This is a genomic window from Bradyrhizobium sp. SZCCHNS1022, from assembly GCF_032484835.1.
Classification (GTDB): Bacteria; Pseudomonadota; Alphaproteobacteria; order Rhizobiales; family Xanthobacteraceae; genus Bradyrhizobium.
On record NZ_JAUETT010000001.1, the window covers coordinates 2751057 to 2808727 of the forward strand.

At 64.8% G+C, this 57671-nt stretch carries 49 protein-coding genes (2 of these 49 cut by a window edge); 27 read left to right on the forward strand and 22 right to left on the reverse strand.

The window, feature by feature from the left end; all coding sequences use genetic code 11:
* On the reverse strand, positions 1 to 191 hold the 5' portion of the coding sequence (locus QX071_RS12455; RefSeq protein WP_315706839.1) for a tRNA (cytidine(34)-2'-O)-methyltransferase. The gene continues 277 nt to the left of window position 1, outside the view; the window shows 191 of its 468 coding nt (coding positions 1-191); the start codon lies at positions 189 to 191; its stop codon lies beyond the left edge, outside the window.
* Between the two features lie 276 nt (positions 192 to 467).
* On the opposite strand from QX071_RS12455, the gene petA reads away from it, so the two are divergent.
* From petA to QX071_RS12475, 4 genes are all read left to right on the forward strand, one after another.
* Positions 468 to 998: a ubiquinol-cytochrome c reductase iron-sulfur subunit gene (gene petA, locus QX071_RS12460; RefSeq protein ID WP_315706838.1), complete on the forward strand. Its 531-nt coding sequence runs from the start codon at positions 468 to 470 to the stop codon at positions 996 to 998.
* A 65-nt stretch (positions 999 to 1063) separates the two neighbouring features.
* A complete protein-coding gene (locus QX071_RS12465) occupies positions 1064 to 3127 on the forward strand; it encodes a cytochrome c1 (protein WP_315706753.1) in 2064 nt (687 codons plus the stop codon).
* 158 nt (positions 3128 to 3285) lie between these two features.
* Entirely contained in the window at positions 3286 to 5484 is a 2199-nt protein-coding gene (locus QX071_RS12470; protein WP_315706752.1) for a tetratricopeptide repeat protein, read from the forward strand.
* Positions 5485 to 5639: 155 nt separating this feature from the next.
* Positions 5640 to 6314, forward strand: a complete 675-nt coding sequence (locus QX071_RS12475; RefSeq protein WP_315706751.1) for a dienelactone hydrolase family protein — start codon at positions 5640 to 5642, stop codon at positions 6312 to 6314.
* Between the two features lie 189 nt (positions 6315 to 6503).
* Here the strand turns inward: QX071_RS12475 and QX071_RS12480 are convergent, their stop codons facing one another.
* The gene (locus QX071_RS12480; protein ID WP_315706750.1) at positions 6504 to 7757 is read right to left on the reverse strand and encodes an MFS transporter; all 1254 of its coding nucleotides are present in this window, start codon (positions 7755 to 7757) and stop codon (positions 6504 to 6506) included.
* A gap of 927 nt (positions 7758 to 8684) precedes the next feature.
* Here QX071_RS12480 and QX071_RS12485 point away from each other — a divergent pair.
* Positions 8685 to 9737, forward strand: coding sequence for a hypothetical protein (locus QX071_RS12485; protein WP_315706749.1), 1053 nt, complete (start codon positions 8685 to 8687; stop codon positions 9735 to 9737).
* 58 nt (positions 9738 to 9795) lie between these two features.
* On the opposite strand, the gene QX071_RS12490 is transcribed toward QX071_RS12485, so the two are convergent.
* Positions 9796 to 10989: a tetratricopeptide repeat protein gene (locus QX071_RS12490; RefSeq protein ID WP_315706748.1), complete on the reverse strand. Its 1194-nt coding sequence runs from the start codon at positions 10987 to 10989 to the stop codon at positions 9796 to 9798.
* A 1263-nt stretch (positions 10990 to 12252) separates the two neighbouring features.
* On the opposite strand from QX071_RS12490, the gene QX071_RS12495 reads away from it, so the two are divergent.
* Complete coding sequence (locus tag QX071_RS12495; protein ID WP_315706747.1) at positions 12253 to 14418, forward strand: anthranilate synthase component I; 2166 nt, start codon at positions 12253 to 12255, stop codon at positions 14416 to 14418.
* Positions 14419 to 14535: 117 nt separating this feature from the next.
* Positions 14536 to 15075, forward strand: a complete 540-nt coding sequence (locus tag QX071_RS12500; protein ID WP_315706746.1) for an adenine phosphoribosyltransferase — start codon at positions 14536 to 14538, stop codon at positions 15073 to 15075.
* Between the two features lie 72 nt (positions 15076 to 15147).
* Here the strand turns inward: QX071_RS12500 and QX071_RS12505 are convergent, their stop codons facing one another.
* The 9 genes from QX071_RS12505 to QX071_RS12545 all read right to left on the reverse strand — a co-directional run bounded on the left by QX071_RS12505 (position 15148) and on the right by QX071_RS12545 (position 25478).
* Entirely contained in the window at positions 15148 to 15816 is a 669-nt protein-coding gene (locus tag QX071_RS12505) for a hypothetical protein (protein WP_315706745.1), read from the reverse strand.
* A gap of 56 nt (positions 15817 to 15872) precedes the next feature.
* Entirely contained in the window at positions 15873 to 16637 is a 765-nt protein-coding gene (locus QX071_RS12510; RefSeq protein WP_315706744.1) for a hypothetical protein, read from the reverse strand.
* A 260-nt stretch (positions 16638 to 16897) separates the two neighbouring features.
* A complete protein-coding gene (locus tag QX071_RS12515) occupies positions 16898 to 18115 on the reverse strand; it encodes a M48 family metallopeptidase (protein ID WP_315706743.1) in 1218 nt (405 codons plus the stop codon).
* Positions 18116 to 18148: 33 nt separating this feature from the next.
* Positions 18149 to 18706 carry a LemA family protein gene (locus tag QX071_RS12520; RefSeq protein ID WP_315706742.1) on the reverse strand — a complete coding sequence of 186 codons (558 nt, stop codon included), beginning with the start codon at positions 18704 to 18706 and terminating at the stop codon, positions 18149 to 18151.
* 206 nt (positions 18707 to 18912) lie between these two features.
* Complete coding sequence (locus QX071_RS12525; protein ID WP_315706741.1) at positions 18913 to 19338, reverse strand: hypothetical protein; 426 nt, start codon at positions 19336 to 19338, stop codon at positions 18913 to 18915.
* Between the two features lie 136 nt (positions 19339 to 19474).
* Positions 19475 to 20476: a small ribosomal subunit Rsm22 family protein gene (locus tag QX071_RS12530; protein ID WP_315706740.1), complete on the reverse strand. Its 1002-nt coding sequence runs from the start codon at positions 20474 to 20476 to the stop codon at positions 19475 to 19477.
* The gene (smc, locus tag QX071_RS12535; protein ID WP_315706739.1) at positions 20473 to 23937 is read right to left on the reverse strand and encodes a chromosome segregation protein SMC; all 3465 of its coding nucleotides are present in this window, start codon (positions 23935 to 23937) and stop codon (positions 20473 to 20475) included. Before smc ends, QX071_RS12530 begins: the two co-directional genes overlap by 4 nt.
* A gap of 284 nt (positions 23938 to 24221) precedes the next feature.
* A complete protein-coding gene (locus QX071_RS12540; protein WP_315706738.1) occupies positions 24222 to 24878 on the reverse strand; it encodes a DsbA family protein in 657 nt (218 codons plus the stop codon).
* Positions 24879 to 24998: 120 nt separating this feature from the next.
* A complete protein-coding gene (locus tag QX071_RS12545; RefSeq protein ID WP_315706737.1) occupies positions 24999 to 25478 on the reverse strand; it encodes a DUF721 domain-containing protein in 480 nt (159 codons plus the stop codon).
* A gap of 125 nt (positions 25479 to 25603) precedes the next feature.
* On the opposite strand from QX071_RS12545, the gene QX071_RS12550 reads away from it, so the two are divergent.
* The 3 genes from QX071_RS12550 (at position 25604) to QX071_RS12560 (ending at position 27958) form a co-directional block, all read left to right on the forward strand.
* The gene (locus QX071_RS12550) at positions 25604 to 26743 is read left to right on the forward strand and encodes an A/G-specific adenine glycosylase (protein ID WP_315706736.1); all 1140 of its coding nucleotides are present in this window, start codon (positions 25604 to 25606) and stop codon (positions 26741 to 26743) included.
* 81 nt (positions 26744 to 26824) lie between these two features.
* Complete coding sequence (locus QX071_RS12555; RefSeq protein ID WP_315706735.1) at positions 26825 to 27244, forward strand: PaaI family thioesterase; 420 nt, start codon at positions 26825 to 26827, stop codon at positions 27242 to 27244.
* Between the two features lie 96 nt (positions 27245 to 27340).
* Positions 27341 to 27958 (forward strand): glutathione S-transferase family protein, encoded by a 618-nt coding sequence (locus QX071_RS12560; RefSeq protein ID WP_315706734.1) that lies wholly within the window; start codon positions 27341 to 27343, stop codon positions 27956 to 27958.
* Here the strand turns inward: QX071_RS12560 and QX071_RS12565 are convergent.
* Positions 27955 to 28878: a LysR family transcriptional regulator gene (locus QX071_RS12565; protein ID WP_315706733.1), complete on the reverse strand. Its 924-nt coding sequence runs from the start codon at positions 28876 to 28878 to the stop codon at positions 27955 to 27957. The genes QX071_RS12560 and QX071_RS12565 overlap by 4 nt on opposite strands.
* 88 nt (positions 28879 to 28966) lie before the next feature.
* Here QX071_RS12565 and QX071_RS12570 point away from each other — a divergent pair, with 88 nt between their 5' ends.
* Together QX071_RS12570 and QX071_RS12575 are read left to right on the forward strand one after the other, a co-directional pair.
* On the forward strand, positions 28967 to 29389 hold the full coding sequence (locus tag QX071_RS12570) for a nuclear transport factor 2 family protein (RefSeq protein ID WP_315706732.1): 423 nt from the start codon (positions 28967 to 28969) through the stop codon (positions 29387 to 29389).
* A 20-nt stretch (positions 29390 to 29409) separates the two neighbouring features.
* The gene (locus QX071_RS12575; RefSeq protein ID WP_315706731.1) at positions 29410 to 29862 is read left to right on the forward strand and encodes a nuclear transport factor 2 family protein; all 453 of its coding nucleotides are present in this window, start codon (positions 29410 to 29412) and stop codon (positions 29860 to 29862) included.
* A 13-nt stretch (positions 29863 to 29875) separates the two neighbouring features.
* Here the strand turns inward: QX071_RS12575 and QX071_RS12580 are convergent, their stop codons facing one another.
* Positions 29876 to 30568, reverse strand: a complete 693-nt coding sequence (locus QX071_RS12580; protein WP_315706730.1) for a glutathione S-transferase family protein — start codon at positions 30566 to 30568, stop codon at positions 29876 to 29878.
* A gap of 434 nt (positions 30569 to 31002) precedes the next feature.
* Here QX071_RS12580 and QX071_RS12585 point away from each other — a divergent pair, with 434 nt between their 5' ends.
* Positions 31003 to 32001, forward strand: a complete 999-nt coding sequence (locus tag QX071_RS12585) for a hypothetical protein (RefSeq protein WP_315706729.1) — start codon at positions 31003 to 31005, stop codon at positions 31999 to 32001.
* A 5-nt stretch (positions 32002 to 32006) separates the two neighbouring features.
* On the opposite strand, the gene QX071_RS12590 is transcribed toward QX071_RS12585, so the two are convergent.
* Complete coding sequence (locus tag QX071_RS12590; protein ID WP_315706728.1) at positions 32007 to 33140, reverse strand: site-specific DNA-methyltransferase; 1134 nt, start codon at positions 33138 to 33140, stop codon at positions 32007 to 32009.
* A gap of 384 nt (positions 33141 to 33524) precedes the next feature.
* On the opposite strand from QX071_RS12590, the gene QX071_RS12595 reads away from it, so the two are divergent.
* Positions 33525 to 34439, forward strand: a complete 915-nt coding sequence (locus tag QX071_RS12595; protein WP_315706727.1) for a neutral zinc metallopeptidase — start codon at positions 33525 to 33527, stop codon at positions 34437 to 34439.
* A 37-nt stretch (positions 34440 to 34476) separates the two neighbouring features.
* A complete protein-coding gene (gene moaB / locus QX071_RS12600; protein WP_315706726.1) occupies positions 34477 to 35040 on the forward strand; it encodes a molybdenum cofactor biosynthesis protein B in 564 nt (187 codons plus the stop codon).
* Positions 35041 to 35055: 15 nt separating this feature from the next.
* Here moaB and QX071_RS12605 read toward each other — a convergent pair whose 3' ends face one another.
* The 5 genes from QX071_RS12605 to QX071_RS12625 form a co-directional block, all read right to left on the reverse strand.
* Positions 35056 to 36000, reverse strand: a complete 945-nt coding sequence (locus QX071_RS12605) for a helix-turn-helix domain-containing GNAT family N-acetyltransferase (protein WP_315706725.1) — start codon at positions 35998 to 36000, stop codon at positions 35056 to 35058.
* Positions 36001 to 36066: 66 nt separating this feature from the next.
* Positions 36067 to 36636 carry a glycosyl transferase gene (locus QX071_RS12610; RefSeq protein WP_315706724.1) on the reverse strand — a complete coding sequence of 190 codons (570 nt, stop codon included), beginning with the start codon at positions 36634 to 36636 and terminating at the stop codon, positions 36067 to 36069.
* Positions 36637 to 36759: 123 nt separating this feature from the next.
* The gene (locus QX071_RS12615; RefSeq protein WP_315706723.1) at positions 36760 to 38364 is read right to left on the reverse strand and encodes a PEP/pyruvate-binding domain-containing protein; all 1605 of its coding nucleotides are present in this window, start codon (positions 38362 to 38364) and stop codon (positions 36760 to 36762) included.
* Between the two features lie 10 nt (positions 38365 to 38374).
* On the reverse strand, positions 38375 to 40300 hold the full coding sequence (locus tag QX071_RS12620; protein WP_315706722.1) for a hypothetical protein: 1926 nt from the start codon (positions 40298 to 40300) through the stop codon (positions 38375 to 38377).
* Between the two features lie 104 nt (positions 40301 to 40404).
* Positions 40405 to 42822, reverse strand: a complete 2418-nt coding sequence (locus QX071_RS12625; protein ID WP_315706721.1) for a phosphoketolase family protein — start codon at positions 42820 to 42822, stop codon at positions 40405 to 40407.
* Between the two features lie 200 nt (positions 42823 to 43022).
* On the opposite strand from QX071_RS12625, the gene QX071_RS12630 reads away from it, so the two are divergent.
* The 4 genes from QX071_RS12630 (at position 43023) to QX071_RS12645 (ending at position 47258) form a co-directional block, all read left to right on the forward strand.
* Positions 43023 to 44195: a PA0069 family radical SAM protein gene (locus tag QX071_RS12630; RefSeq protein WP_315706720.1), complete on the forward strand. Its 1173-nt coding sequence runs from the start codon at positions 43023 to 43025 to the stop codon at positions 44193 to 44195.
* A 26-nt stretch (positions 44196 to 44221) separates the two neighbouring features.
* The gene (locus QX071_RS12635; protein WP_315706719.1) at positions 44222 to 44677 is read left to right on the forward strand and encodes a VOC family protein; all 456 of its coding nucleotides are present in this window, start codon (positions 44222 to 44224) and stop codon (positions 44675 to 44677) included.
* Positions 44678 to 44750: 73 nt separating this feature from the next.
* A complete protein-coding gene (locus QX071_RS12640) occupies positions 44751 to 45578 on the forward strand; it encodes a ribonuclease HII (RefSeq protein ID WP_315706718.1) in 828 nt (275 codons plus the stop codon).
* Between the two features lie 171 nt (positions 45579 to 45749).
* Positions 45750 to 47258, forward strand: a complete 1509-nt coding sequence (locus QX071_RS12645; protein WP_315706717.1) for a glycosyltransferase family 39 protein — start codon at positions 45750 to 45752, stop codon at positions 47256 to 47258.
* A 28-nt stretch (positions 47259 to 47286) separates the two neighbouring features.
* Here the strand turns inward: QX071_RS12645 and QX071_RS12650 are convergent, their stop codons facing one another.
* Positions 47287 to 48105 carry a uracil-DNA glycosylase gene (locus QX071_RS12650; RefSeq protein ID WP_315706716.1) on the reverse strand — a complete coding sequence of 273 codons (819 nt, stop codon included), beginning with the start codon at positions 48103 to 48105 and terminating at the stop codon, positions 47287 to 47289.
* A 153-nt stretch (positions 48106 to 48258) separates the two neighbouring features.
* Here QX071_RS12650 and QX071_RS12655 point away from each other — a divergent pair, with 153 nt between their 5' ends.
* The 3 genes from QX071_RS12655 (at position 48259) to QX071_RS12665 (ending at position 52903) form a co-directional block, all read left to right on the forward strand.
* A complete protein-coding gene (locus tag QX071_RS12655) occupies positions 48259 to 49917 on the forward strand; it encodes an electron transfer flavoprotein-ubiquinone oxidoreductase (protein WP_315706715.1) in 1659 nt (552 codons plus the stop codon).
* Positions 49918 to 50152: 235 nt separating this feature from the next.
* On the forward strand, positions 50153 to 51964 hold the full coding sequence (locus QX071_RS12660) for a tetratricopeptide repeat protein (RefSeq protein ID WP_315728403.1): 1812 nt from the start codon (positions 50153 to 50155) through the stop codon (positions 51962 to 51964).
* 27 nt (positions 51965 to 51991) lie between these two features.
* A complete protein-coding gene (locus tag QX071_RS12665) occupies positions 51992 to 52903 on the forward strand; it encodes a 4-(cytidine 5'-diphospho)-2-C-methyl-D-erythritol kinase (protein ID WP_315706713.1) in 912 nt (303 codons plus the stop codon).
* A 97-nt stretch (positions 52904 to 53000) separates the two neighbouring features.
* Here QX071_RS12665 and QX071_RS12670 read toward each other — a convergent pair whose 3' ends face one another.
* Positions 53001 to 54011, reverse strand: coding sequence for a polyprenyl synthetase family protein (locus tag QX071_RS12670; RefSeq protein WP_315706712.1), 1011 nt, complete (start codon positions 54009 to 54011; stop codon positions 53001 to 53003).
* 174 nt (positions 54012 to 54185) lie between these two features.
* Between QX071_RS12670 and QX071_RS12675 the strand changes: the two genes are divergently transcribed.
* From QX071_RS12675 to QX071_RS12695, 5 genes are all read left to right on the forward strand, one after another.
* Positions 54186 to 54413, forward strand: coding sequence for a DUF2007 domain-containing protein (locus tag QX071_RS12675; RefSeq protein ID WP_315706711.1), 228 nt, complete (start codon positions 54186 to 54188; stop codon positions 54411 to 54413).
* The gene (locus QX071_RS12680) at positions 54406 to 55188 is read left to right on the forward strand and encodes a tRNA1(Val) (adenine(37)-N6)-methyltransferase (RefSeq protein ID WP_315706710.1); all 783 of its coding nucleotides are present in this window, start codon (positions 54406 to 54408) and stop codon (positions 55186 to 55188) included. The genes QX071_RS12675 and QX071_RS12680 overlap by 8 nt, the downstream gene beginning before the upstream one ends.
* A 219-nt stretch (positions 55189 to 55407) precedes the next feature.
* The gene (locus QX071_RS12685; RefSeq protein WP_409977541.1) at positions 55408 to 56319 is read left to right on the forward strand and encodes a S49 family peptidase; all 912 of its coding nucleotides are present in this window, start codon (positions 55408 to 55410) and stop codon (positions 56317 to 56319) included.
* A gap of 111 nt (positions 56320 to 56430) precedes the next feature.
* A complete protein-coding gene (locus QX071_RS12690; RefSeq protein WP_315706709.1) occupies positions 56431 to 56622 on the forward strand; it encodes a hypothetical protein in 192 nt (63 codons plus the stop codon).
* A gap of 131 nt (positions 56623 to 56753) precedes the next feature.
* Positions 56754 to 57671 carry the 5' portion of a glycine--tRNA ligase subunit alpha gene (locus tag QX071_RS12695; protein ID WP_315706708.1) on the forward strand. 33 nt of this gene lie beyond the right edge of the window, so only the first 918 of its 951 coding nucleotides appear in the window; it begins with the start codon at positions 56754 to 56756; the stop codon falls past the right edge of the window.

Sequence of the window (57671 nt, forward strand, 5' to 3'; positions counted from 1 at the left end):
GCCGCCCACGAGTCGTGTCGCAGCCACGTCACGCGGTCCAGATAGTCCATTCCCGCGCGGCGGAAAAGCCGGTCGGAGACCGGAAATCCGGCCGGTTCGATGATATGTGCGGCCACACCGAGGCAGGCGCACAGCCGCAGAATCGTGCCCGTATTCTGCGGAATGTCCGGCTGATAGAGCGCGATCTGCATGCAAACGAGTCTCAGGGCTTTAAGGAAAATGGTGCCGAAAATCCGCTTGTCCCGGCGGATGTGGTGCATGGCGCACGAACCGGCCGATAGCGGGCTTGCGCTCGTATCGCAAGGGTGCCAATAGATCGATTCTGGACGGGGTGTTCCACCAGGGGCGGTGGAGCGCGCCCATTTCTGCCGCCGCGGGGGTCGCGGGCGCCGGCAGGCATCTCCCGGTCACGTGGTGGACGTCGAACGGGGCGGTTCCTCCGGCTGCAACGATAAGAAAGGGTTGGAATCGTGACAGCGTCTACTGTGGATCACCCGACACGCCGGGACTTCCTGTTCGTCGCCACCGGAGCGGTGGCCGCCGTCGGGGGAGTGGCCACGCTCTGGCCTTTTATTGCCCAGATGAACCCCGATGCCTCGACCATCGCCGCCGGCGCCCCGATCGAGGTGGATCTCGCCCCGATCGCCGAAGGTCAGGACATCAAGGTGTTCTGGCGCGGCAAGCCGATCTACATCTCCCACCGCACCAAGAAGCAGGTCGAGGAGGTGCAAGCGGTGCCGCTGTCGAGCCTGCCCGATCCCGCCACCGACCAGTCCCGCACCAAGGCGGGCCACGAGCAGTGGCTGGTCGTGATCGGCATCTGCACCCATCTCGGCTGCATTCCGATCGCGCATGAGGGCAATTACGACGGCTTCTTCTGCCCCTGCCATGGCTCCCAGTACGACGCCTCCGGCCGCATCCGCCAGGGGCCGGCCCCGGCGAACCTGCCCGTTCCGCCCTACCAGTTCGTTTCCGACACCAAGATCCAGATCGGCTGATCGGGCGTTTGCCCGAGCGGCCCAGCGCTGATCATGCCAAGATAATATTTCTTCAGGAACGCATCATGAGTGGACCTTCCGACTACCAGCCGAGCCATCCTGCCGTGAAATGGCTGGAACAGCGACTTCCCATCATCAGCCTGGTCCACTCATCCTTCATCGCCTATCCGACGCCGCGCAACCTGAACTACTGGTGGACGTTCGGCGCGATCCTGTCGGTGATGCTGGGTCTGCAGATCGTCACCGGCGTCATCCTGGCGATGCACTACACGCCGAACGCCGATCTCGCCTTCCGCTCGGTCGAATTGATCGTGCGCGACGTGAACTACGGCTGGCTGCTGCGCAACATGCACGCCGCCGGCGCCTCGATGTTCTTCTTCGCCGTCTACATCCACATGTTCCGCGGCCTCTATTACGGGTCGTACAAGGCGCCGCGCGAAGTGTTGTGGATCCTCGGCGTCATCATCTACCTCCTGATGATGGCGACCGGCTTCATGGGCTACGTGCTGCCGTGGGGCCAGATGAGCTTCTGGGGCGCCACCGTCATCACCAATCTGTTTTCGGCCGTGCCCTATTTCGGCGAGAGCATCGTGACCCTGCTGTGGGGTGGCTATTCGGTCGGCAACCCGACGCTGAACCGCTTCTTCTCGCTGCACTACCTGTTGCCGTTCCTGATCGCCGGCGTCGTGGTGCTGCACGTCTGGGCGCTGCACGTGGTCGGCCAGAACAACCCGGCCGGCGTCGAGCCGAAGACCGAGAAGGACATGGTGCCGTTCACGCCCTATGCGACGATCAAGGACTTCTTCGGCGTCGCCTGCTTCCTGATCTTCTATTCCTGGTTCATCTTCTACATGCCGAACTATCTCGGCGACGCCGACAACTACATCCCGGCCAATCCGGGCGTGACGCCGGCCCACATCGTGCCCGAATGGTATTACCTGCCGTTCTACGCGATCCTGCGCTCGATCCCGAACAAGCTGGCCGGCGTCATCGCGATGTTCTCGGCGATCATCGTGCTGGTGTTCCTGCCCTGGCTCGATTCCGCCAAGACCCGCTCCAACAAGTACCGGCCGCTGGGCAAGCAGTTCTTCTGGATCTTCGTGATCGTGTGCGTGCTGCTCGGCTATCTCGGCGCCCAGCCGCCGGAGGGCATCTATGTGATCGCCGGCCGCATCCTCACGTTCCTGTACTTCGCCTACTTCCTGATCGTGCTGCCGCTGCTTGCCCGCATCGAGAAGCCGCGTCCGCTGCCGAACTCGATCGCCGACGACGTGCTGGCCAAGTCCGGCCGCGTGCCGATGGTCTCGACGGTGATCGCGCTGTTCGTCGCCGCCACGCTGTTCGCGGGCTCGATTGGCCAGGCCCGTGCCGCGGAGGAGGGCACCCCGCCGTCGCTGAAATGGTCGTTCGCCGGTCCTTTCGGGACCTATGACCGCGGTGCGCTGCAGCGCGGATTGAAGGTCTACAAGGAAGTCTGCTCGAACTGCCACTCGCTGTCCTATGTGGCGTTCCGCAATCTGGCTGAGGACGGTGGACCTGGTTACACGGCGGCGCAGGCCGCGGCCTTCGCCGCCGAGTACAAGATCAAGGACGGCCCCAACGACGCCGGCGACATGTTCGAGCGTCCGGGCCGGGTCGCCGACTATTTCCCCTCGCCGTTCCCGAACGAGCAGGCGGCGCGTGCGGCCAATGGCGGCGCGGCCCCGCCGGACCTGTCGCTGATCGCCAAGGCCCGCTCCTACGAGCGCGGCTTCCCCTGGTTCATCTTCGACTTCTTCACCCAGTTCCAGGAGCAGGGGCCGAACTACATCGACGCGCTGCTGCAGGGCTTCGAGGCTAATCCGCCGGCCGGCTTCTCGCTTCCCGATGGCTCGTACTACAACAAGTACTTCCCGGGGCACGCGATCAAGATGCCGCCGCCGCTGTCCGACGGCCAGGTGACGTTCGACGACGGCTCGCCGGCCACCGTGCAGCAATACGCCCACGACGTCGCGACCTTCCTGATGTGGGCGGCGGAGCCGCACATGGAAGCGCGCAAGAAGCTCGGCTATCAGGTCTTCGTGTTCCTGATCATCTTCGCCGGCCTGATGTACTTCACCAAGAAGAGGGTCTGGGCCGCCGCGCATTGATGCGATCGGACGAGCTTGATGCGATCTGAAAAAGCCCCTTCGGGGGCTTTTTTGTTGTCGCGTCATTTCCTCTCCCGCGACAGGCGGGCTTGGGAGCTAGCCAGAATCCGCGCGAGTCAGATAGATCTGGATGATCCAGCTCGCTCGGCTTATCGGAAATGAAGACCGTCTCCCTTACCGTCTCGCAGGTTTTCGATATCGCCCTGAAGGCCTATGCCGCAGGCAAGCTCGGCCAGGCGGAGAAGACCTGCCTCAAGATCCTGTCGGCCGATCCTGCCTCCGCCATCACCCTCAACCTGCTGGGCGTGATCCACATGGCGCGCGGGCGCAACCAGCAGGCGCTCGTGCATTACGACCGTGCGTTGGCGCTGCGGCCCGACTTCGTCGAAGCCTGGAGCAATCGCGGCGCGCTGTTGAAGGCGACGGGGCGGCTTAAGGATGCCCTGGAGAGCTTTGATCGCGCGCTCGCCCTGCGCGCCGATCATGTCAGCGTGCTCAACAACCGCGCCGCCGTCCTCCAGGAGCTCGGGCGGCTCGATGAGGCGCTGGCCGATTACGACCGCGCGCTGGCGCTGCAGGGCGACTATCCCGAGGCACTGAACAATCGTGGCGTCGTGCTGCAGGCCCTGGGCCGCCAAGCCGAGGCGCTGGAGAGCTATGGCCAAGCGCTTGCGCTTCGCCCCGCTTTTGTCGAGGCGCTGGTCAATCGCGGCATGGCCCACAGTGCGCTGGCGCGGTTCGAGGAGGCCGTGGTGGATTACGATGGCGTGCTTGCGCTGCAGCCCAGGCACGTCGATGCACTCAACAACCGCGCGATCGCGCTGCGCCGGCTCGGCCGGCTCGAGGAGGCGCTCGCAAGCCATCAGGCCGCGCTGGCCTTGCGCGCGAACGATCCGAACGCGCTGGTCGAGCGCGGGCTCACGCTGCATGACCTCAAGCGCCCGGACGAGGCGTTGGCGAGCTACGATCGGGCGATCGCGCTCGATTCCGGCCATGCCGAGGCCTACGTGAATCGCGGCGCCTTGCTGCACGAGCTGGGGCGTCTGGATGAGGCCCTGCAAAGCTTCGAGCGCGCGCTCGTCTTGCAACCGAACAATGTCCAGGCGCTGACCAATCGCGGCGTCGTCCTCCACGATCTCGCGCGCTATGGCGAGGCGCTGGCGGACCACGATCAGGCGGTCATCATGCAGCCGGACGATGCGGCCGCTCTCAACAACCGCGGCGTGACTCTGCACAGGCTGCGGCGGCTGGAGGAGGCGCTGGCCAGCCAGGACCAGGCGATCTCGGCGCGGCCGGACTACGCCGAGGCTCACGCCAATCGCGGCATCATTCTGTCCGATCTCAAACGCTTCGACGAGGCGCTGGCGAGCTACGATCGCGCGCTGGCGCTGCGGCCGGATTACGCGGATGCGCGCTTCCTGAAGGGTCTCGCCAGTCTCGTCACCGGCGACCTCGCCGGCGGATGGGCCGGCTATGAGTGGCGGCACCAGGCGCCGGTCGCGCGGCTGACGCCGCGGGCGCTGCCGCAGCCGTCATGGCGCGGCGAAGATCTTACGGGCAAGACGATCCTGCTGCACAGCGAGCAGGGGTTCGGCGACTCCGTCCAGTTCTGCCGCTACGTGCCTCTGGTCGCGGCGCGCGGCGCGCGCGTCGTGCTGGAGGTCGAACGGCCGCTCTCTCGCTTGATGCAGACGCTTGCGGGCAGCAGCCAGGTCATCGCCAAGGGCGATCCGATTCCCGATGTCGATCTCCGCTGCCCGCTGCCGAGCCTGCCGCTGGCATTCGGGACCGGGCTGGAGACGATCCCGGCCGACGGAGCTTATCTGTGCGCGCCCGACAATGCCGCGGCGGAGTGGGCGACGCTGCTTGGCAACGGGCGCCCTCTGAGGATCGGGCTCGCCTGGGCCGGCAATCCCAACCATGTCCGCGATCGCGAACGATCGATGGAGCTCCGCCACCTGCTGCCGCTCTCAGGAATCGATGCGAGCTTCGTGAGCCTGCAGAAGCAGTTGCGCGACGGCGAGGCGGAGCTGCTGGCGCAGAGCGGAATTCTCGATGTCAGCGACAGGCTGGGGGATTTCGCCGATACGGCGGCGCTGATCTCCCAGCTCGACCTGGTCATCTCGGTCGACACCGGCGTTGCGCATCTCGCAGGCGCCCTCGGCAAGCCGGTCTGGATCATGCTGACCCACGCGCCGGATTGGCGCTGGCTGCTCGACCGGGACGACAGTCCCTGGTATCGGACCGCGCGCCTGTTCCGGCAGAGCGACAGCCGCGACTGGGACGACGTGATCGCGCGGGTGCGCACGGCGCTCGGCGAACTCAGAGCCCGCAAGGCAAGGATCGCAGCTGCGTGATGATCGGCCGTTGTCGGCCCGTCACATGTGTCCGCTACCCGCCACCTATTGCGGCCGGTCACGATCCGGCGAAGGCCAGTTGCCTGACCTTCGCGCAGCGGCCACAATGGCCATCAATCCCACTTGAACAACAAACCTCACGACGGAGGACATCCATGGGCACCCTCATCACCTTCAAGCGCCCCGACGGCAAGGACGCGAGCGGCTATCTGGCCAACGCAGCCGGCGGCAACGCGCCCGGCGTGGTCGTGATCCAGGAATGGTGGGGCCTGCAGGAGCAGATCAAGGGCATGTGCGACCGCTTTGCGCTGGCCGGCTTCGATGCGCTGGCTCCCGATCTCTACAAGGGCAAGGTGGTGCCCTATCACGACACGGACGCCGCAGGCCGCGAGATGAACTCGCTCGACTTCATGGATGCCACCACGCAGACGGTGCGCGGCGCCGCACAATATCTGTCGCGCACCGGCGCCAAGGTGGGATTGACCGGCTTCTGCCTCGGCGGCGCCGTCACCATCATCGGCGCCACCAAGATCCCGGAACTTGCTGCCGGCGTCGTGTTCTACGGCATCCCGCCGGAGCAGGCGGCCAAGCCCGCCGACGTGAAGATTCCGCTGCAGGCGCATTTCGCCAACAAGGACGATTGGTGCACGCCGGCGCTGGTCGACGGCTTCGAGAAGGCGATGAAGGATGCCGGCAAATCTCTCGAGCTCTATCGCTACGATGCCGAGCATGCCTTCGTGAACGAGCAGCGCGCCTCGGTGCACGACCGCGAGGCCGCCGAGCTCGCCTGGGGCCGCGCGACCGCGTTCTTCCATAAGCATCTGGGGTGAGGCAGTCACGGTTTGTGTAGTTGGCGTGGCAATTTCAACTGTCGTCCCGGCCTTGAGCCGAGACGACACCAATTGTGTGGCGAATGGCGCAGCCCAATGCTCTGCCGTCGTCCTCGCGAAAGCGAGGACCCATAACCACCGGCTTTCGTGAGGACGGGAGCTCTTGGCTCCACAAGGACGCGAGCTACTTCACGCCGCGCGAGATTGCGACATCCTCTGCTCCGCGCGCCTCGGCCGATCCGTCACGACCGACACGCCCCAGATCACGAGCCCCGCGAGCGCCAGCGCGGCGCCGACCCATCCCGTCGCGGGGAAGCCGAAGCCTGCTGAGAGTGCGAGACCGGCGAGCCACGGACCGAGCGCATTGGCCGTGTTGAACGCGGAGTGATTGAGTGCGGCCGCCAAGGTCTGCGCATCCTCCGCGACATCCATCAAGCGGGTCTGCAGGATGGTTCCGAGGCCCCCGCCGCAGCCGATCAGGAACACGACGAGCGCCAACGTCCAGACGTTGCCGGTCGCGAACGGATAGAGGGCGAGCGCCGCCGCGCTCCAGACCAGGGTCGCGCCCGCCGCCCGCATGACGCCGCGATCCGCGGCCCAGGCGCAGGCGAGATTGCCGATCGTCATGCCGAAGCCGAACACCGTCAGCATCACCGGGATCATGGACGGCGGCGCGTGCGTGACCTCGAGCAAGGTCGATGCGAGATAGGTGTACACCGCGAACATGCCGCCGAAGCCGATCGCGCCGGTGGCCAGCGTCAGCCACACCTGGCCGCGCCTGAGCGCGCCAAGCTCGCGCAGCGGGCTCGCGCCTTTCAGCGGCGCGCCATAGGGCGCGTAGAGCCGCACCAAAGTCGCCGTCAACAGGGCGAGGAGCGCGGCGAAGCCGAAGCTCCAGCGCCAGCCGATGAATTGGCCGATCAGATTGGCGAGCGGCACGCCGACCATCGTCGCGACCGTCAGTCCGGCAAGAACGCGCGAGACCGCTTGGCTGCGGCGTTCGCGCGGGACCAGCGATGCCGCAACCAGCGCGGCGACGCCGAAATACGCTCCATGCGGCAGACCGGCCAGAAAGCGGAAAGCCACCAGGAAACCATAGGTCGGCGCGAGCGCGGAGAGCCCGTTGCCGACTGCGAACAGCAGCATCAGCAGCACGAGCAACGTTCGCCGTGCCAACCGTGCCGCGAGCACCGCGATCACAGGCGCGCCGACGACCACGCCCAGGGCATAGGCGCTGATGACATGGCCGGCGGTGGTGGCCCCGATGCCGAGATCGGGCGCGAAATACGGCACCAGGCTCATCGCGGCGAACTCGGTGGTGCCGATGGCGAAGCCGCCGATCGCGAGTGCCAGCAGGACGAGGCCCGGATGATGATGTTTCGAGCCGGCCGCAGTACCCGATGGGGCGGGATCAAAGGACGAGGGATCGGCGATCTGGTTCATGTCCGAGCGTGTCGATCAGGGTGGAAGGCAGTCGAGGTAGGCAGGGGCGGAGAAAGGCGGGGCGTCGCAGCGCGAAACAGCCGGGTATCCTCCCAGTCACCCGGCGGTGAAGCAGCACCGACGCGTCGATGTTGATATTGCATTGCAATAGTAGGCGACCTACCCCGGTAGGGGGAGACCCGGGAGGGGGCGCCAGATATGCGCGACAGGCAGGTCCCACATGGGCTCGGCGGGAAAGAGGAATAAGACCCTCTCCCGGCACCACGCAGGATGGCGATGTGCGCATCCCTCTTGGCGCCGTTGTGCGGAAGTCCGGGAATCGACGCGGGCGTGGCGAATGGTCAGCGGCCCGTTACGTCACTCCGCGGGCTCCTCGCCAGCGATCTTGCGGAGTTCATTCCCGGTAGAGGCGTTGTCCCCAGGCTGGCCTTTACCCGCTCGCGATCCTGCGGGGCGGCGACCGAGCCGCTTGGCCTGCGCCTCGAGGAAGCAATCGAGCAGCGTCTGCTGCTTCTGAAGCGCATGCGACACAGGAGGCTGTTTGCCGCGGGCCATGATGAATTCTTGGTAGCGGAAGATGGTTAATTATTCTTTGCGCTCCTATCGCAAATTGGCAACAGTGTTGCGCAGATATCTCCCTATTTCCGGTGTTTGCCATCTCGTGAAGCAACTAGCAGTGTGTGCTCGGCCATAGTTGCATGCGCGCAACATGAGGTTGTCGCACGCTCTCTACAGCCGATGGCTGTATCGGACGCATGCCGTGCTGCATTCGATTCGGAGCCTGCGGCCTGACTGATTCGGGCGGAGGGCGCTCAGCGCCTGCCGGATGTGGGCACTGCCAATCCTATGCTCGAAGCTCCAAATCGCCTCGTTTGTACGGCGAATACAATCTAAGATAGTATTTTGGCGCGGCAACGGAGGGGCGGAATGAGCGTCGCATTCGCGCTGGCGGGCCTGGGCGGGCTGAATGCACATGGCGCCGGCTTTCTCGACACCGCCCGCGCCTGGGGTGTGACGCCGGATCTGGTGACGGCGACCTCCGGCCAGATCCTGGTGCTGGCGGAATGGCTGCAGGGGCACGACTTACGCGCGCTGCTCGTCTCGCCCGAGGCCGAGAACAATCCGGTCGCTCAGGCCCGCACCGTTCTGTTCGGTTATCCCGGCGTCTTCAGGCCGGCCTATGCCGAGGCCTTGTTCCGCTTGGCGGCGGTGCCGGATTGGAGCGAAGGCCTGCTGAACGTGGTCGCCGATCGCCTGGTTCCGGCGCAGCAATATGTGCCGGTGCGCTCGGATGACGAGCTTGCCCATGTCGCGACGGTGCTGAACGAGAGCGCGACCGGCGTGGTGTTCAACACCTACGATCCGCGGTCGGGCGTCGGCCTGCTTTACGGCAACGACGTCGCGCGCAGGCTGTTGCCCGAGCAGAAATCGATTCCCAACACGCGCGCCGCCGCGGCGCTGCGTTCGGCGGCCAAGCGCGACCTGCGTTATGCGTCCGACGTCGTGCAGGAACGCAAGATCCTCCCGATCACGGTCGGGGCGATCAAATCGGCGCTGTGGCTTTCGCTTTACGGCTTCAAGAACCTGCCGGGCGGACAGATGGACGGCGCCTATCACCGCGCCTGCATCGTCTCCGAGTTGCACGGCTTCGAGCGCATCTTCGCGGTCCGGCCGCTGGCGAATGGCTGGCAGGGACAGGCGCCGGCCAACTGGTTCGAGGTGCAGGACTGGACGTACGAGATGTGGTTCTCGGTCGGCTACAAGGCCGAGGTCGACACGCTCAAGCGCATCAACGACCTGATCGCTTCAGGCGCTCTCACCGATCCGAAATATAAGCCGGTCGAGCTGATCGAGATCCAGCCGGCAACGCCGGCCGGCTATTTCAACTACTTCGTCGAGCGCGGCGAAGTCTACGAGAACGCGGTGCAGGCGACGGAGCTGAAGTTCAAGGAGCATGGGCTGACGAAGCCGGGGACGTGACCAAACGGCGCCTCAGATCCGGCTGCGGTCTTGCCTGATGCAGCAGCAGGAGCAAGACCTATCGCCTCGTCGGATCTGAGACTTCCGGGGCGCTTCCCAGCTTGTGCTCGGACGCCTTTTCTCGATTGGCGCGAGCTTCGGCATAATTGGGATCGAGTCTGATTGCCTCATCGAAGTCAGCGATGGCGCGATCGAGATTTCCCTTATGCTCAAAGGCAAGGCCACGGTTGTTGTAGGCCTGCACATATTTTGGATCGAGCCTGATTGCCGCGTCGAAGTCGGCAATCGCGCGGTCATGATCGCCCTTGTCGTCGTAGGCGACGCCCCGGACATTGTAGGCGCGGACGTAGCTTGGATCGATCTTGATCGCTTCGCTCAGGTCCGCGATGGCGCGTTCGTAATCCTTCTTTTCGTAGAACTCGAGGCTACGATTATAATAGTGGATTTTCGTGGATTTGGAATCAAGGCCGATTGCCGTTGTGAAATCGTCTATGGCGCGGTCGTGCTCGTTCTGGTGCCGATAGATGAGACCACGATGCTGATAGGCCAGCGCGTCGCTCGGATCACGTTTGATACTTTCACTAAAGTCTGCGAGAGCATGATCGTCATCTCCCTTGCCTTCATAGGCGAGGGCGCGATCGTAGTAAGATCTGACGTACTGAGGGGCAAGCTCGATCGCTTTTCCGAAGTCTTCAATTGCGCGATCATAGTCTTTTTTGGCGAGGTGCGAGAGGCCGCGACTGTGATATGCTTGGGCATGCCGCGGGTTTAACTCAAGTGTGCGATTGAAGTTACTGATAGCTCGGTCGTAATCATTCTTGAAATTGTAAATGAGGCCACGGTGATAGTAAGCAAGGGCATATTTTGGGTTTAGCCTGATTGCCTCGTCATAGTCGGAAATCGCTCGATCGTAATCAGCTATAGCAGAATACGCGAATCCCCGGTTGTTGAAACTCGGCGCGAAATCCGGATCGAGCCGGATCGCCTCGCTGAGGTCAGCGATGGCCCGATCGTAGTCCTTCTTCTCGAAGTAGGCATTGCCGCGGTTGAAATAGCCCTGGGTCTGATCCTTTCCGGACCATCGGCCGGATTGGATCGCCCATGTGCAGCCCTCGATCCGCAAATCTGGCGAGAAGGCGGAGGCTAGGCACCAGGCGATTTGTCGTTCGGTCTGCGCACCGGCAGGGGCGGTTTGCGCTCCTGCAACGATCGCGGCTCCCAACAGGGCGAACGAAAACTGTTGCAACTTCACCGGCGCTCCACAGGTCCGCAGCAACGGAACAATACAATGGGCGCGGCCTGAGCCACAATTCTGAAGTCTTGCCGGCAAGAGGAGTCGCGATCTGTGTTGGCTGGATGTCCTGAAACGCCAAATTCATCAGCCGCATCAAGCTGATTTGGGCTGTCCAGTCTTCGCCGCGAAAATATTCTTGTTTCTTGTTTTCCGAAATTGTGCTTATGTCGGCGCGTCCCGCCTCGGCACGAGGGGCGTATCGCGATCGTCACGACACGCGGGGTGGGATGCGGTGGGCGCTCTGGGCCGCAGCATGATCTCATCATGCGGACGAACAGCCCGAGGCGCACGGCGAAGTCGTACGGTCCTGGCCTCCCGACGCTGAGGTCTGCGCAACGCGCTGAAGGCGCGTTGTCGCAAACGGGGGCAAGAAAGCCCGGTCCCCGGGGAGAGTACGTATAACCCGTCAGACCATCGTGCAGGGAAGGCCGGGATGTCTCGGCCGAACCTGTGGTACCTGCCGCCTGCATTTTTTTCGCAGGCGGGCCATGGGGGCGGCGAGCTCCCGGCCTTCCCTGCGCCCTCGCCTTTGAGAGGGCGATGTCGATGATCATCACTCGGGCATCAGGTGTCGCGAGAATGCTGCTGCATGTCCCATGCTCATCATCATCCCGGGTCTCGCTTTCAGCTCGGCCGAGGATAGGCTCCAGCGAGGATCCACTACGCCGCGCCACTCGGAGTGGAGCGCCAGCACCTTCCAGAGGAGGGGCTGCGGGAGCAGTTCAGCTCGCAATCTCGGTGGCCGAATGGTGGAGCGGAATCCAACGATGGTTTGCGACCTTCGAGACAGCGGTATCGCCGCGGATGCGCCCTCTCTCCTTGTGGGGGAGGGCATGTCGGACCGATCGGAAAACTCGGTCGGGTGAGGGGTATGCCTCCGCGAGCGCTGTTTGCGGAGAGAGACCCCTCACCCAACCGAGTGCCTGGATGGGCCGGAGATGCCCTCTCCCACAAGGGGAGAGGGTGCTGTATCGCGCAGGCGCTTGCAGCAGCTTGCTAAGGTTGATCGCCCTTGACCTCCGTCCCCTGTCATGGTCTGGTCCCGCCCATGAGCACCGTCCTCCGCCCAGCCCGTCTCTGGTGGCGCACCTTGTAACAAGGTGGCCGGTGCGATTTCCTGACATTCAATCGCTTGAGGCCGCCACCCGGCGGCGGCTCTTCCGTTTGTCCTGTGTGGCGTTCCCTCGGCAAGTTTCGTAAGAGGACGCCAAGAGGACCCCCATGAACAGGACCGTTTTTTCCCTGCCGGCCTTGAGCGAGTACCGCACCCGCGGCGGGCTTGCGATCACGCGCGCCACCGAACAGTTTTCCGGCGGCGCCAGCCGTCTTGACGACCTCATCGACCTGCTGGATCGGCGCCGCGGGGTGGTGCTGTCGTCCGGGACCACCGTCCCCGGGCGGTATGACAGTTTCGACCTCGGCTTTGCCGATCCGCCGCTGGCACTGGAGACGACGGGGACGAATTTCGCCCTGCTGGCGTTGAACCGCCGCGGCGAGGTGCTGATCGCCTTTCTCGGCGCGACCCTGCGCGACTCCGCGGTCGTCATCACCGAGCACACCCCGGCACGGCTGGCGGGACATATCGTTCGCGGCCCAGCACCGGTCGAGGAAGACCAGCGCACCCGCCGCGCCAGCGTGATGTCGCTGGTGCGGGCGCTGATCGCGGCGTTCTCCGCCAGTGACGACCCGCTGCTCGGGCTGTTCGGCGCCTTCGCCTACGATCTCGTGTTCCAGATCGAGGACCTCGTCCAGAAGCGGCCGCGCGCGCAGGATCAGCGCGACATCGTGCTTTACGTGCCGGATCGCCTCCTGGCCTACGACCGCGCCACCGGTCGCGGCGTGATCCTCACTTACGACTTCGCCTGGAACGGCCAGTCGACAGCCGGCCTGCCGCGCGAGACCGATGCCAGCGTCTACCTGAAGGAGCCGCGCCAGGGCTTTGCCGACCACGCGCCCGGCGAATACCAGGCGACTGTGGAATTGGCCCGCGCAGCGTTCGCCCGCGGCGACCTGTTCGAGGCGGTGCCGGGCCAGCTGTTCGGCGAGCCCTGCGAACGCTCGCCGGCCGAAGTTTTCCAACGCCTCTGCCGCATCAACCCGTCGCCCTATGGCGCGCTGATGAATCTCGGGCAGGGCGAATTCCTGGTCTCGGCCTCGCCGGAAATGTTCGTGCGCTCCGACGGCCGCCGGGTCGAGACCTGCCCGATTTCCGGCACCATCGCCCGCGGCCGCGATGCCATCGGCGATGCCGAGCAGATCCGCCAGCTCCTGAACTCGGAGAAGGACGAGTTCGAGCTCAACATGTGCACCGACGTCGACCGCAACGACAAGGCGCGCATCTGCGTGCCCGGCACCATCAAGGTGCTGGCGCGGCGGCAGATCGAAACCTATTCGAAGCTGTTCCACACCGTCGACCACGTCGAGGGCATGCTGCGGCCGGGCTTCGATGCGCTGGATGCCTTTTTGACCCATGCCTGGGCGGTGACCGTGACCGGTGCGCCGAAGCTGTGGGCGATGCAGTTCGTCGAGGACCATGAGCGCTCGCCGCGCCGCTGGTATGCCGGCGCGATCGGCGTGGTCAATTTCGACGGCTCGATCAACACCGGGCTGACCATCCGCACCATCCGGATGAAGGATGGGCTCGCCGAAGTGCGGGTCGGCGCTACCTGCCTGTTCGACTCCGATCCGGCAGCGGAGGATCGCGAATGCCAGGTCAAGGCCGCCGCGCTGTTCCAGGCGCTGCGCGGCGACCCGCCCAAGCCGCTGTCGTCGACGGCGCCGGACGCCACCGGCTCGGGCAAGCAGGTGCTGCTGATCGATCATGACGACAGCTTCGTGCATATGCTGGCCGACTATTTCCGCCAGGTCGGCGCCAGCGTCACCGTGGTCCGCCATGTGCACGCGCTGAAGATGTTGAAGGAGCGGAGCTGGGATCTGGTGGTGCTGTCGCCCGGCCCGGGCCGGCCCGAGGACTTCAAGATATCCAAGACCATCGATGCCGCGCTGGACAGGAAGCTGCCGATCTTCGGCGTCTGCCTGGGGCTTCAAGCGATGGGCGAGTATTTCGGCGGGCGTCTTGGTCAGCTCAGCCAGCCCGCGCACGGCCGGCCCTCGCGGGTGCAGGTGCGCGGCGGGCGGCTGATGCAGGGTCTGCCGAATGAGATCGTGATCGGCCGCTACCACTCGCTCTTCGTCGAGCGCGAGGGCATGCCCGATGTCCTCACCGTCACCGCCTCGACCGAGGACGGGGTGGCGATGGCGATCGAGCATAAGAGCCTGCCCGTCGGTGGCGTGCAATTCCACCCGGAATCGCTGATGTCGCTCGGCGACGAGGTCGGCTTGAAGATCGTGGAGAATGCGTTCCGGCTCAATCGGCCGGGGAATTGATCAATGCCGTCATTGCGAGGAGCGAAGCGACGAAGCAATCCAGTTCTTCTCTCGCGGCCCTGGATTGCTTCGCTTCGCTCGCAATGACGGCAAACACACAGAGTGGATGAGAGCACGATGACGTTCGATCTGGACATCAAGAACACGGTCCGCACCATTCCGGACTATCCGAAGCCCGGAATCCTGTTCCGCGACATCACCACGCTGCTGGCGGATGCGCGCGCGTTCCGCCGCGCGGTGGACGAGCTGGTACACCCTTGGGCCGGCTCCAAGATCGACAAGGTCGCCGGCATCGAGGCGCGCGGCTTCATTCTGGGCGGCGCGGTGGCGCACCAGCTTTCGGCCGGCTTCGTGCCGATCCGGAAGAAGGGCAAGCTGCCGCACAAGACCGTCAGCATGTCCTACGCGCTGGAATACGGCACCGACGAGATGGAGATGCATGTCGATGCGGTGCAGCCGGGCGAGCGGGTGATCCTGGTCGACGATCTGATCGCGACCGGCGGCACGGCAGAGGGCGCGGTGAAACTGCTCAAGCAGATCGGCGCCACGGTGGTGGCGGCCTGTTTCATCATCGACCTGCCGGATCTCGGCGGCGCCGCCAAGTTGCGCGCGATGGACGTGCCGGTCCGCACCCTGATCTCGTTCGAGGGGCATTGAGCGCGGCGGAATGGGGCTCGTCGGACGGAGCTTGGGCGACTTGGTGGGGGACTTGGGCGGACCAGGATCCGCTCACGACCGCTGCATCAGCAGCCCCATTTCGATCTCCCGCAGCGCGTAGTAGTTGCGCCGGATCCACTGATAGAGCTCGGTCGAGGAATCCCGTTCCTGGCGCAGATAGCCGGTAAAGGAGAAGGAGTACCGGTCGATATAGGTCTTGAGGAACAGCGGCAGGGCGGGAATGCGCAGCATGCGGCTATGGCTGAATTGCTGGGGCAACTCTTCACGCAGGACGTGCGCGTTCTCGACGACGATCAGCTGGGAGCTGGGAATTTGGCGTCGCAACTCGTCATAGGCGCGCATCGAGACCCGGTCGCCTTCGGCGCAGAACAGAACGATCGGGACGACATTTCGCCGTGCCGCTTCCTTCAAAAAGCCGATCTCCTCGGACATCTTGAAGAACTCGCCGTAGGAATAGTAGCCGAGGTCGATGACCTTGGCGATCCCGTCGTTCAGGATCACTTGGTCCATCAGCTGGATCTTGCCGTAGGTGTCCTCGATCTCCGCGGTCTCGGTGACCGCAGGCAGAAAATCGACCAGCGAGGGCTCGCGAACCGAGATGTCGAAGGCAAGCACCTGCCCGTTCTTGAGCAGCAGGAATTCGCTCAAAAGGCGCGCAAGCAGCGTCTTGCCGATCTGGGGTCGGGGCGAGCAGACGATGTAGACGGGCGTCGCGGGCATTTGACCTATATCAGGTCAAACGCGCCTCCGATAAAGCCCCCTCGTTTGCGGAGCTGTCATTTTTCCCCTGCGGGCCGCACCGCCGCGACCGGCTTGGTCGACCCGACGATGTCGGTCAGCTTGATCCGGTCGTACTCGCTCCAGACGTTGGCGAGCCAATGCCGGACATAGCCGCGCAGCACGAAGGAGTAGTTGGCCGCCTCGTCATGCGGGCCCTTGTTGGCGACGAATTTCAGGAACGGGACCGAGGCCACCTCGACCTGCTCGTAGGCCATTTCGTTGAGCTTCGGAATCGTGAGTTCGGTCGCATCCTTGATGCGGTTGAAATAGGACGCGTAGGTCGACTGGTCCCACTCGAAGAAGCTCGTGTTGTTGATGAAGTTCTTCACCAGGAAGTACTTTGCGCCGACCATGTAGCTTGCGGTTTCGGCGATTTCGTCGAGCGAGGCGATCGACGAGCCCAGGATGTGGAACACCGCGAAGGTGATCTGGCCGGAGCGGGCCGCGTCGAGGAAGCCGATGTCGCGCAGTGCCGCCAGGGTTGGGGACATCAGGCCGGCGCGGACGTCGATCACGGTCACCGATGGCGCCACCGCGCTCAAGGTGTCGAAGATCTTCATCTGGTCCGAGGTCGCGTTCATGTCGACGATCTCGGTGATCTCCGGGTGAAAGCGCTTCAGCGTTCCGCGGGGATGCTCGGTGTCGAACGCCCGGGTGGGGACGTTATTGGCACTGAAATAATCGAGCAAGGTGCGCGAAACCGTGGTCTTGCCGACCCCGCCTTTGTCCGCACCCACCACAACAACTGCCGGTTTCGCCATGGAATGTCCCTGAAATCTGGGCCGGCGGAGGCCGGCGCTTTGCATTCTGCGTTGCGCGCGACCATGGCAGAAACAACGGAGAATTCAAATTCATTGAAGCGAGGCGTCCGTGAAATTTCCCCATCTGCAGGTGAAGGTGGAGGATGAAGCGGGAAGTCTGCCCGTCTTATGGCCACGCGGCGATGACGGCTGCGAGCGGTTGGCGAAAATGCGTGTACGATCAAGGGTATCGGCAGGCGAATCGATGTGACAGTGAGATGTCAGCGGCGGCCCCAGGGTCCGCTCGCCGGCTCGTCCCACGGACCTCGCGGCGCATCCTGTGCTGGTTGTTCGGACGCGGGCGAGTTGGTTGTACCGTCGGCCGTGCCCCATGGGCCGGAGCGGGGCGGCGCAGGTGGCGCATCGGCATCGGGCGGCTCGGTCGCCGACGGCTGCTCCGCTTCGGAGGGCAGCGCGAGCGGACCGGGGTCGTGGCCGCCGGCGAACTTCACCAGCGCCTGGATGCGCGATTCGACCGAGGGGTGGGTGGCGAACAGGTCGGCGAAGCCTTCGCGGGGATTGTCGACGCACAGCTCCATCACCGCCGAAGTCGCACCCGGCAGTTCGCCGCGGCCCTCGATCTTGCGCAGCGCGGAGATCATCGCGTCCGGATTCTTGGTCAGTTCGACCGAACCGGCGTCCGCCAGATATTCGCGCGTGCGCGACAGCGCGAGCTTGACCACTTGTGACAACAGCCAGGCAAGCAGGATCAGAATCACCGCGATGATGATGACGACGACCGCGGCACCGCCCGACCCTTTGCGATCCGACGAGGAGGACGAGGATGATGAGGAGGAGGACGAGGAACTCCAGGAGCCGCCGCCTCCGCTCCAGCTCAGATTGGTGAAGAGGCGGAAGAACAGTTCACCCAGGAAGCCGACCACGCCGGCGATGATGACCGCGACGACCATCATCTGCACATCGCCGTTGCGGATATGGGTGAGCTCGTGACCGAGCACGGCCTCGATCTCCTGATCGTTCAGGGCGTTCAAAAGCCCCGTGGTCACGGTCACCGCATATTGCTTCTGGTTGAGGCCGGTTGCGAAGGCGTTCAGCGCCTCGCTGTCCATGATCTTCAGCTTCGGCATCGGAATGCCGCGCGAGATACAGAGATTTTCCAAAAGATTGTAGAGCCGCGGCTGCTCCTGCCGGGTCACCGCTTCCCCGCCGGTGACGGCATCGATGATCGATTGGTGGAAGAAATAGGCGATGACGATCCACGCCGCGGCGCCGAGCGTGGCCCAGGGCAGGGCCTTGATCAGGTCGAAGAGTGCTGCCCGCAGGTAATAGGCAAGATTGCCGTCGCTGCTGATCATGACCTCCGCGACCAGCGCGCCGGCATAGACCAGCACGTAGATCAGGAGAAACAGGCCGCCGAGCAGCAGCGTCGAACGGAACTTGTTCGATGCGATGTGGGTGTAAAGACCGTAGGCGGCCATGCGACGCGGCCTGTCATCGTGGATGGCGTGAGCTTAAAACTTCACGCTGGGCGCAGCCTCGACCTCGGTGCGGCTGGCGCCCAGGTCGAAGAACTCCTTGCGGGTGAAGCCGAACGTAGCGGCGAACAGTACGGCCGGCATCTGCTGGATGCTGGTGTTGTATTCCTGTACCGCGTTGTTGAAGAAGCGGCGGCTGGCGGCGATCTTGTTCTCGATGTCGGACAACTCGCTCGCGAGCTGCTGGAAATTGGCGTTGGCCTTGAGATCGGGATAGGCCTCGGATAATGCGATCAGCCGGCCCAGCGCGCCGCTGAGCTGGTTTTCCGCCGCAGAGACCTGCGCAGGGCCCTGCGCGGACATCGCGGCATTGCGGGCCTTGATCACCTCGTCGAGCGTGCCGCGCTCATGGGCGGCATAGCCCTTTACAGTCTCGACCAGATTTGGGATCAGGTCGTGGCGCTGCTTCAGCTGGACGTCGATGTCGGCGAAGGCCTGGTTGACGCGCTGGCTGAGCGCCACCAGCCGATTGTAGGCACCGAGGACGAACAGCACGAGAATGACGATGATGCCGAGGACGATCCAGCCGGACATGAAAGGCTCCGAGGAAGAAGGGAAGAGGGCGCTCGGCACAGACTAGCCGATGCCGCCAGGCGACGGGAGGTCCGCCAGATCCGGCGTGCATTGGTCGTCAAAGTCGATCCGGACGTTCAATGCCTCAGCGTCGACTGCTTTGGCCGATCTCAAATCCGGACCGGGGTTCCCGTCGCCGAAACCGCCAGGTCCGAGATGGGCGGAGTTCAATACGGGCGCGCGATGTGCCAGGCCTGCGACGGATCGTTGCCGTTGACCTCGCCCGGCGCGCCATCCAGTTGCGAGGTGTACAGCGGGCGATAGCGATAGGCCCACATCTTCTTGCCGTCGCTGCGGGTGATCACGGTGAAATCGCCGGTGGCGACCGCGTTGTCCGGCGCGACCAACGGCGGCCGTTTTTCGGCGCACTTCGCGTCGCAGGTCGAGGCGGTCCCGGTGGTGTCGTGCGCAAACGTGTAGAGCGTCATGCCCTTGAGGTCGACGAGGATCGGACCGTTCTTGCCGATGATGGCCTTGGCCGGCGGACCCTCCTGTTTCGGGGCCGGGGGCGGAGCCGAGGCCTCGTGGCTACCAGCAAAGGCCGTGTCCGCCGTGGCCAACAGAGCCGCAGCTATCATCATCGTCCGAAGCATTCCAAGGGTCCCCGTTTGAGCGGCAAAAGAAAACGTCGGTTGCAGGGCGACACTAGCATGCGCGAATTAGTTGCAGGTTTCGGAAACCCGGAGAATTGATCGTCGAACAGCACCTGTCGTTAACCAACTGCCGCGCTTACGACGGGAGTTGCGGCAGGCTTCCAGGCTCGACAGCGTCGCCCCAATCCCAGCGGCGCGCGGCGGCGAAGGCGCTCTTGTCCCGGCGCGGAATGGTGACGATCCGCGCTGCGCCGTCGGCGCAGCAGAGCTTGGCCGTGACTGCCACCTTGCTCAGAGTCGGCTCCGCCAGCACGCGCGCGGACGGCGAATGCGGGACAGGCCCTCGCGTCAGCGCCACGTAGCTGAACTTCTCATCCTCATAGGGGAGCTCGACATCCTTGACCTGCTTGTGGGCGCGCGAGCGCGACAGGCGCTGGACGAAATGACACCAGTCCGGCGATATGAGCGGACAGGCATGGTCATGCGGACAGGGCGCGACCACGTGGGCCCCCGCGGCGATCAACTGCGCGCGCGCCGCGACGATCCGCTGGTAACCGGCGGGCGTGCCGGGCTCGACGAGCAACAGCGTATCGCGTGTCTTCTTCCACAGCGCTGCGATCAGTGCGCCTCGCTCCGCTTCGGGCACCTCGCCGATCATGTAGCTCGCGACCACGAGATCGGCAGGCGTCGCAGCTCCGAGCTGCGTGCGCGCGGGCCCGAGCGCGTATTCGAGGCGGTTCAGGCCGTCGCTACTGTCGGCAAGCTCCAGCGCAAGCGCCCGCAATGCCGGGTTGGCGTCGAATGCGTAGAACGATGCCAGCGATGCAATCGCCTCGGCTGCGGCAAAGCTCGCCGTGCCCGGTCCGGCGCCGGCATCGAGCAGCGATGTCGGTGCAAAGTCCGGCCTTGCCCGCATGAGCGCATTCAAACAGGCTGCAATGGCGGCGTAGGTCGCGGGCATCCGCACCACGGCATAGGCTACCGCATCGGCTTCGCTGGCGATGGCGCCGGAGGTGCCGCCGCTGCGGTAGGTTTGCGAAATCCGGGCAGCACGCGCCGCGGCATCCTGACGCGACAGGCCGTGCAGCTTCGCTTCCAGCGCGGCTCTCAGCGCGGCGGGGAGATCCGGCGGGATCACGCCACCTGCTGGTCGAGGATCTTCACGGCCTCATCGAGGGCGACCGACACCAGTTGCGACACGCCGCGCTCGGCCATAGTGACGCCGAACAGCCGGTTCATGCGCGCCATCGTGATCGGGTTATGCGTGATGATGATGAAGCGGGTCTCGGTCGAGTTCTTCATCTCGTGCAGCAGGTTGCAGAAGCGTTCGACGTTGTGGTCGTCGAGCGGCGCGTCGACCTCGTCCAGCACGCAGATCGGCGAAGGGTTGGTCAAGAACACCGCGAAGATCAGCGCCATCGCCGTCAGCGCCTGCTCGCCGCCCGAGAGCAGCGAGAGCGATTGCGGCTTCTTGCCCGGCGGCTTGGCGATGATCTCGAGCCCGGCCTCCAGCGGATCGTCGCTCTCGACCAGGTGCAAGGCGGCTTCGCCGCCGCCGAACAGCTCGGTGAACAGCCGCTTGAAGTGGGTGTTGACGCTCTCGAACGAGGCCTGCAGGCGCTCGCGCGCCTCCTTATTCAGGCTCTGGATGCCTTGGCGCAGCCGCTTGATCGCTTCGACCAGATCGTCGCGCTCAGTGGTGAGCGCGGTGTGCTGGCCCTCGACCTCGGTCAGCTCTTCCTCGGCGCGCAGGTTGACGGCGCCGAGCCGCTCACGGTCCCGGCGCAGCTTGTCGAGGCTGTCCTCGATCTCATGGAGCGGCGGCAATTGCGTGTCCGGCCCGATCTCGGCCAGCGCGGCCACCGCCTGCGGCTCGACTTCGAGCATGTCGTGGATTTCGCGCTCGACATCGGCCACGCGTCGTTTGGCGCTTTCGAGCCGCTCCTCGGCCCGGGCCGTGGCCTCGCGGGCACGCGACAGCGATTCCAGCGAAGCCTTGGCGGCACGGTCGGTGTCGCCCATCTCGGTCTCGGCTGCGGCGAGTGCATCGGCCGCGACCTGGCGCTCTCCTTCCGCGATGCCGATCTCGTCGATCAGCGCGCTGCGCTTCTCGGCAAAAACCGTCGGCGCGTTCTCGAGCTCGGCGCGCTCCTCCCGCACCTCGGCGATGCGCTCCTCGATGGTCGCCATCTGCGAGCCGGCGCCGTGAATGCGGCCCAGCCAGTCGTTGCGCTCCTTGATGATCGCCTGCACGCGGCGGTCGGCGAGCTCGGCCTCGCGGGCCAGCGCCTGCGCCTCCGCGCGCACCTGGGCGGCAGCGCGTCGCTTGGCCTCGATCTCGGCGCGCACGGCCGACAGCCTGCCTTCGGCATCCGTGTTCGGCGGCAATTCCTCGATGGCTTCGATCGCGCTCTGATGCGCAGCAGCGACCTCCTCGCGGTCCAACGCGAGACGGCTCTGCGCCTCGGTCAGTGCGGACTTGCGCGCCGCGTGACGATTGATCTCGCGCTCGGCATTGGCATGGCGCTCCCGCGCTGCGTTGACTTCGCGCTGGGCCGCGCGCCAGGCCTCGCGCGCAGCGCTTTCGGCGGCGCCGGCAGCTTGCACCTCGCGCTCGGCGGCCTCCAGCTCCTGGCGCCTGTTCGCTGCGTCAACGCGGGCCTGCTCGAGATCCGCCTCGATGTCGATCAGGCGCGCGCGCTCGGCAAGCCGGCGGGCAGCGCCGGTCGGAGCATGCGCAGCCGCGATGAAGCCGTCCCAGCGCCAGACGTCGCCCTCCGGCGACACCAGCCGCTGGCCGGTCTTGAGTTGCGAGACGAGCTGGCCGCCGCGCTCGCGCGGCACCACGCCGATCTGCGCCAAGCGCCGCGCCAATTCCGGCGGCGCCTGGACGTGGGCTGCGAGCGGCTCGACGCCGTCGGGAAGCGCGGGATCGCTGCCTTCCGCGCCGGCGATGGTCCAGCGCATCGGCGCAGACGGATCGACCGGCGCGTCGAGATCGTCGCCAAGCACGGCGCCGAAGGCCTTCTCGTACCCCTTGGCGACGGTCACGCCGTCGATGATCGGGGGCCACAAATTCTTGGTCTCGCTGTTGACCATCTTCGAGATGGTGCGAGCCTCGGTTTCGAGCCGCTGAACGCGCTTGTCGGCTTCTGCGAGTGGCGCGCGCGACGCCTCGAGCTTCTGGCGGGCGGCTGCCTGCGCGGCTTCGCTGGCTTGGGCTGCCCCTTCCGATACGGCGACGGCTTCTTCGGCGGCTTCGAGCGTGGCGGCGAGAGTATCGAGGTCGCCGAGATGGGCGGTCTCCTGCACCAACCGCTGTTCGTCGGCCTGGACCGAGGCGATCTCCTGGTCGAGCCGCGCCAGCCGGTCGCGATGGCTGCGCACATTGGCCTCAAGCTGATTGCGCTTGGCGGTGAGATCGGCCAGCTGCGTGGTCAGCTCGGTGAACTGCCGCTCGGTCTCGGTCAGGCTGGCTTCGGCCTCGGCAACCCGTTCGTCGACGCCGCTGCGCATCTCGACGCGCGCTTTGATCTCTTCCTTCAGCTCGGCGTCTTCGGTCTCCAGGCGCTGCAGCGCCACCCGGGCATCCTGGGTCTGCTGCTGCTCGCGGGCGACGTCTGCGGTCAACTGCATCAGGCGGCGATCGAGCTCGCTTGCGCGCTCCTTGGCGCGCTGCTCCTCACGGTCGAGGATGTCGCGGGCGCTCTTCAGCCGCTGCAACGTCGCAGCGGCGCGGGCCTCGGCATCGCGGAGCGCAGGAAGCTGCGAGGCACGGATTGCCTGGACGCGGGCGGATTCGGCCTGCTCGCGGGTGCGTTCGGCCATTTCGCGCACGCTAACGTCATGCACCTGCGCGGCATCATTGAGGTCGGCATGGGCCCCCATCCAGCGCAGGTGATAGAGCGTGGCTTCGGCCTTGCGGACCTTGGCGGCCACCTCGCGAAAACGGATGGCTTGGCGGGCCTGCTTCTTGAGGCCTTCCATCTGACCGGAGAGCTGGCCGATGACGTCCTCGACGCGGGTGAGGTTGCTCTCGGCCGCCTTCAGGCGCAGCTCGGCCTCGTGCCGGCGCGCATGGAGGCCGGCGACACCGGCAGCATCTTCCAGCACGCGGCGGCGCTGTTCGGGCTTGGCCTGGATGATCTCGCCGATCTTGCCTTGGTGGACGAGGGCCGGCGAGCGGGCGCCGGTCGCGGCATCTGCAAACAGGATCTGCACGTCGCGGGCGCGCACGTCGCGGCCGTTGATGCGATAGACCGAGCCGGCCTCGCGCTCGATCCGGCGCGAGATTTCCAGAATGTCCCGGTCGTTCACGGCGGCGGGTGCGGTGCGATCGGCATTGTCGATCGTCATCACCACTTCGGCGTGGTTACGCGCGGGCCGTGTGTTCGAGCCGGAGAAAATCACCGCGTCCATGTCGGCCGCGCGCAGCGATTTGTGCGAGGTCTCGCCCATTGCCCAGCGCAGCGCTTCGACCAGATTCGACTTGCCGCAGCCGTTCGGTCCGACCACGCCGGTAAGGCCCGGCTCGATCACGAAGTCCGTGGGTTCGACGAACGTCTTGAACCCGTGGAGACGAAGACGCGTGAGTTTCATGCACAGATTCTCTGTTGGCGGGAGACGAATCTCCCTGCCGTGACAATACCATAGAAGGCAATGTCAATGTGGCCCGAGTCGCTTCATGCGCCTCTTGAGGGCGGGACAATGGCGATGGCCGGGCACAAGGGCAACCCGCAGGCCCTGCTTTTCCAAGGCTTTCTGGACGCAAGCTTGGCCCGGGCGAAATCGCCGCGAGCCGGAATGTCTCGGCTCTTCAGAGCCTTGCCGCCGCAATCGATGCGGCCGCGAGAACCATTGGCGGGAATCCCTGGAGAGAAAGATCAGCTCTTGAGGAGCGGGTTGATCTTCTTCTCGAACTCCTCGATCGAGGTCTCGCCCTTGATCTTCTCGCCATTGATGAAGAAGGTCGGCGTCGAATCGACTTTGAGAACTTCGCTGGCGTATTTCTGGTCGGCCGCGATCTTGTCGAGCAAAGTCTGGTCCTTCAGACAAGCCTCGACCTGCTGCTGGCTCAGGCCGGCCTGCTTGCCGATCCGGGTCAGCGTCTCCGTGGTGTTCTTCACGACCCAGTCGTTCTGGGAGCGGAACAGCATATCGGTCACGGCGAAATATTTCTGCGCGTCGCCATTGGCGATGCAGCGGGTCAGCATCGAGCCCGCCGCGGCTTTGATGTCGAGCGGGAATTCGCGGAAGATGTAGCGGATCTTGCCGGTATCGATGTATTCCGCCTTCAGCTTCGGGAACACCTCCTTATTGAAGGCGGCGCAGTGCGGGCAGGTCATCGAGGCATATTCGGTGATGGTCACGGCGGCGTCGGCCGGGCCGAGCACCATGTCCGGCAGCGACACCGGCTTGGCGACGTCAGCGGCGCTCTGCGCCATCGCCCCCGAAATCAGCCGCAGCGGCGAGAATCCCGCAAGTGCGGCGAGACCGGTCAGGGACAAAGCGGCAGTGAAGGCGCGGCGGGTGATGATCAAGGCTCTGCTCCGGACTGGCGCATCTTTGCGCACGAGATACTCTAAAGACGCGGCATGTCGCTAGCTTGAAACCGCTCGACTGGCAATGCCGGCGGGTGAGGACCGATCAGTCGGCCGGCGTCAATTTCGCTTGATGGCGGCGCCGAGCCGGGCGAGCGCGTCACGGAGCGCATCGTCCTCGATTGCCGACAGGCTCTCCGCCACTTTCGCGACCGCCGTCGGATCCGGCGGGGGCGGCCGGCGCGGCCGCGGGCGCCGCGACAACGGTCCCTGGCGCAACGCCAGCTTGCCGACCGCATGCCAGCCGAAGAAGCGGTTGACCCGCTCCAGGATCACATCGGACGAATGCTGGATCTCGAGCGCCATCGGCCCCTCGACCTTGAGCACGAGAGTCGCCGGTTCCTGCGGCTGTCCTTCCACGGGTCGCGGCCATTGCATTTTCAGGGGCTCGGCGTGCAGCGCGACCTCGGGTCCCGCGATCTCGGCCCAGCGGGTGACAAGCTCGCGGGCGGCGAAGCCCTGCTTGGCATAGGCGGCCGAAAATAGGTCCCCCAGCATGACGGACAGAGGCTTGGCGCTGAGTCGTCCGGGCCTGGACATCGTCTACTTTTGCATCGTCGCAGCCTCGGAAACTGCCGCGCGTAAGAAGAAAACCGTGGATGCGTGCAACAAGCACGGATCATGACGGGAGACTGTTTCGTCTGACGTACTAGATTGCAGGCACGATGTCATCCGCCCTTCGCTCCCAACGGAAATCGCCCGAGGCTGATCCTCGGGATGGCCGCCCGGTGCGGCTGCTCGCCTGGTACGACCGCCATCGCCGCCGGCTGCCCTGGCGGGCGCCTGCTGGGGAGCGCGCCGATCCCTACCGGGTCTGGCTGTCGGAGATCATGCTGCAGCAGACCACGGTCAAGGCGGTCGGGCCATATTTCGAGAAGTTTCTGATCCGATGGCCGGATGTGACGGCGCTCGGCAGCGCAGCGCTCGATGATGTCCTGAGAATGTGGGCCGGGCTTGGCTATTACTCGCGCGCGCGCAACCTGCATGCCTGCGCGGTGGCCGTGGTGCGCGATCATGGCGGCGTGTTTCCGGACACCGAGGAGGGCCTGCGCGCGCTGCCGGGGATCGGGCCCTATACCGCGGCGGCCATTGCGGCGATCGCGTTCGATCGCCGCACCATGCCCGTCGACGGCAATATCGAGCGCGTGGTGTCCCGCCTGTTTGCGGTCGAAGAGACACTTCCGCAGGCCAAGCCGCGGATTCAGCAATTGGCCGCGGGCCTGCTTAGCCCGTCCCTGGCCGGCGACGCGGAGACGCGCGCGGGCGACGCGAAGACGCGCGCCGGGGATAGCGCCCAGGCGCTGATGGATCTGGGGGCCTCGATCTGCACGCCGAAAAAGCCGGCTTGCGCCCTGTGCCCGTTCAGCGAGGATTGCGCGGCTCGCTTGCGCGGCGATCAGGAGACCTTTCCGCGCAAGGCGCCGAAGAAGAGCGGCGCGCTGCGGCGCGGCGCGGCCTTCGTCGTGACCCGGGGCGACGAGCTTCTGGTGCGCTCGCGGCCAGAGAAAGGTCTGCTTGGCGGCATGACCGAGGTGCCCGGCTCGGAGTGGCTGACCGGTCAGGATGATAAATCCGCGCTGGCGCAGGCGCCGCAGCTTGCCGGCTTGTCGCGCTGGCATCGCAAAGCCGGCGTCGTCACCCATGTCTTCACGCATTTTCCGTTGGAACTGGTGGTCTACACGGCGACGGCGCGTGCCCGCACGCGTGCGCCATCCGGCATGCGCTGGGTGCCGATCGCGACCCTCGCGGACGAGGCGTTGCCGAACGTGATGCGCAAGGTGGTCGCCCACGGGCTCGGCGATTGAAGCTTGCATCTGGTCGGGCTGCTGACAGCGCGGTGGCAACAGCGCCAGCTTAGTGAGGGCGCGTGAAAGGGAGACGCGCTCATGATCCAGACCGCACTCGATGACATCCCAGCCCCGCCATCCGCGAAGCTGTTAGGCTGGCGTCTGTTGGATGCGCAGCCCGCCGCAGGCTGGATCCGGGTCGGCTTCGACGGCAAGCACGAGTTCTGCAATCCGGCCGGATTCATCCAGGGCGGCATCCTGTCGGCGATGCTCGACGACACCATGGGCCCGGCCGTATTCGCGATGACGGATGGCCGCCTCTATACGGCAACCGTCACCATGACGGTCAATTTCATGACTCCCGCCGAACCCGGGCCGATCACCGGCGAAGCGCGGGTGACGCAGCTCGGCAAGACGATTGCCTTCATGGAGGGCCGGCTCGCGCGGGCCGATGGTACGCTGATTGCGACCGCAACCGCCAGCGCGCGACTGATCGCGAGCGCGCGAGCGTTGCGCTGACAACGATTAAGGTCATGGAGCTGCCGCTCCCGCCCATTCAGGATGGACGTGAGAGCACAGCCCCGCTAGGCTGGCGGTCCACCGATCAGGATCGCCATGCTCAAGCTCTATTACACACCCGGCACTTGCGCGCTCGCCTCGCATATCGCGCTGGCTGAAGCCGGCGCGGACTACGCGCTGCAGAAGGTCGATTTCAAGGCCAACCAGCAGAACAGCCCGGACTATCTTAAGATCAACCCGAAGGGGCGGGTGCCCGTGCTGGTCACCGACCGCGGTGTCCTGACCGAGACGCCGGCGCTGCTCGCCTACATCGCGCAGAGCTTCCCGCGGGCCAAGCTCGCGCCGGTGGACGATGCCTTTGCGTTCGCCGAGGTGCAGTCGTTCAACTCCTACCTGTGCTCGACCGTTCATGTCGCGCATGCGCATCGGGTACGCGGCTCGCGCTGGGCCAGCGAGGAAACCTCCTTCGCCGACATGAAGCGCAAAGTCCCTGAAACCGTCGGTGGCTGCTTCGCGATGATCGAGCGCGCCATGTTCAGGGGGCCGTGGGTGATGGGCGAGCAGTATACGATCTGCGACCCCTATCTGTTTACGATCGCGCAATGGCTCGAAGGGGACGGCGTCGACATCAAAGCGTTCCCAGGCATCGCTGATCATTTCACTCGCATGTCGGAGCGGCCGGCCGTGAAGAAGGCGCTGGCCGAACAGCGCTAGACGGAACCGCGCTTGCCGTGATCGAGCTCGCGCGCGGTCTCCAGCATCAGCTTGCGCAGCCAGATCGAGCCCGGGTCGACCTGCGCCCGGGTCGGATAGAACATGTATTGCTCATCGATGCCGGGATCGAGCGGCGGTGAGATCGTCAATAGCGACAATGATCTCGTCAGTGCGGCGATCAGGCGTCGTGGCACGAAGGCGACCAGATCGGTGCGGGCCACGACATGGAGCGCCTCGAAATAGCTCGGCACGACCAGCGCAATCCGCCGCTCGATGCCTTTCTCCTGCAGCCAGATATCGATCAGGTCCTCATTCCGGCCGCGCAGCACGACGGCGACGTGGCGGGCCTTCAGGAAGGCGTCGCATTGCTTCAGTTTTGCGCCCACCGGATGGCCGCGACGGACCGCCAGCGCGTCGCTGTCGGTATAAAGCAGCTGGCGGTGAAAGCCTTTGAAGGCGTTGCCGATCGAGATCACCATGTCGATGGTGCGGGCGAATTCAGCGTGGAAGATCGCAGGTCCCCGCCATGGCACCACGTCGATGCGGATGTTGGGTGCGGCTTGCGTCACCTTCGCCATCAGCATCGGCATCAGCAGTTCGACCGCGAGATCCGGCATCATCAGCCGGAACTGGCGTTCGCTGCTCGCCGCGTCGAACGCATCCGACTTGAACAGGCCGCGCACCTGATCCAGCGTCTGTGCCAGAGGTGCGCGCAAGGCAAGCGCCCGCGGCGTCAATTCCATTCGCGCACCGGTGCGCACCAGCAGCGGATCGCCGAACAGATCACGCAGCCGCTGCAGCGCGTGGCTGGTGGCCGGTTGCGACAAGCCGATCCGGAGAGCGGCGCGGCTCACGCTGGCCTCGCGCAGCAGCGCATCCAGCGCGATCAGCAGGTTGAGATCGAGCGCAGTCAAATTCATCAGGCGAATAGATATCATATCGCCTATCGATTGGAAGAATGAGAAGCGCTGCGGCAGCATCCGGCTCCATCCATCAGGAGGACTCGTCATGACCGTCGCCGCCAACAAGCAGTTGCTGCAAGATCTCTTTGCCGACATCACTGCCGGCAACCGCCAACGGTTTGTGGACCATATCGCCGACGACGTGACGATGCAGATCACGGGACACTATTCCTGGTCGCAGACGTTCAGGGGCAAGGAAGCGCTCGTGCGGGATCTCTACGACTATCTCGCGACCATTCTGGCTCACCGGCGAACCATCCCGCTGCGCTTCTACGCAGACGGCGATTACGTCATCGTCGAAGCCAGGGGCGAGATGCGCACCAAGGCCGGTATTCCCTACAACAACGATTATTGCCTGATCTACCGGCTGCAGAGCGGGCGGATCATCGAAATCAGGGAGTACTGCGACTCCGCGCTGACCGAAGCCGTGCTCGGCCCGTTTCCGGCATCGATGAAACAGCGCGGCTGATAAATGGCAGGAGGACGCCGATGACGACGATTGAAAACGATCGCACCGAGAACAAGAAGATCGTTCAGGGCGTGTTCGATGAACTGGCCAAGGGCAATTCGAAGCCCTTGCTGGATCGTCTTGCTGACGATTTCCGCTTCGTGATCATGGGGACCGGATCATGGTCGCGCAGCTTCGACGGCAAGGCCGTCGTGCTCACCGAGCTGTTTGCTCCGCTGCGGGAGAGGATTGCGGGCCGGATCGCCACGATCCCGGTCCGGCTGATCGCGGAAGGCGATCTCGTTGTCGTCGAGGCGCGCGGCCGCAACACGACAACGGAGGGCAGGGCCTATGACAATACTTACTGCAATGTCATCAGGCTCGAGGCAGGGCAGTTCAAGGAATGGATCGAATATTGCGACACCCTGTTGGTCGAAAACGTGCTGGGGCCTCCCCCGATGGCCCCGTCGCATCCGGCCGCGAAGTGCGGGTGATGCGCGCCCGTCCTCACGCCACCTTGGTCTTGAGATGGCCGAACATGATGTTGCGGGCATCCTCGTCCAGTTCGGCTTTGAAGATGAACTTGTCCTTCAAGGCGAGCGCACGCTGTGCGGCCGGACGGCTCGTGACTTCGTCGACCAGACGCTTGAGGTTGGGATATTTCGTCAGCGCGTCGTCGCCGAACGCGAACGGCGCCATGCGGGCCCAACCCCACAGCGCCATGTCGACGATCGTATAGGTGTCCCCGACGATGTAGCGGCGCGTCGCCAGGCGATCGTCGATGATCTTGTAGTGGCGGTGCCCTTCATATTGATAGCGATTATGGGCGTAGTCGTGGTCCTGATCCTTGGGCGCGAAGTGCTTGAAATGGACCGCTTGACCAGAGTAGGGGCCGACGCCGGTCGCGACGAACATCAGCCATGAGAGCAGCTCAGCCCGATTCGCCGGCGTATCGGCAGGCAGGAACTTGCCGGTCTTCTCGGCGAGATAGAGCAGGATCGCGTTGCTGTCGAACACGACGACCCCGTCATCATCGATCGCAGGCACCTTTCCATTCGGATTGATTTGCAGGAACTCCGGCTTGAACTGGTCGCCTTTGCGGGTGTCGATGGCGATGGGCTCGTAAGCCAAGCCGGACTCTTCGAGGAACAGCGCGACCTTGGTCGGATTGGGCGAACCGTTGAAGTAGAATTTGAGCATTGGTGTTTCCCCTGGAGTGTTACTTGCGGCGTTGTGCACGGCGCGCTGCAGATAGACATCTCACGTAGACATTAACGGCGTGGGATCGCCGACCAAGTCGGAATGGATTTTTGTTGGTCCGGGCGGGTCCGAATGAGTTGTCTTGTCTCGGTGCACAGCATTTATCGCATTGCTGCTATTCGCGACGCGGATGGCCGGAACGAGCTCCATCACGTGCCCCGGCATGCCGCGGTTCGACGAATGGTGCAAATCGGCTCCGTTTTGGTGCGTATGCCAAGTGTTGCCGCGACAAAACAGCGCGACAAAATTAGAAACCATCAAAACGAGACCGTGATCCCAACATTCTTTCGACAAATGGAACCTGCGCAGCCTTATTGCGAACGAAGTCCTCGACGAAACGGCGCTGGGGGTTGCACTGAATCGTCGGAGGTCTGATGACGAATCGAGCGACGAGTCTGGTGCCGTGTCTCGCGGCGACCATGTTGGCCAGCGCGGCACTGGTGACGCTCCAGTTCCAACCGGCGTGGAGTGCTGATGACTGCCTGGCGAAGCCGAAGGAAGGCGTTGCAGGAAAGCATTGGTATTACCGGATCGACCGTGCGACGAAGCGTCAGTGTTGGTATTTGCGCGATGATGACCGCGGGCAGGGCGCGTCTCTCGCAGCGCGAAAAACTGCTGCGCAAGATGAACGCGCGAAGCTCTCCTCCGCGACGGCGAATGCGCATGCTGAATATGAGACGCAGGCCAGCTCCGGTAACGATGATGTGAAGCTTGCGCCCTCGCCTGAGTCGGCGAAACCTTCCGGAATGGTCCCATCAGGTGCGGCTCCGGTCGCGGATGCCGGACCGACACAGGGCGCCGCAGACGGCAGCGCCGCGCCGGCCGAAACGTCGACGATCGCGACCCGGTGGCCCGAGCAGACCTCCACCACGCTGCAGGCCCCCGCCGATCCGGTGCAGACTGCGCCGTCCTACAAGCTCGCCGCAGCTTCTGCACCTGCCATTCCTGCTGACGCAAGCGCATCTCCGGCGACGCCTGAGCCGGTGCGCGTGAGCGACACGACCTCTTCTTTCTCCGCCGCGCTGAGCACGGACGACGCCTCTCGGACCCAGTTGTTTGCTTTCCTCAGCGCGATCGCGCTGACCGGCTTTGCCACCAGTGTGCTGTTTGCGCGGGCGCGCGCCCGGCGCCGCATCCAGCTTGCGCCAGCGCAGATGCGGCGCAGCGCGCATTGGCCGGTTGAACCGGAGCTCGATCGGATGCAGCTGGCGCCGATGGATGATTACCCCTCGCTGCCGCAGCCGCGCGATCTCGAACAGCCGCGTCGATCCCGATTGTCGGTGGTCCCGCAGGACGACGTCCACTACGAGGAGCAATATCAGGTCGAAGATCTGCTAGCGCGGTACTCAGGACAGAACCGCCGGAGATCTTAGCCCGTTCAGCTTGCGGCCAGTTCGGAGCGAATTTCGGCGCGTAATTCGTCGATCAGTTTCAACCCGCTCTTGGTCTCGACATGCCAGAAGGTCCAGCCGTTGCACGCGGGCAGGCCTTGCGCCACCGCGCCGATGCGATGGATCGAGCCGACTTTATCGCCGAGCATGATGGCGCCATCGGCGCGCACCAGCGCACCGTACCGACGCTTGGCATCGACGAGCTTCGTCCCCGGCGGGATCATCCCGCGTTCGATCAACTCGGAGAACGCGACGCGCGGTGCCTCGCGCGCAGTCATGAACGGGGCCAGCGTCGCCTCGGGCAGCGGTTCGATTGCCGCGATGCGCGCCTCGGCGGCTTTGGCATAGGTGCGGTCGCGTTCGAAGCCGACGTAGCGGCGGCCGAGGCGTTTTGCCACAGCTCCGGTGGTGCCGGTGCCGTTGAACGGGTCGATCACGAGATCGCCGGGTCTTGAGGACGAGAGCAGCACCCGCGCCAGCAAGCCTTCCGGCTTCTGGGTGGGATGGATCTTCTTGCCGTCTTCGTCCTTCAGCCGCTCATCGCCGGTGCACAGCGGAATCAGCCAGTCGGAGCGCGCCTGCACGTCTTCATTGGCCGCCTTCAGCGCCTCGTAGTTGAACGTGTAACCTTTGGCCTTCTCGTCGCGCGCCGCCCAGATCATGGTTTCGTGCGCATTGGTGAAGCGACGGCCACGGAAGTTCGGCATCGGATTGGATTTGCGCCAGACGATGTCGTTCAGGATCCAGAAGCCGAGATCCTGCATGATGGCGCCGACGCGGAAGATGTTGTGATAGGAGCCGATCACCCACAAGGTCGCGCTCGGCTTCATCAGCCGCCGGGCGGCGAGCAGCCAGGCGCGGGTGAAATCGTCGTAGGCGGCAAAGGACGAGAACTTGTCCCAATCGTCGTTGACCGCATCGACATGCGATTCGTCAGGACGCTTGAGCTCGCCCTTGAGCTGCAGATTGTAGGGCGGATCGGCGAACACCAGGTCGACCGATGAGGCCGGCAATTTCGACATCTCGGCGACGCAGTCGCCGACGATGATGCTCGAGCTCTCGAGAGTCTCAAATTTGGTGCGGGGCGCCCTTGCAGACGCCCCGCGACGCGACACAACCATGACTCAAGAACTCTGACTCAGGCGACGCTGTCGGCGACGCGGGACCTAACAACCGACTGGCGCTACCTTGATCGCGCAAAGTAAAAATCGGCTTAACCGGGAAAATTTTTCGCATCATTGCGCGTTGATTCATCACGCGCCGTCCGATGTGCCGCGTGCAGGTGGCATCGGTCCAAGCTCGCTAAGCTGACGATCTGTCGACGGTTTATCCCGACGGCGTGCCGCGTTGCCGTCGCGTGCATGGGCAATCGCGGCGTGATTTGTCGGGCCGGCGCTAGGAAAAACTTGCCGGCCGGGTTATTGATTAACGGAGTGGAAATTCTACCTGTCTGCGGCGTTAGGTATTGCGTTTGCCCGCGTTGGATCAATCGAGGAAAGGCCGCCATGCGTTACGATGATTTTCGCCGCAGCGACGACGTTGAGGATCGTCGCGACGAAGGCGGAATGGGTGGCGGTATGGGTCTGCCGATGGGCGGTGGCGGGCTCGGCATCGGCACCATCATCGTACTCGGCCTGATCGGTTATGCCTTCGGCATCGATCCGCGAATCCTGATCGGTGGCGCCGAGATGGTCAGCCACAGCGGGCAGAGCTATCAGGCCGACCGTCGCTCGCCCGGCAAGACCGGCGCGCCGAAGGACGAGATGGGTGACATGGTCTCCGCGATTCTCGGCGAGATCGACGACCGCTGGAGCGAGATTTTCCAGGCCAGTGGCCAGAGCTACACCGGACCGAAGGTCGTGCTGTTTCGCAACGCCACCAATGGCGGGCGCTGCGGCATGGCGCAGTCGGCAATGGGGCCGTTCTATTGTCCGCCGGATCGCCAGATTTTCCTCGATACCAATTTCTTCCGCCAGGTCGAGACGCGCTTCCACGGTTGTTCAGGCAATGCCTGCAAGTTCACCGCGGCCTATATCATCGCGCATGAGGCCGGCCATCACATCCAGAACCTGCTCGGCATCCTGCCGCGGGTGACTCGGCTGCAGCAGCAGTCGGGCAGCAAGGCCGACGCCAATGCGCTGCAGGTGAAGGTCGAACTGCAAGCGGATTGCCTGTCGGGCGTCTGGGCCAATCGCGAGCAGAAGAAGCGTCCCGGCTATCTCGAAGAGGGCGATATCGACGCGGCGCTGACGACCGCTTCGGCTATCGGCGACGATACGCTGCAGCGGCAGGCGACGGGCCGCGTGGTGCCGGACTCGTTCACCCACGGTTCGGCGGCACAGCGCAAGCGTTGGTTCATGACCGGCTTCCAGCAGGGCACGGTGAAAGCCTGCGATACTTTCGGCGCAAATTCGCTGTGATGCGGGTCGGCGCCTGGAGTTGATGAAGGAGGTGACGATGTCATCGGCCGGTGAAGCCAAGCAGTTCATTCCGCTCAACATCGCGGTGCTGACCGTTTCCGATACGCGCTCGCTTGCCGACGACAAATCCGGCACGACGCTGAGCGATCGATTGACCACGGCCGGCCATAAGCTCGCGGCGCGTGAGATCGTCACCGACGATGTCGAGGCGATCCGTGCCGTGGTGAGGCGGTGGATCGCCGATCCCGGCGTCGACGTCGTCATTACCACCGGCGGCACCGGCTTCACCGGTCGCGACGTGACGCCGGAGGCCATCGAGCCGTTGTTCGAGAAACGGATGGACGGCTTCTCGATCGCCTTTCACATGCTGAGCCATGCCAAGATCGGCACCTCGACGATCCAGAGCCGCGCAACGGCGGGCGTTGCCGGCGCGACCTACATCTTCTGCCTGCCTGGGTCGCCCGGCGCGTGCCGCGATGCCTGGGACGGCATCCTGGCCGCGCAGCTCGATTATCGTACGCGCCCCTGCAACTTCGTCGAGATCATGCCGCGGCTCGATGAGCATCTGCGCCGGCCGAAGGCGCAGGGCGCCACGGTGTAGAGCGCGCCTCGTCGACTATAGCTTCAGCTCCCAGGTCTCGCCCATGAGATCGACGCCGAATGAACGATGCGGCTCTTCGGCGACGAGCTGGAAGCCCGCGCGCCGGTAGATGTCGCGTGCGGCAGTGAGGATGCTCTGCGTCCACAGCACGATGGTCCGGTAGTTCTTCTCGCGTGCGAAGCGGATGCACTGCTCGACCAGGGCGCGGCCGACACCGAGCCCGCGGGCCTTTTTCTCGACCAGCAGCAAGCGCAGCTTTGCGACATCATCCGTGCCCTTGACCAGAAAGATCGAACCCACCGGCTCGCCGTCGATCTCCGCGATCCAGCAATGCTCCCATTCAGCGTCGAAGGCGCGCAGGAATTGCGCGGTGATCTCCGCGACCAAGGCTTCGAATGAGATGTCCCAGCCATATTCGTCGGCATAGACGGCGCCATGGCGTGAGACCACCCAGCCGATATCGCCAGGACGATGGCTGCGGAGGAGAAAGGCCGACCGGGGCATCGCCCTCGGTTCAAGGACATCTTCGATTGTCGCCATCGCCTGCACCAGGCGGTCGCGGTCCCGCCCGGTGAGTTCGTCCAGCATCGCCGCGATCTCGCTCTGCGAACTACGGTCGAGCTTGGCGAAGCTCTGACGTCCCTTTGCGGTCAGGCCGAGCGCCTGCTGTCGTCGGTCCGATGGCAATGGCGTACGGATGATCAATCCCTTCTCGTCGAAGCTCTGGACGATGCGACTGAGATAGCCGGGATCGAGGTCGAGAGTGGCGGCGATCTCCTTGGCGGAGAGACCCTCGCCTTGAGCGAGTTCGTAGAGCACCCGCGCCTCGGAGAGCGAGAAGGGACTCTTCAGCAGGTGCTGGTCGAGCACCCCGAGCTTTTTTGTATAGAAGCGGTTGAAAGCCCGAACGGCGGAGACATGGCTGTCGGACTGCTGACCGTGGGGTGATGGATTGAGCATGGCGCACCTCGATACTTGCCATTGTCAATCGATTGATTGACTTTGGCAAGCATCTTGAGGGCCGCGCTAGATCATGACCATTCGGCTACGCAACAGGGTGCGCGAACGGCCGATCTGACGCAAAAGGCGGGTTTCCGCCCGACGGGCATTCGGGGCGTGGCCGCCGAGCTGCCGGTAATGGTCGCGTGCGATCAATAGCCCCTGGTCGCCGAGCGGACCGACCAGGGTGCGTGCGATCGCCCGAAGCCGGTCGCGAAAGCTGATCTCCGCATAGGGCGAGCGGGCGTAACGGAACACGCCGGCGCGGGGACGTCCAGACGCCGCCACGCTCTGGACGAACTGCACGGTCTCGTCGATCCAGCCGGGATCGAGCACGGCGCCGACCGGGAGAAACATCAGCCATGGCGCCTTGGCCTGGGCGGCGCCAGCGGCCAGCGCGGCCGCATGCGAGCCTTCGAATTTCATGAAGTTGCAGCCGGCAACGTCGGCGACCCGCTCGATCACGCTGGTGTCGGATGAGCGATCGACCAGGAGTACGTCGGTGATGACACCGGCTGCTGCGCCGGGGACCAGCGCGGACAACGTCGCCACCGCGGGCTGCTCCGCACCGTCAGTGGGAATGATCACACTCAACATGTCGCAGGCATTTGTTATCTAAGCGGCCACTGCGAACGTTGTTAGCATCTTGTCACAATCAAAACAGCCCTTTCGCTGCAGAATTTTGCGGCAGATGCTCAGGCGCGTCGCGTCGGATCGCGCTCACGCCGAATGACGTTTCAGCTCGTCTTGATCATCACTGCGCCAGCGCGCAATCTCTGCGAGTTCGGCTTCCGGACGGGTGGCGACGACCTCGCGCCGGCCGAGATAGATATCGCCCCGATCACCATCGATGGTGATCCAGTCCCCGCCGACGATCTGCGCTGCGCCAAGGCGCGCGCGGTCAGCCTCGGGCTCGGTCGTCAGGGCGCCGCAGCCGACGATGCACGGCTTTCCGAGCTGGCGGGCCACCAGTGCAGCGTGCGAGGTGCGCGCGCCGACCGACGTGACGATGCCGGCGGCCACCGCAAAGCCCGCGACATCGGCGGTCGATGTATCCGGCCGCATCAGGATGACGGGTTCGCCGCCGGCGGCGAGCCGCTCTGCATTCTCGGCATCGAACGCGGCTCGCCCCGCCGCGATCCCACCGGAGGCGCCGATGCCGGTCAGGACCGGTTCGCCCGCGGCGGCGAGCCGGGTCTCGACCAGTGCAGCGAGATCGACGTCGGCGAGCCGCGCGAGCGCCTCACGCGGCGTGATCAGGCCCTCCGATACGAGATCGATCGCGATCCGCAGCGCTGCACGCGGCGTGCGCTTGGCGGCGCGCGTTTGCAGGATCCAGAGCTTGCCGTCCTCGACCGTGAACTCGACGTCCTGCACGTCGCAGAACGCCTGCTCGAGCCGCTCCAGTATCGCGCCGAGTTCGGTCGTCAGGTTCGGTAGTGCGCGTGCGATGGTCTCCTCGGTGTCGGGCGTGCGGCGGCCGGAGACGACGTCCTCGCCCTGGGCGTCCAGCACCAGATCGATCATCGGCTTGCGCGCACCGGCCGAGGGATCGCGCGAGAACGCGACACCGGCACCGGAGGCGAAGCCGCCATTCCCGAACACCATCGCCTGAACCGTGACCGCCGTGCCGCGCAGATGGTCGAGGTTCTGCAGCTTGCGATAGGTCCGCGCGCGCTCGCTCATCCAGGACTGATAGACGGCGCGTGCGGCTGCCTCGAGTTGCGCGGCGGCGTCTTCCAGCCAGCCGTCGCTGCCGACCTCGACCAGCGCCTGTTCGTCGGTCGCGAGCCGCTCCATTGCGGCACTGTCGAGCTCGCGATCGCTGGCGACGTCTTCGCGCGCGATGAGTTCGGCAAGCTGAGCCGCGAGCGGTGCCGGATCGAGACCGAGCACCGCCTCCGCATAGCTCTCAATGAAGCGGCGGCGGCAATCCCATGCAAGCCGCGGCCGCCCGGTGGTGCGGATCAAGCCACGCACCGCAGCCGACGTGCAGCCGACATTGAGCACGGTGTCGAGCATGCCCGGCATCGAGCGGGCTGCGCCGGAGCGCACCGAAACGAGCAGGGGACGGCGATGGTCGCCGAAGATCTTGCCGGTCGAGTGTTCGAGATAGGCTACGCCGTCCTTCAAACCGTCACGTAGATCATGTTCGGCCTGTGTCTTCCCGGCGATGATGTCGGCACAGAGCTCCACGGGAAGCACGAAGGCGGGTGGCACCGGCAGGCCAAGCGCGGCCATCCGCGCCAGATTGGCGGCTTTGGCGCCGACGATGTCGGCCGGGCGCTGTTCGGTCGCGGTGCCGCCGATGCGGACGATAGACATGGGCTCATCCTTACGCAGAGAGATCGGTCATGATGTGCTGACGCAGAAGATGGCCGAAACCGGCGAGGCGATCGGTCGAGCGCTCGATCGCGCGCGCCAGTTCCAGGAGCGAGAGCGAGGTCGCCACGTCGAAGCCGCCGATGAAGACCAGGGCGGTGATCGTCCGCTCCTGCGCGTCTGCCGCATGTTCGGTATCCATCAGGCGGACCACCGCGGCGAGCGCATCTTCGGCATCGGCCTGGCGGCCCTCGGGCACTTCGACTGCTGCGGCGAGGCCGCTGGCCGCAGCCTCGATCGCGGCAATGGCAACGCCGCAGAGATCGCACAGCGCCCCGAGCGGTTTGCCGCCGATGCAGGCCGGCGCCAGCGAGGCGATGAAGGCCGCCTGCTCCAATTCGTCGATCGCCTCCTCGACGCGGTCGACCAACTGGCCGACCAGCGGCTTGGCGTTGAGCCGTGCGACCTCGTGCCGGGCTTCGATCGCGATGCGATCGGCCTTCTGTTCGATCCGGCCGGCGCGCATCGCGAGCAGTTTGCCGTCTGCGGGGCGTCCGGCTTGCAGTGCGGAGAGGTGACGGGCGAGGCCGCCGGCGATGTCGTGGGCGAGCCCAAGCTGCCGCATGACGATGGTCAGCAGGGCGCTATCGGCGCGGTCGAGATGGCGCACCAGATCGGCCTCGATCTGATCGCGGACCAGCCGTACCGAGCGTCCTGCCAAGAGCCCCTCGGTCGAGGCGCGTAGCGCCGCTTTCAGAAAATCGATCGCAGCGTTGCGGCCGAGCGCTTGGTCCAGCCGCTCGCCGAAGCCGATCCGATTGGGGGCGGCATTGCGCACGGCAGCTGCCAGCAGGTCATTGCCGCCGAGCTGGAGAAAGGCGCGATGGCCGACCCGATTGCGCGCAGCCCAATCGAGGATGCGCGCGGCATCGTCCTTGGCGACCCAGCTGCGCAGCAGCTTGCGGGCCTTGTTCCAATCGATCAGGAACACCAGCGCGGCGCCGAGTGCGGCGAGGAAGTCATCGCGTGCTTTGGCGCTGTCGCCGTCGAACTGGCCGGTCACGAGAAAGAAAGCGTTCTCTTCACCAAGACCTGCGGCGTCGTGGCGATCGAGTCCGCTCCAATGCGCGGCAAAGGCATCGAACAGCTGGATGAAGAATTTCGCCCGCACCAGATGCACGTCGGTGTAGGTCACGGTGACCGCGTTATTCCGGACCGAGATCACCATGACATGGGCGTCGGTGGTGCCGATATCGTTCTGGATCAGGAGGCGATCGCCGGAGCGGGTAGCCATCGTGTCCAGGCCCGGGTGATCGAATTTCAGGGCGTGCGTGGCGTTGAGCCCGCGCATGAAGGCCGCGACCGCCGGGCGATCCGCTTCGGTGAGGCCATAGACATGGGCGCCGTCAAGCAGTTCCTCTGCACAGTCGGCAGCCATCCGGTTCAGCGTCTTGTGCAGATCCATCACCAGGAGGTGTAGGCTGTCGGCGCTTTCCTGCGCCTTGGTGAGCCGTGCCACGCGCGCGAATTCGACGTCGTTGCCGCCCTCGAGCAGGCCTGCGCCACGGATGGCGGCGAGCCGCTTCTCGGCGGCGTCACCCTCGGTGGGACGGCCGCCGGCCACGGCGCGGATCATCGCGCGCGCGTCGTCTTCGATATGCCTGATCAATTGCGGTAGCCCTGGCGCCGCCAAGCGTCCCTCCGCAGTCCGATGGGCGCCGCCGATCAAGGTGGAGAGATCGGCCGATGTGATCCCTGCGGCCCGGCTTTCGGCCGACAGATCCGTCAGCCGCCGCTCGGGCGCTCGCGCATGCTGGCTCGCAGCCTGCAGCGCGCTCAGGCGCACCTTGATGCGGTCGTTGGCGGCAAGACCATCCGCAATCAGTTGCGGCAGCAGAATGTCGGCCTGGCCGAGCTCTTTGATGATCTGCGATTTCATGGCGGCGTCTGGTCAGAGACTGATGGTGCCAGTCTGCCTGACCGGGCCGGCCGGCTGTTGCGCTAGATCATTCATCCAGCCGTCACATTGGCGCGCCCCGCCGATCAATCTCCTGCTTCCTGCGGCGTGAGACCGCCGGCACTGTTCGGCCACACCCAGTCGCGGATCTCCGGCATGTCCTCGCCGTGCTGGCGGATGTAGCGGGCGTGCTCGATCAGGGCGTCCCGGAACTTTTGCTTCACATGGGCGGCCGAGATGCAGAGCCCCGGCACGCGCTCGATCGCTTCGATCGCAAGATGAAAGCGGTCGAGCTCGTTCAGCACCACCATGTCGAACGGCGTGGTCGTGGTGCCCTCTTCGATGAAGCCGCGCACGTGCATGCCGTCATGGTTGGTGCGGTTGTAGGTCAGCCGGTGAATGAGATGCGGATAGCCATGATAGGCGAAGATCACCGGCCTATCGATCGTGAACATGCTGTCGAAATCGCGGTCGCTGAGGCCATGCGGATGCTGGTCCTTCGGCTGCAGCGTCATCAGATCGACGACATTGACGACGCGGATGTTCAAATTCGGCAGCGCCTTGCGCAAGAGGTCGACAGCGGCGAGCGTCTCCAACGTAGGGATGTCGCCGGCGCAGGCCATCACGACGTCGGGCTCCTGGTCGGCGGGCCCGGTGCCGGCCCACGGCCAGATGCCGATGCCGGCTTCGCAATGCGTGGCGGCTTCCTTCATGGTCAGCCATTGCGGCGATGGCTGCTTGCCGGCGACGATCACGTTGATGCGGTCATAGGTGCGCAAGCAGTGGTCGGCGATCCATAGCAGCGTATTCGCATCCGGCGGGAAGTAGGTGCGGACGATGTCGGCCTTCTTGTTGGAGACGAGATCGATGAAACCGGGGTCCTGATGGCTGAAGCCGTTATGGTCCTGGCGCCAGACATGCGAGGTCAGGAGGTAGTTCAGCGATGCGATCGGCCGCCGCCAGGGCAGGGCGCGCGAGACCTTCAGCCACTTGGCATGCTGGTTGAACATGGAATCCACGATGTGGATGAAGGCCTCGTAGCAGGAGAACAAGCCGTGGCGGCCGGTGAGCAGATAGCCTTCGAGCCAGCCCTGGCAGAGATGCTCGCTCAACACTTCCATGACGCGGCCATCATGGGCGAGGTGCACGTCGTAAGGCTCGATCCCTTCCATCCAGACCCGGTCGGTGGCGTCGAACACCGCATCGAGCCGGTTGGACGCGGTCTCGTCGGGACCCATGATGCGGAAGTTTCTGTTGTCCGCATTCAGCTTGACGACCTCACGCAGGAACTTGCCGAGCTCGCGAGTGGCCTCGGCGATGACGGCGCCGGGTGAGGACACCTCCACCGCGAAGGCGTGATAGTCCGGCAGTTTCAGCTCGCGCTTGAGGAGTCCGCCATTGGCGTGCGGATTGGCGCCCATCCGGCGCGGACCATGCGGTGCCAACGCCTGCAGCTCCGGCATCAGTCGGCCGTCGCCGTCGAACAGCTTCTCCGGCTCATAGCTCTTCATCCAGGATTCGAGCAAAGCGAGGTGCTCGGGTTTGCCGCGGGGATTGGCGATCGGCACCTGATGCGCGCGCCAGAAGCCCTCGACCTTCAGGCCATCGACCTCCTTTGGCCCGGTCCAGCCCTTGGGGCTACGCAGCACGATCATGGGCCATTTGGGCCGGCGCACATTCGCATCCTGCTGGCGAGCGCTCTGCTGGATCGAGCGAATGCTCGCGAGTGCGACATCGAGCGCGTCGGCCATCGCGCGGTGCATGGCTTCCGGTTCATCGCCCTCGACGAATAATGGCTCGTAGCCATAACCCTCGAATAGCTGCCGGACCTCGGTATCGCTCATGCGGCCGAGCACGGTCGGATTGGCGATCTTGTAGCCGTTGAGATGCAGGATCGGCAGCACCGCGCCGTCATGTGCGGGGTTCAGGAATTTGTTGGAGTGCCAGGAGGTGGCCAACGGCCCGGTCTCGGCCTCGCCATCGCCGACCACGCAGGCGACGATCAGGTCGGGATTGTCGAAGGCTGCGCCATAGGCATGCACCAGCGCGTAGCCGAGCTCGCCGCCCTCGTGGATCGACCCCGGCGTCTCCGGCGCCGCGTGGCTCGGGATGCCGCCGGGGAAGGAGAACTGCCGGAACAGCTTGCGCATGCCGTCCACGTCGCGCGTGATGTCCGGGTAGATCTCGCTGTAGGTGCCTTCCAGATAGGTGTTCGCCACCATGCCCGGGCCGCCATGGCCTGGGCCGCAGATATAGATCACGTCGACGTCCTGCGCGCGGATCGCCCGGTTCAGATGCGCATAGATGAAGTTCAGTCCCGGCGTGGTGCCCCAATGACCGAGCAGCCGCGGCTTGATGTGGTCAGGACGCAGAGGTTCGCGCAGCAGCGGATTGTCGAGCAGGTAGATCTGCCCCACCGAAAGATAGTTGGCCGCACGCCAGTAGCGATCGAGCAGCTCCAGATCGCTGGCCAGCTTGTTCTGCTCTGTGGGGGTGATTTGCATGGGACCTCGCTGACCCGTTCCGTTCAAGGTAGGCGCACGGAAAGAGTGACGGCGAACCCGGCTCGTTCCATCCGGTCGGTAGGATAGAACGGGATTGTGATAGCGAGCTTGCGCTGGCGCAGACCTCGACCATTGGCATTCTTGTTCTTTGTTTGTACTTTTGTTCTTGCTTTGTTCGTAATGTCTGCTATCTCTTGGCCATGAGCCGAGCATCTTCACATGCCCTCAAGCACCCGCCGGTCAAGGCGCCCTCCGAGCCGGCGGGTGCACCTCCAAGTTCTGCTGATTTTCCCGAGCTCGCTGTCGCCATCGACCAGGGCCGGCGACGCGGCCGGGGTGCACAATCCAACGCCAGCGGCCGCTATGAGGCTGAGGCGCGGGTCGCCTTCGACGACGGCTGGCAGAGTCTGGAGGAGTTACCGCCCTTCAAGACTACGGTCGCGACCGACACCTCACGCAAGGTTATCACCCGCAACGATTCGCCCGATATCGGGTTCGATCGCTCGATCAATCCCTATCGGGGCTGCGAGCATGGCTGCGTCTATTGTTTTGCCCGGCCGACCCATGCCTTTCTCGGCCTGTCGCCGGGGCTCGATTTCGAGTCCAAGCTGTTCGCCAAGCCGGACGCGCCGGCGCTGTTGGAGAAGGAGCTTTCCGCGCCGGGCTACGAACCTCGGATGATCGCGATCGGCACCAATACCGATCCATATCAGCCGATCGAGCGCGAGCGGAAGATCATGCGCGGCATCCTCGAGGTGCTGGAGCGGGTTGGCCATCCCGTCGGGATCGTGACCAAGTCGGCGCTAGTTGTGCGTGACGCCGACATCCTGGCGCGGATGGCCAAGAAGAACCTCGCCAAGGTGGCGATTTCAGTGACGACGCTCGACCCGAAGCTGGCGCGAACCATGGAGCCGCGCGCTTCGACGCCGTCGAAACGGCTGGAGGCGCTGCAGGCCTTGTCCAAGGCCGGCATCCCCACCACGGTGATGGTCGCACCGGTGATCCCTGCGCTCAACGACAGTGAGATCGAGCGCATTCTCGATGCGGCCGCCCATGCCGGCGTCAAGGAAGCCGCCTATGTTTTGCTTCGGCTGCCGCTTGAGGTGCGCGACCTGTTCCGGGAATGGCTGCTCGAGCATTACCCGGACCGCTATCGCCACGTCTTCACTCTGATCCGGGATATGCGCGGTGGCCGCGATTACGACTCGCAATGGGGTACCCGGATGAAGGGTACCGGACCGATGGCCTGGATGATCGGGCGCCGCTTCGAGATTGCCTGTGAAAGACTGGGGCTGAACAAGCGCCGGTCGAAGCTCACCACCGACCATTTCGTGCGCCCGAAGGGGGGCGGGCAGCAGCTCAGCCTGTTCTAGGAAACGTCAGTTGCAGGGAGAGTACAATGAGCGCAGGCCTGTTGCCATCGACGCCGCGGCTCACCGTCATCACGCTGGGCGTCGCTGACATGCGCGCCAGCATTTCGTTTTACGAGGCGCTGGGTTTTGCCCGAAAATTTCGGGCAACCGGCGAGGCGGTGGCGTTCTTCGACACAGGCAGCAGCGTGCTCGGACTCTATCCCTGGGACGATCTCGCGCGGGAGGCGGGTCTGTCGGGGAAATCCCGTCCGGAGACGTTTCGTGGCCTGACATTGGCGTGGAATTGCAGGTCGATCGAGGAGGTCGATCGAGCCTTGCAGCTCGCGTTGTCAATCGGAGCCACGCTGCTGAAGCCAGCGCAGAGCACCGATTATGGCGGTTACGCCGGGTATTTTGCCGATCCCGACGGGCATGTTTGGGAGGTGGTCGTCGCGCCCGGAATCGAGGTCGGTCCGGACCAACGGGTCCATCTTCCAGATTAGAGGCGGAGGATAGCGGGAATTTCGGCCGAGTTCCCGGTTGCGTGATTCGGCCGGCTTAAGCACGATCGCGGTCATGATTCGGGATCCAGCCAAAAAGCCTGCCAAGCCTGCGAAAGCCGGGAAGGGCGCCGCCAGGACCGCCGCTAAGACCGCATCCAAGGCGGGCGACGTCGCGTTGGCGAAGCCCGCCAAAGGCGTCATTGCGGTGGCGCTGCCGAGCTTTCGTCGCGAGCGCGCGTTGCGGAAGCAGGGGATCTGGCCGGTCGCCGGCTGCGACGAGGCCGGACGGGGGCCGCTCGCAGGTCCGGTCGTTGCTGCGGCCGTGGTGCTCGACCCCAAGCGGATCCCCAAGGGCCTGGACGATTCGAAACGGCTCACGGCCGAGCAGCGCGAGGTGCTGTTCGAGAAGATCTGCAAGACCTCGGCCTTTGCAGTGGCCTTCGCCTCACCTCAGCGGATCGATCGCGACAACATCCTGCGGGCCTCGCTGTGGGCGCTCTCGCGCGCCGTCGGTGCGCTGCCGGAGCCGCCGAAGCATGTTTTCGTGGACGGTCGTGACAAGATCGAGGTCGACTGCAATTGCGAGGCTGTGATCGGCGGCGATGGCCTGGTGATGTCGATCGCGGCCGCGTCCATCGTCGCCAAGGTGACCCGCGACCGGCTGATGTGCGCGCTGGCGCAGGATTGTCCGGGTTATGGCTTCGAGCAGCACAAGGGCTACGCCGTCCCGGAGCATTTGGCCGCGCTCGACCGCCTCGGACCCTCGGTCCATCATCGCAGCCTGTTCGCGCCGGTAGTGGCCGCGCGCCGGAAACACCAGCCTTGGACGGTGATGCCCGAGCCTGACCTGTTTGCCGAGACGGCAGTGGTCACATCGGCGGAAGTTGCAGTTGGCTTGTAATGCCGATTGCCTCAGCGGGGCCGCGGTCTTAATAATTTTGGCGTCCAACCAGCACCAAGCGTCACTCCTCGCTACGGGCCGCCGCCCACCTCGGCCTCGCGGTTTCGACCGCCAGATCGACCTAGACGGCTCCAAGTGAACGAGAGACGATCGCCAGCGATCCAGCCTCCCATGCGTTTCACATCCCTGGTCGTCGAACTGATTCGCGCCCGGCCGCGGCTGGTCGTGGTGATCGTGCTGTTGTGCCAGGCGCTGTTGTGGCTGGCGGTCGCGGTCTTGTTCTACCGCAGCCCTCCCGGCAATCTCGCGACGGTCCTCGCCTTCGGCCGGGAATATCAGGTCGGCACCGATCTCGGGCCGCCGCTGTCGTTCTGGCTGGCCGATATCGCCTATCGGCTGGTGGGTAATCACATGATCGGCGTGTACCTGTTGGCGGCGCTCTCGTCGGCGGTGACCTTGTGGGCCGTCTTTGCGCTCGGACGCGCGATCGTTGGAAGCCAGCACGCCGTGCTCGCAGTCCTTCTGACGATGACGGTGACCGCGTTCGGTGCGCCGACACTGGATTTCGGCCCAGACGTTCTCACCCGCCCGCTCTGGGCGCTGCTGCTGCTGCATACTTGGCAGATCCTGGGACAGAACCGGCGCAATGCCTGGTTCGCCTGGTCGATCGAGGCCGGATTGTTGCTGCTGACGACCTCGGCGGCCTTCGGCTTGCTGTTGTTGATCGTCGGCTTTGTCGTGTCCAGCGCGCGAGGGCGGCGCATCCTGAGATCGTTCGATCCCCTGTTTGCTCTGCTGGTCGTGCTGGTCCTGGCGCTGCCTTACCTGATCTTCGTCGTTCGCGCCGATACCGTCACCTGGCCCGCATTGCCTGTGCTGGCCGAACTCGGCGAACGCGCAGTGCTGTGGCTTTGGCTGCTTGGCGGCCTCCTGCTCGCCATGGCGGCGATCTGGCTGCTGGTTGTTCTCAATGCGAGCTGGGTCAGCGGCGATGAGACCGATGCGCCGATCATCTATCGGCCTGCGCTCGTGCCGCTTGCACGGGACTTCGTCTATTGCTTTGCGCTCGCGCCTCCGCTCACCTTCAGCCTGCTGTCGGGCCTGTTCGGCCGTGACACGGTGATCACCGGTCCCGGCGTCACCCTGTTGATGTCGGGACTGGCCGTCGTGGTTGCGTCTGGCGAGGTGATCCGCCTGCACCGACAGCGGCTGTTGCGCGCGGTATGGGCCGCCGCAATCGCCGCACCGGCGGTGCTCGTGGTCGGTACGACCCTGGTGCTGCCCTGGACCGGCGGCAGCGAGCTTCGGACGGCGATGCCGAGACGGCAGATCGCGCAGTTCTTCGTCGAGAGTTTCACTCGCCGTACCAATCAGCCTTTGCGCGTGGTCGCCGGCGATCCCGAACTTGCGGGCCTGATCGCGCTCGGCCACGGCCGGCCGCATCTGTTCCTGGATGCGACGCCGCAGCGGACGCCGTGGGAGAGCTTCGCCAAGTTCAATGAGACCGGGGGCATCGTCGTCTGGCGCGCTGCAGACACGGTCGGCACGCCGCCCCCCGAGATCGCGCAACGTTTCCCCGGCATCGTGCCGGAGGTGCCGCGCTCTTTCGATTGGCTGATCAACGGCCGTCAGCCGTTATTGCGGATCGGCTGGGCGATCGTGCGCCCGAAGGGGAAGTAGACGAGGAACGCGGGGGGGGGGCGCGGCCTTAAATCGCCAGCACCTTCTCGATGGCGCGCAGATCCTGCCAGGACAATCGCTTATAGGACGGCGAGCGCAACAGATAGGCGGGGTGGAAGGTCGCGATCGCGCGGATTACCCGCTTGCCGGTGTCATATTCGATCCAACGCCCGCGCGTGCGCATGATGCCCTCGCGGGTGCCGAGAATGGCCTGCGTCGAGGGATTGCCGAGCGTGACCAGCACGTCAGGGTCGACCAGTTCGATCTGGCGCTTGATAAAGGGCAGGCAGATCTGCGTCTCCTGCGGCGTCGGCGTCCGGTTGCCCGGTGGCCGCCAGGGGATGACATTGGCGATGTAGACCTTGGTGCGGTCGAGCCCGATGGCGCCGATCATGCGGTCCAGGAGCTTGCCGGAACGCCCGACAAAGGGCAGCCCCTCGATGTCCTCGTCGCGGCCCGGCGCCTCGCCGACGAACATGATGCGGGCCTGCGGGTTGCCGTCGGCGAAGACCAAACGCGTCGCGGTGTTCTTCAGCGCACAGCCGTCGAAGGTTTCGAGCAGGGCGCGGAGTGCCTCCAGGGTCGGGGCGGTGCGCGCCGCTTCCCGCGCCGAGGCGATCGCGGCATCCGGCGGAGGTGGCGGTTCGCCGCGCGGCGGAATAACCGCGGGCGCTGCGCGGAAGGGTTGCGGCGGCGGCGCGTCGCGGGCTACAGGAGCGCTGGCCATGGGCGCAGGCTCGGGCTCGGCCAGCCGGTTGACCGGCGCGTCGTCCAGCGCGCAGTCGACGCCGGCCTCCGAATAGAAGGCGAGCAGTTGCCTGATGTTGGGGAGGGGCTCGGGTGTCATGGGAATGGTCAGTCGAGGCCAGCATACGCCGCATCCGCCCCTGACGGAATGCATTTCCGTGGTTGTCCTTCCCGGAAAAATCGGAAACAAGAGGGCGAATACCCCTTAAACCCAGGGAAGAAACGCTCGCAAAAGGGCTGAGACCGAAAAAACATGAGCATCGAAGAATTACCTCCGCGCGAATCCATGGAGTTCGACGTCGTCATCGTCGGCGCAGGCCCCTCGGGGCTCTCGGCCGCGATCCGGCTCAAGCAGATCAATGCCGACCTCAACATCGTCGTCGTTGAGAAAGGCTCCGAGGTCGGCGCGCACATCCTGTCCGGTGCCGTCATCGATCCGACCGCGCTCGACAAGCTCATTCCGGATTGGCGCACGGACGATGACTGTCCGCTGAAGACCCAGGTCAAGGTCGACAAGTTCTTCTGGATGACCGAGAGCAGTGCGATCTCGCTGCCGGCCTTCATGATGCCGCCGCTGATGGACAATCATCATTGCTACATCGGCTCGCTCGGCAATGTCTGCCGCTGGCTTTCGCGCAAGGCCGAAGCGCTTGGGGTCGAGATCTATCCGGGCTTTGCCGCCACCGAAGTGCTCTATGATGAACACGGTGCCGTGCGCGGCATCGCCACCGGCGACATGGGCATCGCCAAGGACGGCTCGTTGAAGGCGTCCTTCACCCGCGGCATGGAACTGCTCGGCAAGTACACCCTGTTTGCCGAAGGCGCGCGCGGCAGCCTGTCCAAGCAGCTGATCGCGAAGTTTGCGCTCGACGCCAACAGCGAGCCTGCGAAATTCGGTATCGGTCTGAAGGAGGTCTGGCAGATCGATCCGGCCAAGCATCAGAAAGGCCTGATCCAGCATTCCTTCGGCTGGCCGCTCGACACCAGGACCGGCGGCGGCTCGTTCCTTTATCACTACGACGACAATCTGGTCGCGGTCGGCTTCGTCGTGCACTTGAACTACAGCGATCCCTACCTCTCGCCGTTCGAAGAGTTCCAGCGCTTCAAGACGCACCCTGCCATTCGTGCGGTGTTCGAAGGCGGCAAGCGGCTGGCCTATGGTGCCCGCGCGATCACCGAAGGCGGCTATCAGTCGGTGCCGCGGCTGTCCTTTGCCGGCGGCGTGCTGATCGGCTGCGCGGCCGGCTTCGTCAACGTGCCGCGCATCAAGGGCGTGCACAATGCGATGGGCAGCGCCATGCTGGCGGCCGAGCATGTCAGCGCCGCGATCGCGGCGGGGCGTGCCAATGACGAGTTGGGCGAATACGAGAACGCCTGGCGCGGCTCTCCGGTCGGCCAGGATCTCTACAAGGTTCGCAACGTCAAGCCGCTGTGGTCGAAGTTCGGCACCGTGATCGGCGTCGTGCTCGGCGGCCTCGACATGTGGTGCAACACGCTCGGCTTCTCGCTATTCGGCACCCAGTCGCATGGCAAGCCCGATCGCGCCACGCTCGATCCCGCCAGGGCGCACAAGCCGATTCCGGCGGCCAAGCCCGACGGCAAGCTGACCTTTGACCGCCTGTCATCGGTGTTCCTCTCCAACACCAATCATGAGGAAGACCAGCCGGTGCACCTGAAGGTGGCCGACATGGCGCTCCAGAAGAGTTCGGAACGCGACGTCTATGCCGGGCCGTCGGGCCGCTATTGCCCGGCCGGGGTTTACGAATGGGTCGAGGAGGGCGCGAGCTCGCGCTTCGTCATCAACGCCCAGAACTGCGTCCACTGTAAGACCTGCGACATCAAGGATCCGAACGGCAACATCACCTGGGTTCCGCCGGAGGGCGGCGGCGGCCCGAACTACGAGGCGATGTAATGCACGATTGCGTGAGCCGGCTGTCGAATCCCCGACCGCCGGTCACGATACGGCCATAGTAAACGCGTTTCAGGCAGCCACTTTGCCCGTCCCACGGAGGGCTGTTCGATCGAAACGCCCGGCCGTCCTTGCGGTTGGCCGCCAAACGCGGCATTGTCGGCGCTTCGGAGAGCTGCCGATTTGGGTCGTGTCCGCAACGATCTCTCGTGATTTCCACCAACCAGAGCGAACCGTGATGTCATCAACTCGTCGCAACCGCTGGACTGCCGTCGCCCTTGCCGCATTGCTGCTTCCGGTTGCAGCCGCGGCGCAGACGCCGGATCGTCCGAGCGACAGCGCCGCGCAGTTTCCGACCAGCCACGACCTGAAATCGCTCACCACCTCCGGCAGCTATCTCGCCGCGCGCCATGCCAGCGTCGAGCGCGATGCGGCCTCCGCGGCGGCCTTCTATCGCTCCGCGCTGCGCAGCGATCCGAAGAACAACGAACTGCTCGACCGCGCGTTCATCTCATCGGTCGCCGATGGCGACATCGATGAAGCGGTCAAGCTCGCCGAGCGCATCCTGACCGTCGACAAGTCCAACAAGATCGCGCGCCTCGTCGTCGGCGTGCAGGACATCAAGCAGAAGAAATACGCGGCCGCGCAGGCCAACATCAACCAGTCGGTGCGCGGTCCGATCACCGATCTCGTCGCCACGCTGCTGTCCGCCTGGGCGGCCTATGGCGCGGGCGATACCAAGACGGCGGTCGCGAATATCGACAAGCTCGCTGGTCCCGAATGGTATCCGATCTTCAAGGACCTGCATGCGGGCATGATCTATGAGCTCGCCGGCAAGGAGAAGGACGCCGGTGCGCGCTTCGAGCGCGCCTATAAGCTCGACGATTCGATGCTGCGGATCACCGAGGCCTATGCGCATTGGCTCTCGCGCAACAAGGACGCCGCTTCTGCGACCGCCATCTATGAGGCGTTTGACAAGAAGCTCGCGCGGCATCCGCTGGTGATGGAAGGTCTGCGCGAGACCAAGGCCGGCAAGAAGCTGCCGCCGCTGGTGGATTCGGCGCAGGCCGGTGCGGCCGAGGCGCTCTATGGAATCGGCGCGACGCTGACCCGCCGCGGCGGCGAGGATCTCGCGCTGGTCTATCTGCAGCTCGCGCTGCATCTGCAGCCGAACCACCCGCTGGCGCTGCTGTCGCTCGCGGATCTCTACGAGACCGTGAAGAAGCCGCAGATGGCGATCAAGGTCTATGAGCGGGTGCCGGCGTCGTCGCCCTTGAAGCGCAATGCGCAGATCCAGCTTGCGACCGATCTCGACCAGGCCGACCGCAGCGACGAGGCGATCAAGATCCTGAAGGACGTGATCGCGCAGGATTCGAAGGACCTCGAAGCCATCATGGCGCTCGGCAATATCGAGCGTGGCCGCAAGAAGTTCGCCGACTGCGCCCAGACCTATTCGCTCGGCATCGACTCGCTGCCGCCGAACAACGACAAGGCCAACAGCATCTATTACTACTATCGCGGCATCTGCGAGGAGCGTTCCAAGCAGTGGCCCAAGGCTGAGGCCGATATGCGCAAGGCGCTGGAGCTGCAGCCCGATCAGCCGCATGTCCTCAACTATCTCGGCTATTCCTGGATCGACCAGGGCACCAACCTCGACGAAGGCATGAAGATGATCAAGCATGCCGTCGAGCAGCGGCCCGACGACGGCTACATCGTCGACTCGCTCGGCTGGGCCTATTACCGCCTCGGCAATTACGAGGAGGCGGTGAAGAACCTCGAGCGTGCGATCGATCTGAAGCCGGAAGATCCGACCATCAACGATCACCTCGGCGATGCCTATTGGCGTATCGGTCGCAAGCTGGAAGCCAAGTTCCAGTGGGCACATGCGCGCGACCTCAAGCCCGAGCCGGACGACCTGCCGAAGATCGAGGCCAAGATCCAGAACGGCCTGCCGGACGAGCCTACGCCGGCAGCGGCTTCCGCCGACAATAAGGACGCCGCTGTTGACAAGAAGAAGGACGACGGCAAGGAAGACGGCAAGGGCGGCTGAGAGCCGCAGCTTGGGGGCTTTCCGCCGATGCCGGCGTCCGGGACAGAGTGCAGCGCAGACTGGCTCAGCGATCAGGCGCGCGCCAAGGTCAATCTGACCTTGCGCGTGGTCGGTCGTCGTGCCGACGGCTATCATGACCTCGAAAGCATCGTGGCGTTTGCAGATTGCGCCGATCAGCTGGGTCTGGCGCCGGGCCCGGAATTGGCCCTGACCGCGGCCGGGCCGCTGGCCGCAGCCTGCGGTGAGACCTCGGACAACCTGGTGCTGAAGGCCGCGCGGCTGTTGTTGGATGCGGTTCCTGATCTGAAGTTCGGTGCGTTCACGCTGGAGAAGGTGTTGCCGGTCGCGGCCGGGATCGGCGGCGGCTCAGCTGACGCGGCGGCGGCGCTGCGGCTGCTGGCGCGGTTGAACGGTCTTGCGCTCGACGATCCCAGGCTCGTGGCGGTGGCCCTGAAGACCGGAGCCGACGTGCCGGTGTGCCTGGCATCGCAGGCCTGCGACATGACCGGTGTCGGTGAGAAGCTGCTGCCGCTCGATATTCCGGTCCTGCCGTGCGTGATGGTCAATCCGCGCGTGCCGGTGGCGACCAAGGACGTGTTCCAGGCGCTGGGGCTGAGGCCGGGAGATCTGCGGGTCGGTGTCACCGATGTGGTGACCGCGCCGGCATGGCCGGAAGCGGGGGCCTCGATAACCGATTGGGTCCATGCCCTCGAGCGGGTGCCGAATGATCTCGAGCAGCCAGCGCTCAAAGTGCAGCCCGTCATCGCCGACGTGCTGGCGACCCTCGGGACCTGCGCAGGCGCGCTGCTGGTGCGGATGTCGGGCTCGGGTGCGACCTGCTTTGCCATCTTCGGCGATGCTGCCGAAGCGCAAACCGCCGGACGGCGGATCGGCACCGACCACCCGGAGTGGTGGGTGCATGCGGGGACGCTGAGTTAAGTAACGCTCGTCATTGCGAGAGCGCTAGCGACGAAGCAATCCAGAATCTTCAGGTCGGCTCTGGATTGCGTCGCTTCGCTCGCAATGACGGAAACTGCTAATGCGACCTCGCCAGGCAGAACGCGACTACTTGTTCCAGCGCGGTCTTCATGGGCGAGGCCGGGAATAGCGCCAGCGCATCGACCGCCATGGCGCCGTAGTGCTGGGCGCGGCTGATGGTGTCCTCCAGGGCGCGATGCTTGTTCATCAGCCCGATCGCGTGATCGAGATCGGCATCGCCGATCTCGCCGCGCTCCAGCGCGCGGATCCAGAAGGCGCGCTCGCTGTCGCTGCCACGGCGGAACGCCAGCACCACGGGCAGCGTGATCTTGCCCTCGCGGAAATCGTCGCCGATGTTCTTGCCGAGCTTTGCCGACTTGCCGCCATAGTCGAGCACGTCATCAACGAGCTGGAAGGCGATGCCGAGATTCATGCCGACCGACCGGCAGGCGGTCTGCTCGGCCTTGGGCCGGTTGGCCAGCACCGGACCGACTTCGCAGGCGGCTGCGAACAGTTCCGCGGTCTTGCCGCGGATCACGGCGAGATATTCGTCCTCGGTGGTCGCGGTGTTCTTGGCGGCCGCGAGCTGCATCACCTCGCCCTCGGCGATGGTGGCGGCCGCAGCGGAGAGAATGTCGAGCGCGCGCAGCGAGCCGACCTCGACCATCATGCGGAAGGCCTGGCCGAGCAGGAAGTCGCCGACCAGCACGCTCGCCTCGTTGCCCCACAGCATGCGCGCGGACAATTTGCCGCGGCGCATTTCGCTCTCATCGACGACGTCGTCGTGCAGCAACGTCGCGGTGTGCATGAATTCGACGGCGGCGGCGAGCTTGATGTGGCCGTCGCCGGTGTATCCGGCGAGGTTGGCCATGGCGAGCGTCAGCATCGGCCGCAGTCGCTTGCCGCCGGAAGAGATCAGATGGTTGGCGACCTCCGGGATCATCGTCACGTCCGATCCGGTCCGCGAAAGAATCGTGGCGTTGACCCGTTCCATGTCGGCGGCAACCAGCGCGACAAGCCCGTCGATCGAAGCGCTCGATGGGCTCTCGAAAGGTACAATCACCGCCACGCTGGTCTCCGCTCTTGCCAATCTAGTGTCCCGGCTCTGACATTCGTATCATGTTGCGGCGAATGCTTATACGAATGCCGGAGCCGGGACATGAGCTGCACAATAGAAACTGCGGCGCGGCGCGGCAAGGCTTGACACGGAACCTTGACCGGGCCGGACAGGGAGGCAGGACGCTTGCGGGAATTGGTTCGAACCAACGACATCGTGCTGGTTTCGGCGATCGAGGCGCTGCTGCAGGGCGCCAATATCGATCACCTGGTGCTGGACCAGAACATGAGCGTCATCGAGGGCTCGCTCGGCATCCTGCCGCGGCGAATCCTGGTGCATGAGGACGACAATGTTCAGGCCCGCCGGCTGCTGACCGAGGCTGGTCTTGCACATGAGTTGCGCCCTGATGAATGAGGCCGCCGCCTTTTCCGAGGATGCCTTTCTCGGCGGGCGGTTGCGGCTGCGCCAGCCGATTTCAGGTCATCGCGCCGGGCATGATGCGATCCTGCTCGCGGCGGCCACGGCCGTGCGCCCGGACGACCGTGTGGTCGATCTCGGCGCAGGCGTCGGCGCGGCGGGTCTTGCCGTAGCGGCGCGGGTCGGCGGGCTCGCGTTGACGCTGGTCGAGATCGATCCCGATCTCGCAGCTCTCGCGCGCCACAATGCCGCGGCCAATGCGATTCCGGCTGATGTCATCGTGTGCGATGTGACCGGCGAAGCGAGCGCCCTTGCCGGCGCAGGGCTTGCGCCTGACAGCTTCGATGTCGTGCTGATGAATCCACCGTTCCATGATGCCGGCCGGCACCGGGCATCGCCCGATCCTGCACGCTCCCTAGCACATATGGCCGAGCCTGCAACTTTAGGTGCATGGATTCACGCGGCCCGGCGGATGTTGAAATCCGGCGGCGCGCTCACCCTGATCTGGCGGGCCGATGGGGTGGGCGAGGTGTTGGCGGCACTGTCACGCGGCTTCGGCAGCCTGGTGCTGCTGCCAGTTCATGGCGATGTGAGGAAGCCTGCGATCCGGATCCTGGTGCGCGCCATCAAGGGTGGACGCGCGCCGCTTCAGATCCTGGCTGGTATTGCGCTGAACCCATCCCCGGGCCAGCCAAATGCTGTGATCGAGGCCGCGATGGCGGGGCAGGGCACGTTGCCGCTTGCCCCCATGAATCGCAAGGCGAACGCTTGAGGTAGGCTCGGCGTTATTGCGGCAGCGTTTCCGAGCGGCGCTCGGGGACCGCGGTGAAGCGGATGGCGGTGAGGAGCGTCCCGAGCAGCAGCACCAGCAAATAAATCTTCATATGTTCCTCCGCCGCCCCTGCATCTGCTAACCACGCGATTACATCGCGCGTTCCAGCCGTTTGGATGGCAGCGGCGCGATAAAAAATGGTTAATTCGAGGTAAGTCGATGGTGGACAATTTGACCCAAGCCGACAGCACGCCCACCTTGTTCGAGCGTTGGAAGGCGATGCTGCCGGCGAGGCTCCGGGGGGCGCCTGTCGTCCCTGTCGTCCGCCTGTCGGGTGTGATCGGCGCGGTGACCCCGCTGCGGCCGGGACTGACGCTTGCCGGCGTCGCCAAGATGCTGGAGCGGGCATTCTCGATGCGCAACGCCAAGGCGGTGGCGCTCGTGATCAATTCTCCCGGCGGCTCGCCGGTGCAGTCCCGCCAGATCTACTTGCGCATCCGCCAACTCGCGGCGGAGAAGAAGCTGCCTGTGCTGGTGTTCGTCGAGGATGTCGCCGCCTCCGGCGGCTACATGATCGCCTGCGCCGGCGATGAGATCTTCTGCGATCCGTCGTCGATCCTGGGTTCGATCGGGGTGGTCGGCGGTTCGTTCGGTGTTCATGAGTTGATCAAGAAGATCGGGATCGAGCGCCGGCTCTATACGGCCGGCGAGCACAAGGCGATGCTCGATCCGTTCCTGCCTGAAAACCCGGATGACGTGGCGCGGCTGAAGAAGATCCAGCGCGAGATCCACGCGCTGTTCATCTCGCTGGTGAAGGAAAGCCGTGGCATCCGTCTGAAAGGTCCGGACGACGTGCTGTTCACCGGCGAATATTGGGCCGGCGACAGCGCCATTCAGCTCGGGCTCGCCGATGCGGTCGGCGATCTGCGCGCGACCTTGCGAACCCGGTTCGGCGAAGAGGTCGTAACGCCCGTCGTGGTGCCGCCGGGAGGTATGCTGAGCGGGCTGCTCGGCCGCCGTTCGCCGGGAGCCGGCAGTCTGGCGGGAGCGCTCGGCGGCTGGAGCGGCCTTGCCGAGGAAGTGATCTCAGCGGTCGAAACACGCGCGATTTGGGCCAGATTCGGGCTGTAAACACGCGCCATCCGCGCCATTTGGTCCCAGCGATCCCAATTGCCTGGGGAACCCGGATCGGCGAATATATCAGTGGGGGTGGCTCTCCTCACGAGGATGAAGGAACGACCGATGCCGCCGTTTGTCGCCGTTGCTGGTGTGCTGGGCGGGCTTGCCATGGTCCGCTGGGCCTATAAGACCGCACAAAGGATCAATCGGGAGCTGGAAGAGGTCCGGCTGTCGCGCATGGCGGAAACCGCGCATGCCGGCGAAATCAAGACGCTGCGCCGCGACCCCGTCACCGGCGCCTACCGGCCGGGCTGAGGCTCGCCGTAAGCCTTGCAGTAACCCTTGCAAATGGCGGCGCTAGTCGCCGCCATTGCCTTGATTCCTGGCCCACCCGCCGATACGGTCCGCGCGCTTTTCCCCGCTTTGCGCAAAGACTGATACCGACGATGGATTCGCTGCCCCTGCACATGCGCCCGGAACGCTCGTTCCAGGGCTTCATCCTGGCCCTGCAACGGTTCTGGGCCGAGCAGGGCTGCGTCATCCTGCAGCCCTACGACATGGAGATGGGGGCCGGCACCTTCCATCCCGCCACCACTCTTCGCGCGCTCGGGCCGAAGCCGTGGAATGCGGCCTATGTGCAGCCGTCACGGCGGCCGAAGGACGGCCGGTACGGCGAAAACCCGAACCGGATGCAGCATTATTACCAGTTCCAGGTGATCATGAAGCCGTCGCCGCCAAACCTTCAGGAGCTGTACCTGAAGTCGCTCGGAGCGATCGGCATCGACGCCGCCGTGCACGACATCCGCTTCGTCGAGGACGATTGGGAAAGCCCGACGCTCGGCGCCTGGGGCCTCGGCTGGGAGTGCTGGTGCGACGGCATGGAAGTGTCGCAGTTCACCTATTTCCAGCAGGTCGCCGGCTTCGAATGCGCGCCGGTCGCGGGCGAACTCACCTACGGGCTCGAGCGTCTGGCGATGTATGTGCAGGGCGTCGACCGCGTCTACGATCTCAACTTCAACGGCCGCGACGGCGACGCAAAGGTCACCTATGGCGACGTCTTCCTGCAGGCCGAGCAGGAATATTCGCGGCACAATTTCGAATATGCCGACACCGCGATGCTGTTCGAGCAGTTTCGGATGGCCGAGGACGCCTGCAAGAAATATCTCGCCGCCGGCTGGCAAGACAATTCAAAGCTGGGCAATCGCAAGGAACACCTGATGGCGCTGCCGGCCTATGACCAGTGCATCAAGGCCAGCCACGTATTCAACCTCCTGGATGCGCGCGGCGTCATCTCCGTCACCGAGCGCCAGAGCTACATCCTACGCGTCCGCGAACTCGCCAAGGCCTGCGGCGAAGCCTGGCTG

Excerpts from the sequence above, each read along its gene's own strand:
- QX071_RS12485 (WP_315706749.1), top strand. The coding sequence starts at position 8,685 with ATGAGCGTCGCATTCGCGCTGGCGGGCCTGGGCGGGCTGAATGCACAT.
- QX071_RS12560 (WP_315706734.1), top strand. The coding sequence starts at position 27,341 with ATGCTCAAGCTCTATTACACACCCGGCACTTGCGCGCTCGCCTCGCAT.
- QX071_RS12505 (WP_315706745.1), bottom strand. The coding sequence starts at position 15,816 with ATGCCCGCGACGCCCGTCTACATCGTCTGCTCGCCCCGACCCCAGATC.
- QX071_RS12585 (WP_315706729.1), top strand. The coding sequence starts at position 31,003 with ATGACGAATCGAGCGACGAGTCTGGTGCCGTGTCTCGCGGCGACCATG.
- QX071_RS12515 (WP_315706743.1), bottom strand. The coding sequence starts at position 18,115 with ATGGCCGCCTACGGTCTTTACACCCACATCGCATCGAACAAGTTCCGT.
- QX071_RS12550 (WP_315706736.1), top strand. The coding sequence starts at position 25,604 with ATGTCATCCGCCCTTCGCTCCCAACGGAAATCGCCCGAGGCTGATCCT.
- QX071_RS12495 (WP_315706747.1), top strand. The coding sequence starts at position 12,253 with ATGAACAGGACCGTTTTTTCCCTGCCGGCCTTGAGCGAGTACCGCACC.
- QX071_RS12480 (WP_315706750.1), bottom strand. The coding sequence starts at position 7,757 with ATGAACCAGATCGCCGATCCCTCGTCCTTTGATCCCGCCCCATCGGGT.
- QX071_RS12500 (WP_315706746.1), top strand. The coding sequence starts at position 14,536 with ATGACGTTCGATCTGGACATCAAGAACACGGTCCGCACCATTCCGGAC.
- QX071_RS12580 (WP_315706730.1), bottom strand. The coding sequence starts at position 30,568 with ATGCTCAAATTCTACTTCAACGGTTCGCCCAATCCGACCAAGGTCGCG.
- QX071_RS12660 (WP_315728403.1), top strand. The coding sequence starts at position 50,153 with ATGTCATCAACTCGTCGCAACCGCTGGACTGCCGTCGCCCTTGCCGCA.
- QX071_RS12545 (WP_315706737.1), bottom strand. The coding sequence starts at position 25,478 with ATGTCCAGGCCCGGACGACTCAGCGCCAAGCCTCTGTCCGTCATGCTG.
- QX071_RS12510 (WP_315706744.1), bottom strand. The coding sequence starts at position 16,637 with ATGGCGAAACCGGCAGTTGTTGTGGTGGGTGCGGACAAAGGCGGGGTC.
- QX071_RS12630 (WP_315706720.1), top strand. The coding sequence starts at position 43,023 with ATGAGCCGAGCATCTTCACATGCCCTCAAGCACCCGCCGGTCAAGGCG.
- QX071_RS12685 (WP_409977541.1), top strand. The coding sequence starts at position 55,408 with ATGGTGGACAATTTGACCCAAGCCGACAGCACGCCCACCTTGTTCGAG.
- QX071_RS12520 (WP_315706742.1), bottom strand. The coding sequence starts at position 18,706 with ATGTCCGGCTGGATCGTCCTCGGCATCATCGTCATTCTCGTGCTGTTC.
- QX071_RS12625 (WP_315706721.1), bottom strand. The coding sequence starts at position 42,822 with ATGCAAATCACCCCCACAGAGCAGAACAAGCTGGCCAGCGATCTGGAG.
- QX071_RS12655 (WP_315706715.1), top strand. The coding sequence starts at position 48,259 with ATGAGCATCGAAGAATTACCTCCGCGCGAATCCATGGAGTTCGACGTC.
- QX071_RS12635 (WP_315706719.1), top strand. The coding sequence starts at position 44,222 with ATGAGCGCAGGCCTGTTGCCATCGACGCCGCGGCTCACCGTCATCACG.
- smc (WP_315706739.1), bottom strand. The coding sequence starts at position 23,937 with ATGAAACTCACGCGTCTTCGTCTCCACGGGTTCAAGACGTTCGTCGAA.
- moaB (WP_315706726.1), top strand. The coding sequence starts at position 34,477 with ATGTCATCGGCCGGTGAAGCCAAGCAGTTCATTCCGCTCAACATCGCG.
- QX071_RS12570 (WP_315706732.1), top strand. The coding sequence starts at position 28,967 with ATGACCGTCGCCGCCAACAAGCAGTTGCTGCAAGATCTCTTTGCCGAC.
- QX071_RS12475 (WP_315706751.1), top strand. The coding sequence starts at position 5,640 with ATGGGCACCCTCATCACCTTCAAGCGCCCCGACGGCAAGGACGCGAGC.
- QX071_RS12680 (WP_315706710.1), top strand. The coding sequence starts at position 54,406 with ATGAATGAGGCCGCCGCCTTTTCCGAGGATGCCTTTCTCGGCGGGCGG.
- QX071_RS12610 (WP_315706724.1), bottom strand. The coding sequence starts at position 36,636 with ATGTTGAGTGTGATCATTCCCACTGACGGTGCGGAGCAGCCCGCGGTG.
- QX071_RS12465 (WP_315706753.1), top strand. The coding sequence starts at position 1,064 with ATGAGTGGACCTTCCGACTACCAGCCGAGCCATCCTGCCGTGAAATGG.
- QX071_RS12595 (WP_315706727.1), top strand. The coding sequence starts at position 33,525 with ATGCGTTACGATGATTTTCGCCGCAGCGACGACGTTGAGGATCGTCGC.
- QX071_RS12650 (WP_315706716.1), bottom strand. The coding sequence starts at position 48,105 with ATGACACCCGAGCCCCTCCCCAACATCAGGCAACTGCTCGCCTTCTAT.
- QX071_RS12555 (WP_315706735.1), top strand. The coding sequence starts at position 26,825 with ATGATCCAGACCGCACTCGATGACATCCCAGCCCCGCCATCCGCGAAG.
- QX071_RS12470 (WP_315706752.1), top strand. The coding sequence starts at position 3,286 with ATGAAGACCGTCTCCCTTACCGTCTCGCAGGTTTTCGATATCGCCCTG.
- QX071_RS12565 (WP_315706733.1), bottom strand. The coding sequence starts at position 28,878 with ATGAATTTGACTGCGCTCGATCTCAACCTGCTGATCGCGCTGGATGCG.
- QX071_RS12640 (WP_315706718.1), top strand. The coding sequence starts at position 44,751 with ATGATTCGGGATCCAGCCAAAAAGCCTGCCAAGCCTGCGAAAGCCGGG.
- QX071_RS12690 (WP_315706709.1), top strand. The coding sequence starts at position 56,431 with ATGCCGCCGTTTGTCGCCGTTGCTGGTGTGCTGGGCGGGCTTGCCATG.
- QX071_RS12605 (WP_315706725.1), bottom strand. The coding sequence starts at position 36,000 with ATGCTCAATCCATCACCCCACGGTCAGCAGTCCGACAGCCATGTCTCC.
- QX071_RS12590 (WP_315706728.1), bottom strand. The coding sequence starts at position 33,140 with ATGGTTGTGTCGCGTCGCGGGGCGTCTGCAAGGGCGCCCCGCACCAAA.
- QX071_RS12620 (WP_315706722.1), bottom strand. The coding sequence starts at position 40,300 with ATGAAATCGCAGATCATCAAAGAGCTCGGCCAGGCCGACATTCTGCTG.
- QX071_RS12525 (WP_315706741.1), bottom strand. The coding sequence starts at position 19,338 with ATGCTTCGGACGATGATGATAGCTGCGGCTCTGTTGGCCACGGCGGAC.
- QX071_RS12575 (WP_315706731.1), top strand. The coding sequence starts at position 29,410 with ATGACGACGATTGAAAACGATCGCACCGAGAACAAGAAGATCGTTCAG.
- QX071_RS12665 (WP_315706713.1), top strand. The coding sequence starts at position 51,992 with ATGCCGGCGTCCGGGACAGAGTGCAGCGCAGACTGGCTCAGCGATCAG.
- QX071_RS12615 (WP_315706723.1), bottom strand. The coding sequence starts at position 38,364 with ATGTCTATCGTCCGCATCGGCGGCACCGCGACCGAACAGCGCCCGGCC.
- QX071_RS12645 (WP_315706717.1), top strand. The coding sequence starts at position 45,750 with ATGCGTTTCACATCCCTGGTCGTCGAACTGATTCGCGCCCGGCCGCGG.